We start from the raw sequence: 48944 nt of genomic DNA, 5'->3' as shown, positions 1-48944 counted from the left end.
GGGGCTTTTTTTTGGCAGGAAGCAGTCAGAGGTGGATGGGGTTAGGCGCAGGTCTTCGGGGTGGTTATGTGGTTGTGGGCCTGGCTCATCCCCAGATCCGCATCGGCAGGCCGGCACTGTCTCTGACGTCAGCGTCACCAAAGGCCACGGCTGACCCGTCGGCGAGACGGCTGGCGGTGTGCAGAGTGGCTAGGGCATCAAGGATGTCGTCGTCGGCCACCTCCCGCTTCAGAAATCGGCTCCGCACGCGGCTGACGGCGCCAGGGAAGCAACCCTCCACCAGGGCGAGCCGCTCGGCGCGGCCGGCAGCCGTCTTCTTGGCATGGAGCATCGGCGTGTCGCCGTTCCAGCGAGCGAAGCACACCTCAGGGTGCGCCTCCACCGTGGCAGCGGCCAGCTGCGCATTCGCCCGCAACACCCCATCGAGCTCGCGGATCTTCGGCAGCAGGAAAAAGCTCTGCTTGCTGAGCTTGCGCCCCTGCGCGGCCAGCGAGAGTTCACAGGCCTGTACGTAGGAGGTGGCCGCGAGCACGGCCCGCACCGGTGCAGGAAACACACTGCTACCCCGCTGGCGCAGGAAGCGCCGTGCCGCCCGGTCGCAGGGACGTGGCCCGTTGTCGCCCAGTCCGATCGGCATATCGATGGCGGTGATGGCTGGTTCAGCCCCCTTGAACAGCTCGACGGCGCTGCGGCAGAGCCGCACCCGCACCAGCCGTTCTTGCTGCCCCAGCTCCACGCACAACCAGCCGGCCCGGCAGCCGTCGACGCCGCGCAGCAGTGTCACCTGGCCTCGAGGACGACCTCTGCATCGCCCTGCGACAGGCGATCCCGGGGGCAGGGCGGCGCCACATTGGCCGTTCCCCTGGCTGTTCCACTGCCTTGATCAAGTCTTGCCCCACGACCTCGCTTCGCCTCGGCCTTGCTTGGGCGTTTCATTGCCGCGGAGCAGGCGGTTGAGGAGCTATTCGCCTGGCACTGAGAACCGCAGTGGTTTCTGAATCTGCGGACGGCGCTCGTTCCGCCCTTGTGGACATCTGCTGATAATGATGTCCTTTGGATCATTGATTGGTTGAAACTCTGGAAAGCCACTCCGACTGCGAAGCAAGGGTCCTGGGATAGCAGGGATGGATGGGTGGGGCTCATGGGCAACAGTTGGCTCGGGTTTGGTGATTTCGAGCAGACCACATCCCGGTGACTCCATCCCCCAACAGCGTGTTGTTTAGCCGCAGGAATGAACAACTTCGTGAGGGATCACCGCTAGGAAAGCACAAGCAGGCTGCCAACTTTTTTCCCGTTGATGACGTGGTGAATGGGTCGAGTTCTGGCGTGGGGTTGGAAACTGCGTGATGGAGCGAAAAGGCGCTGCTGGGAGCTTGTCAGCGGCGGCTTCGCATGGCCACGTGGCGGGCCCCAATTCATTTTGCCAGCCGTTGGCCCTCTGTTGGGAGGGGCGGTGGTATGGGAAAGCTAGTCCCTTGGAGCGGCCTGACAGAGCTGGCCTGGGTCGCTGAGACTGGAGGTGGCAGCCTTGAATCAATCCGGGAATTCACTGCCTTTGGTGGGGATGGCAGCGATTGCAGCAACGGGTGGATGGTTACCAATGCGATGGATAGAGCGCCTTGATTCGGTACAGGCTGTTGTGCTGCCCAGTCTTCAATGTCTTTGATTGCTGCACGACTGTGGGGCGCACGCAGCAAAGTGGCAGTACCGTCGTGGTGGATTACCACAGGCACCTGTTCTATCAGGGTAACTCTGGTTGAGGGAAGATGAACAACTTGTGCAGTGAGTTCGGTGAGTTTCTGTTTGCTGGTAGAAACGAGCTGGTTTACCGCCTGGCGCATGGGCGTGCGCCACTCGGCGGGCAGCGGCGCTAGTGGATCACCGCTGCTTGCCCAGTGTGCACGTTGAGCCCTAGCAAGAACCGGCATCACGACTTCGCGTGAGGCGGCGAGGGTGAGCGGACCGCCCAGCAGATCAGCCTTGCTGAATCCGATCGATACGCCCGGCCGGGGAACTCCAATCTGTTCACGGAGCCCTTCTTCCCTTGCTCTTGAAGACGCAACCAGGACGTTGTCGCTTCGTTCAGATGGCACGGCCGCTGGACTTGAGGATGGATTCTGTCCAAGGCCTTCTTTCGGGCTTGATGACTGAAGGAAAGGGCCCTCCTTTCGATTCGACGCTGGCTCCTTGGGGAGAGAGGAACTGGACGAATTCAGCAGCAGTGCTGACAGCACCGAATCGTCAATAGCCGCAGCATGATCTGCAACGAGCTTGCGCTTTGCGGGTAATGGCCTAGCGGGAACGTCAGCCAATTGGCTCACCCCATGGCGCTCACTGCCATTGATCATGGCCAGGGTGATCCAGACCAACGGGAAGAGCGTAGTGACACAGATGACCCGCAAAGCGGCCATCGCATTGCTTTGCATCATGACCTCTGCGTTACAGACAACCCTAGGTAGGAGACGCTAGATGAGCGCTTGTCAGAACCGTGGGTTGATGTTGTCATTAGAAGAATGAATCACCATGAACTGCCCTCTGGGCAGGCTTGCCTAGTTCCGGATGTCCACCGCGTTGTCTGAGGGGTTTCGATTCTTTACCATGGTGTCACCCTCACGCAAAATTGAGTTGAAGGTAGTGGACACCACACCCATTGGTTGTAGGCGATGGCGGGGGTTTGGCGCTACAGAGTGCTATTGAGGCGGATGAGAATGATCTGAGCGTCGCTCCTCGGTGCACCAGTGCTTAGGTCCCTTTACGATTCGAGTGATGTCCATCAGAGGGTGGTTGCTTCCCCGCAGAGGGACGTACCCCAGAGCTCGGACCGCCAAGCTCACAGTCATGGTGATTGTCTCGGCGAAAAGGTTGCCATCATCAATCTTCGGCTCATCATCCGCTGATGGCGTGAAGATTCGAGCGGTCAGGAAGGTGTTCCGGTAGAACAGAGATTGTCCTGATACTGACTGTTGATGCGTGGGATTTCAACGAAGTTGAGCTTGATAGGCTTGACCCCTGCGCCTATGCTCGGCGTTCTGAGGCTGAGGTGAAAAGCCACCTGGCGCAGATCCGCGCTTCATGGGGTGATGCTGCCGGGCTTCTCAATCGTTGATATCACGAAGGAAAGGCTCGGTTAGTTCATAGTGAGTCATTTTCTTTCGCACCATCTCCCGCTTGGCGCCAATGACCCTGCTTGGATTCGGACTCTCTCCTAACCCCGACGCAAGCACGGGCTTATCCGAACAATTCGCAGCGTGAGCTCGGGCCGCAATAGCACCTGTTTATAGAGTTGGGTTAACCACCTCTCTGCTTGACTCAGAGTGAGGCCGCTGAGCTTGGCTGAACCAATGAGGGCCAGCGAGGCAGTGCCATCGCTGAGTATTTCCAGGCTGCCACCTAGGGGCTGTGCCGAGGAATGGAGCATTCTCAGTTCCAGTACATCCCCAGGGGCGAGGATGTAGCCTTCCACCTGTATGGGCTCGCCGCAGTGTTGCAGGAGCTCCGTTTGAATCTGCATGGCCTGTGTCGCTGATCCTGCAGGCAAGGCTGCTGGAGCCAACAGCACAGAGGCAGCGGCCACCATCAGAAAACGATGAGGCAAGGAACCTGGCTTACGGGAAGGCATGGTGCTGACACATCGCTGGCCTGAGAATGGTTGCTATTCGGAGGCCGATATGCATGGTTAGCAGATGGCTCACTGTTTGATCCGGGAAGCAACCTACACTGTCCCTCATACCTGAAGGTTGCCACAACATGCGATCAGGGAATCAATGCTGGCAAGGTTACGCTCCAGATGGGCGAGCTGCTGCTTGATCGCCTTTTGCATTCTGCTGATGCGAGGGCGCCTCTTCTTGACAACGACAAGACACTTCGGGCTGGCTTTCTGTCGATGTGTGCCTAGCTTCTGGACAAAGGTATTTCTGATTGGCGGATGCATCGCATCAGGTTTCCCCTGCTGCATGACGAGGATCGGATTTCTAGCAGGGTGAGAATTCATCAGATCAGCAAACGGTGTGGATTCTGTGCAGCTAGTTCATGGGATCGGAGCTCATGCTATTGGATTCGCTTGATGCAATGCATACTCGTTCTCGCGCAGAAAATTGCACACCTAGAGGAGGTCTTGGCTCGCCTTGTTGGTTCATCCGGAGCAAGTCAGCATGAAAAAGCCAGGGGTAACCCCCTGGCAGATCACAACACTTTGCAGTGTTCAGTCGCGCCGGCCGCCGCCGTTGAGGGCAATGATCAGGCGCAGAATGAAGATGAACAGGTTGATATAGGTGAGGTACATCCCCAGGGCGCCGGCCAGGTACTGGTCGTCGTTGTAGGTGCGGGGCATCGTGTAGAAGTCGAGGAAGGCGGCTCCCACGAACAGCACGGTGCCGAAGCCGGCGATCAGCAGCTCAAAGCCGTTGCCACCGAAGCCCGGAATGAAGATCCCGCCCACGATCTGCACCACCATGGCGATGATCAGGCCGAGGATGCCAAGGCCCACCACACCGCCCAGGGCCTGGCCCAGGTTGTCGCTCATGCGGCGGCCCACCATTGAGGCCACCACGAAGGTGATGCCGGTGGCCAGGGCGGCCGTGCCGATGGCGCCGATCCCGGCGGTGCCGATGGCCATGGCCACGATGCCGCTGAGCGTGAACCCCGTGATCAGGCTGTAGATCGCCAGGATCGGCAGCGCCGTGCTGTTGTTGCCCTTCATCGCCACGTTCTGGGCGACGAAGAACAGGATGAAGTTGCCGATCAGGGCCACCCAGAACAGGGGCATGAACAGCGGGGTGCCGATCATCGACAGGCCACCCACCACACCCCCGGCGGTGAGCACCATGCCGCCGCCCACATAGGGGAGAGCCTTGTTGACCACATTGGGGCCAACCAAGGCGCTCGACTGGGCCTCACGAATGGCTTGCTGAAAATTGCTGCTGGCCGGCATTGCGCTCCAGTGGAACGAAACTCCATCCATCCTGCCAGCGGGTTTCGGTCATTGGGAGCGTCCACGCCTGCTGAGGGGTGCGGATCTCCCCATGCCGTCTGAACGGTTGCTTCAGTCTTTCTCGACGGGACCTGGCCAGAGCCGGACGCCCAGCATCGCCACGCCCGTGCCGATGCAGGATTCAACGAAGCGCAGTAAGGCGTTCAGGCCCGGGCTCAGCTTCGGATCCAGGCTGCCGGTGACCATGACCACGATCACCGTGATCGCAGCCAGGCGGCCGTGGCTGGGAATGTTGACGACGGCGCAGAGCAGAACCGTGGCGAAGATCGCCAGGGCCAGGCCGAGCGGGTGAAAGGGCAGCAGCGTCAGGTAGATGGCGCTGGTGATCGCGCCGATTGCCGATCCAAGAATGCGCAGGGAGGCGGAGGAGGTCGTTTCCCTGCGGGTGGACTGGGTGACCACGATCGCCGAGATGGCCGACCAGAGGCCGCCGATCTTGGGCAGATAGCCAGGGAACAGGCTGGTGAACCAGAAGCCGAGCACATAGGCCACAAGGGCCGCCAATGCGATTTCGGCGGGAATGCGGAGCCGTTCTCTGCTGTTCATGGTCCCCGGCGGCGTTGCTGGCCGTCGAATCGCTGTTGCGCTGTGGGTGCCGGCCCGTTGGCATCGCGGTTGGCATAGGCGGTCACCAGCCGCTGCACCAGGGGGTGGCGCACCACATCGGCCGCCGTGAGCTCGCAGATCGCCACGCCTTCGACCCCCTGAAGCACTTGGGCCGCCTCGATCAGGCCGCTGAGCTGGCCCGCCGGCAGATCCATCTGGGTGGGATCACCCGTGACCACCATGCGGGAGTTCTCCCCCAGCCGCGTCAGCACCATGCGCATCTGGGCTGTTGTGGTGTTCTGGGCTTCATCGAGGATCACGAAGGCGTCGGCCAGCGTGCGGCCTCGCATGTAGGCCAGCGGAGCCACCTCGATCACCCCTTTTTCCAGCAGCGCGCTGGTGCGTTCCGCCCCCAGCAGGCTGTGCAGCGCGTCGTAGAGGGGACGGAGGTAGGGGTCCACCTTCTGCTGCAGATCGCCGGGGAGGAAGCCCAGCCGTTCGCCTGCTTCCACGGCAGGCCGGGTGAGGATCAGCCGTTCCACCCGCCGCTCAGTCAGCATCCGCACCGCCTGGACGGTGGCCAGGAACGTTTTGCCGGTGCCCGCTGGACCGAGCGCCAAGGTGAGGTCGTGGCGCTCCATCGCCTCGACATAGCTGCGCTGGCGCAGGGTGCGCGGACGCAGCAGCTTGCCGGCCTGGCTGCGGGCCAGCACCACATTGCCCAGGTCGCGATGTTCGGCGCTGCGGCCGGTGTCGAGCGCCACCAGTGCGGTTTGCACATCCACGGCCCCGACGGCTTGGCCCTCTTGCCAGAGGGGCCGCAGCAAATCAACGAGGGCGGCGGCCCGCTCGCGCTGGCTGCTGCGCCCCTGAATCGACAGATCAAGACCCCGCAGCACCATGGAGACGCCGGTGAGCGCCTCGATGTGGTGCAGGGTGGCTTCTGCTTCGCCAGCCAGAGCCAGGGCTGACGATGGATTCGGCAGCGCGATGAGCGTGCGCGAAGAGGAGGTGTCGGCCCCGGTCATGGGGCGCGCCCTCAAGCGGCCGCAGAAGCAGCAGTGGGTTCAGGTTCGGCGGCGGCGGCGGCAGCGGCTTCAGCAGCCTCTGCCGCTTTGGCAGCAGCTTCAGCGGCTTCCTTGGCGGCAGCTTCTGCAGCGGCGGCCTTGGCTTCTGCCGCTTCCTTCTCAACCTGCTTGGCTGCAGCTTCGCGGGCAGCGGCTTGGTTGGCCTTGCCGACGGTTTCGCCCGGACGGATCGTTTTCTCGATCAGGCCGCCTTTTTCCAGCAGCGAACGCACCGTGTCGGTGGGTTGGGCGCCCTGGCCCAGACGCACACGGATCGCTTCGGTGTCGAGGCGGGTTTCTTTCGTGCGGGGGTTGTAGAAGCCCAGTTCCTCCAGCGGCCGCCCATCACGACGTGATGTGCTGTTGGTGGCAACCAAGCGGAAGCTCGCTTCCCGCTTCTTGCCGAACCGCTTCAGGCGGAGCTTGATCATCGTGGCGCAGTCGTGAAGATGGCAGTCCATAACGGTACAACAGCCCTCACAGCCCACAGGCGCGGCTGGCTGCTGCTCACAGCTGGCCGAAGCCTTTGCGCTTTTTCGGCGGCCGGTTGGCTTTGCGCGCCCCCCCAGCAGTGCCCCCACCGGCATCGGCCGGCATCCCTCCGCCCATGCCGGGGAAGCCCCCCATGCCTGGCATGCCGCCCCCCATTCCGGGGAATCCGGGCATGCCGCCGCCCATCCCTGGCATGCCCGGCATGCCTCCGCCGCGGGTCATCTGCTGCATGAAGCCACGCATCTTCTGGAAATCAGCCAGCACCTTGTCGACATCCGCCGGGGTGTGACCGCTGCCTGCGGCGATGCGCCGCCGCCGTGAGGGTTGGGCCGCCAGCAATTGGGGTTGCTTGCGTTCGTCCTCGGTCATTGAGTCGATCATCGCCTCGATCCGCTTGAGCTGGGCCTCGCCCTGCTTGAGCATGCCGTCGTCGATCTTGTTCATTCCCGGGATCAGCTTCATCAGGCCGCCCAGAGATCCCATGCGCTTGATCATGCGCATCTGCTGAACGAAGTCGCTGAAGTCGAAGGAGGCTTCCTGCAGCTTCTTCTGCATACGCTCCACATCGGCGATCTCCACCTCCTTCTGGGCTTTCTCCACCAGGGTGAGCACATCGCCCATACCGAGGATGCGGCTGGCCATCCGCTCCGGGTGGAACGGCTGCAGGGCTTCCACCTTTTCGCCGGTGCCGATGAACTTGATCGGCGCGCCGCTCACCTTGCGGATCGAGAGCGCCGCACCCCCGCGGGAGTCGCCGTCGAGTTTGGTGAGCACGGCTCCGGTGATGCCCACCTGCTCGTGAAAGGCGCGGGTGAGGTCGGCGGCCTCCTGGCCGATCATCGAATCCACCACCAGCAGCACCTCATCGGGCGCTGCCACGGTGCGGATCCGCACCATCTCCTCCATCATCGCGGTGTCGATCTGCAGCCGGCCGGCGGTGTCCACCAGCACGGTGTCGAAGCCTTCGGCACGCGCCTTGGCCACACCGGCGGCAGCGATGTCCTCCGGCCGGGCGTCGGCCCCCAGGCTGAACACCTCCACGCCGATCTGCTTGCCGAGGGTCTGCAGCTGATCGATGGCGGCGGGCCGGTAGACGTCGGCGGCCACCAGCAGCGCGCGCCGGCCCTGTTCCTTGAGGTGGAGGCCCAGCTTGGCGGTGGCGGTGGTCTTGCCCGCCCCCTGCAGACCGGCCATCAGCACCACCGTGGGGGCCTGATCGGCACGGGCCAGCGGTGCGTTCTCCCCGCCCATCACCTCCACCAGTGCCTGATGCACCAGCTGGATGAACTGCTGATCCGGGCTCACCCCCCGCACCACCTCGGCACCGATGGCGCGCTCGCGCACATCGGCGATGAAGCCCTTGACCACATCGAGGCTGACATCGGCCTCCAGCAGGGCCCGGCGCACCTGCTGCAGCGCCCCATCCACGTTGCTCTCGGTGATCTTGTCCTGGCCCCGCAGGCTCTTGACCGCGTCTTCGAAACGCTGGGAAAGTTCGTCGAACATGGGGCGAAGCACCGGCGGATCGTGACCCGATCGTAAAAACATGCCGGCCGGCCTTCCGCCGCTGCTTCGGCGGCGCCGCTTGCACGCCCCCAGCCTCAGCTCAGGCTCAAGGGCTCAGCTGCGGCTCAGGAGAGCGGGCGGAAGCCCACCACCTTCCACACCTCGCCCTCGCGGCCGAAGATGTAGAGGTTGCGAAAGTTGGTGGCAGGGGTGCGATCGACCACCTTGCCCTGGGCGTCGAGCGCCGTGTCGCTGTAGCGGATGTCCACGGCGGCGGCGATCCGGCGGGGGGTGCGGGTGTCGATACGGAGGCCCTGGATCTCGGTCGTCACCTGCTCACGGCTCACGCCCCGGGCACTGTTGCGGCGTAGCTCGGCGGCAAGTTCGCGCACCAGCCTTTCCCGGGCCAGGTCTGCGGGCGGGATGGCGGGGGTTCGGCCATCGAGGGCTGCGGCTTTGGTCTGCAGCCAGGCTTCCAGCAGGGCGCGCAGCTGGCTTTCATCCGGCTCGGCGCTGGTGAGCGGCACTGGGCCAGCCGCCCGGGCTGGCTGGGGCTTGGCCGCGGGGGGGCTCTTGGCGGGGGTGTCTGCTGGCGGGGGGGAGGTGCCGGTGGCGCCCACTCCTTGTTTGGTCTGCTTGTCGGGGCTGGCGGGCGACAAGGGCCGCAGGGCCATCATTCCTGCCAGGCCAGCGGCGACGAAGGCGCTGACCAGAACGGCGGCCGCGGCCATGCGGCCCCAGCCGGGCAGAGCTTTCCAGCCGGCGGCGCCAAGGGGAGCGCGCCTGGGGCGGGGGGCGGCACTGGACCGCGCCGGGGTGGTTGTCGCTGTGCGGAAGGGGTCTGAGCTCTCGAGCGGCAGGCTGGCCGGGTCAGCGGCGGGCTCCAGTGGATCCGGCCAGCGCATCGGGTCTTCAGAAGAAGCTGCCGTGCCACGGGACGCCAGAGGGTCGAGGACCGGAGCTGTGGTGAGCGGAGCAGCAGACATGGCTTCCGTGCCGGCATGGCTCCGGCCCTGCAGCTCCCGGTTCTGGCGCCGGTCGAGCTGCTCCACATAGGCCTGCACGTCGCGATCGGCGAAGTAAGCCTCCAGATCAGGGTCGATTTCGATGTCGCGGTATCCGGCGAGAACATCGCGCCGCAGCCAGTCGCAGCAGTAGGCGCAGAGCTGAGCCAGCGGTTCGCTCCCATGCTCGGCCGCCCAGGCGCGCAGGGCGGGATCAGCGCCCTGGCTGAAGCAGGCCTCCGCCGTAGCCACCCGCCCCAGCAGCAGATGCTGGCAGGCCAGGAAGGGCTGCAGGCCCGGCTGACCGCTGGCCTCCAGCCGCAGCTGGGCGGCGGCGATGCGTTCTGGCTTGCGCTGGGCGAAGCCGGAGGCGGTGAGCGCCAGGCAGGCCAGGAATTCGGCGGTGGCGGAGCCGGGGGTGGTGGCGTTGCCGCTGGCCCAGCGGCTGAACAGGTCGACCTGCTCCTGGACCGTCAGGTAGTGGCGGATCTGCTTGAAGAAGTCCTGGAAGTCTTTCCTGGGTAGGGCTGGATCTCCGTCACCCTCCAGTCCGCCACGCCGCTCCACCAGCATCTCCAGCAGGTTCAGACCTTCGGCGCGCTCGTCGGTGGCGCTCAGATCACGCCGCAGCAGATCGAGCACCCGAAACGGCAGCAGATCGGCCAGGTCGTGTTCCATCTGCCGTTGCTGCTCCGGTTGGCGGCCCGTGCGCCGCATCAAGGTGATGCCCTCCTGAAGCAGCTGGGCCGCCCGCTCGAACTGACGGCGCCCCTGCAGCTCTCTGGCACCCATGCGGCAGGCTTCCCCCGCCAGCAGGGTGAGATCGGCCTCGCGGTGGCTGCCCAGTGCCGGCGCCTGCGGCGGTTGCAGGCAGCGACGGGCTGCATCGAAAGCATCGATGGCCAGCCCCGCTTCCCAGAGCAGCAGCAAGGCCCCCATCTCGCGGGAAGGCGGCACGTCCAGGCCCGGTGTCAGGGCGCCGTCCTCGGTGTCGAGCGCCATGAGCTCGGCTTCGTAGGCCTGGCGTTGCTCCGGATCGCTGAGCAGATCAGCGCTTTCGCGCAGCAGCACGGCACGGGCCTCCAGGGCTGCGGCGGTGAAACCCTGCTCCGGCGGCCGGTCGAGCCGCTGCTGCAAGGTGTGCAAGACCGTCTGGGCATCAGTGGCCGGTCTCACCCCCAGAAGTTGGAAATGGTCGATCGGCAGTTCCAACCCTGGCGACTCGCAATCCCGCGGCACGGGCTTGGCAGGGAGTGTAGGCAGAGGCAACCAATTTGACTCTGCGTGCGGAACAGACCCCGTACAGTCAGCGGTCAGAAGTTCCGCTGTCCCTGCCATGACCCAGGAGATCGCTGTCCCGGCCCCGCCGGCGGCCGAGCCTGTCAGCAGCCATTCGGAAAGGCTCGCGTCCCTTTACACGGCTGGCCCCACATCGGTGAGCCGTGCCGACGGTCTGGTCCTCTACCGGGACATGACCCTGGGTCGACGGTTCGAAGACAAGTGCGCGGAGATGTACTACCGCGGCAAGATGTTCGGCTTCGTGCACCTCTACAACGGCCAGGAGGCCGTGAGCACGGGCGTGATCAAGGCGATGCGTGCCCAGCACGACTGGTTCTGCAGCACCTATCGGGATCACGTTCATGCGCTCAGCTGCGGCGTGCCGGCCCGTGAGGTGATGAGCGAGCTGTTCGGCAAGGCCACCGGCTGCAGCAAGGGCCGAGGTGGCTCCATGCACCTGTTCTCCCGGGAGCATCACCTGCTGGGCGGCTATGCCTTCATCGGCGAGGGCATCCCGGTGGCCCTGGGGGCGGCGTTCACCAGCCGCTACAAGCGCGACGCGCTCGGGGATGCCAGCAGCGATGCGGTCACTGCCGCTTTCTTCGGCGATGGCACCTGCAACAACGGCCAGTTCTTTGAGTGCCTGAACATGGCGGCCCTCTGGAAGCTGCCGATCCTGTTCGTGGTGGAGAACAACAAGTGGGCGATCGGCATGGCCCACGACCGCGCCACCAGCGATCCGGAGATCTGGCGCAAGGCCGCCGCTTTCGGCATGGCTGGCGAGGAAGTCGACGGCATGGATGTGCTGGCGGTTCGCGCTGCGGCTCAGCGGGCGGTGGAGCGGGCCAGGGCGGGCGAAGGCCCCACCCTGCTGGAGTGCCTCACCTACCGCTTCCGCGGCCACTCCCTGGCCGACCCCGACGAGCTCCGCAGCGAGGCGGAGAAGGACTTCTGGGCGCAGCGCGATCCGATCAAGGCCCTCGCCGCCCATCTCACCTCCCACGACCTCGCCAGCGCCGATGAGCTGAAGGAGATCGAGAAGGAGATCGACGCGGAGGTGGCCGATGCGGTCAGCTTCGCCCTCGCGGCGCCCGAGCCCGATCCCGCCGAACTCACCCGCTACATCTGGGCTGAAGACTGAGGCGCTGAGGGCTCGCCAGCCCCAACACAGAGGTGCATTGGCGGCCTGCTGGGCTCACAGCCCGTGCAGGCGGGCCTGCTCAGCAGCGGCGCGGAACACCAGCCCATGGCGCTCCACCAGCTCCGGCAGGCTGTCGTAGCCGCCGCCGATCACGCTGGCCACGGGGACCCCTCGCCTGAGGCAGGCGTCGAACACCAGGCGGTCGCGCTGCAGCAAGCCCTCGCTGCTGAGACAAAGCCTGCCCAGCCGATCGTCGCGGTGCGGGTCCACACCGGCGTTGTAGAGCACGAGATCCGGCCGGAGCCGCTCGAGCAGGACGGGCAGGTGCTCCCCCACCGTCTCCAGGTAGGCCTGATCCTCGAGGCCGTCAGCGAGTGGCAGATCCAGGTCGCTGGCTTGCTTGTGCAGGGGAAAGTTGCTGGCGCAGTGGACCGAGAAGGTGAACACGCGTGGCTCTTCGGCGAACAGCGCCGCCGTGGCATCGCCCTGATGCACGTCCAGATCCACCACCAGCAGCTGACGCACCGCCCCTTCCGCCAGCAGCACCCGGGCAGCGACGGCGTAGTCGTTGAAGATGCAGAAGCCGCTGCCCTGGGCGGCGAAGGCGTGGTGGGTGCCGCCGGCCAGATGGCAGGCCACGCCATGGCGCAGGGCCAGCCGGGCGGTGAGCACGGTGCCTCCTACCGCCAACCAGGTGCGGCGCACCAGTGGTGCCGTGGCCGGCAGGCCGATGCGCCGCTGCTGGGCCGCACTCAGCTGATTGCGGGCAAACGCCTGGTGATACGTGCGGGGATGCACCTGTTCGATCCAGCGACGCGGCGCTGGCAGCGGCTGGTGCAGCTGGCTGTCCCGGGCCAGATCCCGTGCGCGCAGCAGGTCGTGCAGCAGCCGGAATTTGGCCATCGGAAAACGATGGCTGCTCGGCAGCGGCGCGGAGTAGGCCGGGTGGTAAACGAGGGGAGGCCGCAGGGGCTGGCCCTCAGAGGCGGCTGGGCAGCCGGTGGGTGAGGCTGCGTAGCTTGCGCAGCGCCTTCAGTTCCACCTGCCGCACCCGTTCACGGGACACGTCGAGCTGACGGCCGATCTCGGCGAGGGTGTGGCGCTCGTCGCCATTCAGTCCGAACCGGAGTTCGAGCACCTGGCGCTCCTGTTCGGAGAGATGGCTGAGCCAGCGGTTGAGCTGTTCGTGGTGCATGCCACGCTCCACCACATCGAGCGGTTGCTCGTTGGCGGGATCGGCGATCAGATCCCCGAGGAAACTGCGGCCCTCTTCGCCGTTCACGGGCGCATCCAGGCTGGAGGTGGTGAGGGCCTGGCCCAGCAGAGCATCAAGCTCTTCGAGCGGCATCGCCATGGCCTCGGCGATTTCGCGGCGGCTGGGCATGGCGCCGAGCTTGTGGGCCAGATCAAGGCTCACGCGGCGGATGGCGGTGAGCCGTTCGCTGAGATGCACTGGCAGGCGGATCGTGCGCGACTGGCAGGCGATCGCGCGGGTCATGCTCTGGCGGATCCACCAGAAGGCATAGGTGGAGAACTTGTAGCCGCGGGTGGGATCGAACTTCTCCACCGCCCGCTCCAGACCGAGCGAGCCTTCCTGGATCAGATCGAGCAGCTCCAGCCCTTTGCCCTGATATTTCTTGGCCACGCTGACCACGAGCCTCAGGTTGGCTTTCATCATCCGCTGCTTGGAGCGGCGACCGATCCGGATCAGCTGACGTTCCTGGTCGGTGGGGTGGTCGGGCTCACCGGATTGGGTGAGCTGCATCATTGCCTGCACCTGATTGCCCAGTTCGATCTCTTCGGCAGGGGTGAGCAGAGGTTCTCGGCCGATGGAGGTGAGATACCAGCTGATCGGATCCCCACCGCGGCTCCGACTGCTTTTTTCGCCCTGGAGGCTGGAGGCTGTCATGGAGGAGCCTGTGCCCGCTGATTGGCGTCACTATCCGGTCAGTTCTTTAAAAGGGGCTGTGATTTCAGCAACCTTTCAACTTTCTGCGTGCAAAAGGAAACATTGGGCCGGTTTGATTGATCGATTCGTTCATTTGTCGCCTGAATTCAAGCGGCAGATCCCAAGGTGGCGGCCACTTCCTGGGGCGTGGTCTGCCCTGCCCCTCGCTGCCGGGCACAGGTCAGGCCCGCCTCGGCATGCTCCAGCACCGCCGCTGCCAACAGCACCCCGTCCCCGGCGGCGGCGCATGCGCCTCGCCCGGCGGCGTACCCCGCCAGCACATCCCCCAGGCCGGCCCGGGCGGCGGCGGTGGCCGCCTGGAGCACTTGCCAGCGCCGCCCATCGGCAGCGGCCACCACGGTACGGGCCCCCTTGAGGGCCAGGCTCACACCGCACCGCTGGGCGGCGGTGGCGGCGGCCCGCAGCGGCGTTTCACCGGCCAGGTCGGGGAACAGCCGGGCGAACTCGCCCTGGTGGGGCGTGAGCCAGGTGGTTCCGGCCCGGCCCCGCAGCCACTCCTCTGGCGCACCGGCGGCGCCGGCCGCCAGGCGGTTGAGCCCGTCGGCGTCGAGCACCACCAGCCCGGGAAAGCGACCCAGCGCCTCCCAGCCCTTCTCCTCGCCGCCCGCCGTTTCAGCAGAGCCGTGCTCCATCCTCAGGCACGCTTCGCCACCAGCCCCGCTGTCGCCCCAGTGATCGCCTCCGATGCCGGGCCCCACCAGCACAGTGTCCAGCCGCTCCAGCAGCCCGGGATTCGCCAGACCCGCCAATGCCAGCCCGCCGCCGACCCGCTCCTCAAGTGCGGCGCTGATCACGACGTGGGGCTGCACCAGCCAGATCTGCTCCGCCAGGGCGCGGGGCAGGGCTGCCCGCAGGCTGCCGCAGCCGCTGGCACTGGCCCCCAGCAGGCTGAGCTGGCCTGCTCCGGGGTAGGCGGCGCTGCCGCTCACCACCAGCAGGCGCCCTCGGGCGTACTTGCCGGCCGCCTGGGGCCGCTGGGGCCAGGGAGCGGTGGCCCGGTCGCTGCCGAGCAGTGCCAGTGGTTGATCGGCGGGCAGGTCCGCCAGCAGTGCCGCCGGCAGGCCGAGATCGAGGCGCTCCAGCTGGCCCACCCAGGTCAGGGCCGTGTCCTGCACCAGCCCCTGCTTGAGCAAGCCCAGGCAGTACGTGATGGCGGCGCAGGCGGCCACCGGGCCCAGGGGCCGGCCGCTGTCGGCGCAGAGGCCGGTGGGCACATCGATCGCCACCAGCCGACCGCCCATCAGCCGCTGGCGCTGCTCCAGCAGGGTGGCGATGCGGGGCTCCGGCGGCCGGTGCTGGCCGATGCCGAACAGGCCGTCGACCCACAGCTCGGTCGCCGCCGGATCGGGTGGCGCCGCGAGGCGTTCGATGCCCAGCCAGGCCGCATGGCGCAGATGGGCTTCGGTAAGGGGTTTGTGGCGCTCAAACGGGCTCCAGATCCGCACGGCGACACCGGCCAGGTACAGCTCCCGTGCCACCACCAGAGCATCGCCGCCGTTGTGGCCCGGCCCTGCCAGCACGAGCACGCCATCCCGCAGCAGCTCGGGCCGCGCCAGCAGTGCCCGGCTGATCGCCAGGGCGGCTTTCTCCATCAACGCCTCCACCGGCAGCCCGCTGGCGAACAGGCGTTCCTCCAACGCCGCCATCGGCGCGGATTCCACCAGCAGGTGGGCGGCGTCACGGGCGGGCCAACAGCTCATGGCAGCACTCGAAGGGTGGGGCCCAACCGTGCTGGGCGCGTCGCTTCATGATGGAGAGGCCCCGACGCTGCGCACTCGCGACGGCGGCACCGCTCCCCTTGGCCTTTCCTCCCCCCGCCACCTCCGGCGCCCCTGACGGGCCTTCTGCCACCGCAGCCGCTCTTGCTGCCACCCCTGCCGCCCCCGCCGCTGCTGTGATCGGCCGCCTGCGCGGCTGGCCCGGGGAACATCGGGTGGCCGTGGGGCTCTCCGGTGGTGTCGACAGCTCCCTCACCGCGGCGCTGCTTGTGGAGGCCGGCTGGCAGGTGGAGGGGCTCACCCTCTGGTTGATGAGCGGCAAGGGAGCCTGCTGTGCCGAAGGGCTGGTGGACGCGGCCGGGATCTGCGAACAGCTGGCGATTCCGCATCACGTGGTGGATTCGCGCGCCCGCTTTGCGGAGCAGATCGTCGGGTTTCTGGTGGAGGGCTATGCCGCTGGGGTCACGCCCCTGCCCTGCTCCCGCTGCAACCGCGAGGTGAAGTTCTCGCCGATGCTGGAGTGGGCGGAGCGCGAACGCGGCATTGCCCGGATCGCCACCGGCCACTACGCCCGCCTGCGGCACGCTCCCGAACCGAGCGGCCGTACCCAGCTGCTGCGCGGCCTGGATGCGCGCAAGGATCAGAGCTACTTCCTCTACGACCTGCCCCAGCAGGTGCTCAGCCGGCTGGTGTTCCCGCTCGGGGAGCTCACCAAGGCTGACACGCGGCTGGAGGCGGAGCGGTACGGGCTGCGCACGGCCAGGAAGCCTGAATCCCAGGACCTCTGCCTTGCCGATCACCATGGCTCGATGAAGGCGTTTCTGGATGCCTATCTGCCGCCGCGCCAGGGGGAGATTGTGCTGAGCGATGGGCGGGTGCTGGGCCAGCATGACGGCATCGAGCACTTCACCATCGGCCAGCGCAAAGGACTGGGGGTGGCCTGGAGCGAACCGCTGCATGTGGTGCGCCTCGATGCCGCCATGAACCGGGTGGTGGTGGCGCCGCGGGCTGAGGCCGGCCGGGGTGGCTGTGTGGTCGGGGCGATCAACTGGGTGTCAATCGATCCGCCCCAGGCGCCGCTGGATCTGGAGGTGCAGGTGCGCTACCGCAGTGCTCCGGTGGCGGCCCGGCTCACTCCCCTGGCTGCCACCGCCGCCGACACGGCCGCCGGCCGGCCCAGCCGTGCCCGCCTGGAGTTCGCCGAGGAGCAGTTTTCGATCACCCCCGGCCAGGCGGCGGTGTTCTATGCCGGAGAGGTGCTGCTGGGCGGCGGCTTGATTGCCGCAGAAGATCACCAATAGGGATCGACTGCCAGCTCCACCTGCAGGACGCCGTTGCCGCAGGCGTGAACGGTGGCAATGCAGGCCCTCAGCACCTCGCCGTTGACATCGATTTCGCAGGCCCCGCAGCTACCACCCAGACAGCCGGTAGGAATCACCACCCCGGCCGCGGCGGCTGCCTGCAGCCAATCACTGCCCACCGGTGCGCTGGTAGTGCTGCCATCTGGCCACTGAATCGCTACCACGGGCTCTGAATTCGGCGGGGCCTCAGGCATGGCGTGGCGAGGGGGAGGAGGAGCAATCGGGACGTGGATTGCTACAGAGAGACTCAGGAACATCCGCCCCATTCACAGGAGGATGACCCTGTGATTGCAGGTAAGCACTGGGTTCACGGGCGGCAAGCCGCTTGGATTCGGAGACTACGAGCAGATCACTGCAAAGAAGCGCACCTAAGGCGAGACGTTTCTGGCCGACATGGAGCAGGTCGTGCCCTGGCAGGCGCTGATCCATCTGGTTGAGCCCCGCTACCCCAAGAGCGGCATGAAAGGAGGCCGCCGTTTGGCTTTCAGAAGACCCGGCTGCGGGGAATGACCAAGAACAGCTGCAAGGTGAACGTGTTCGCTGCTCAGCGATGCTGTTCTTGGCCCATCATCAGTTGTTGGATAGGACATGACCAGCGAAGGGTGTGCTCCTCTGGACGACAATGGAGAATCGAATCAAGCAGGGTAAATGGCCCCAAAGAGCTGGAATTAGACCGAACCTTGCTGAATCTGAACCGAGAAGGGCCAACGCGAACCTGCTAAGGGCACTTAGGTATCGCTTGCCACTTTTTGACCACAACTTCCCTGATATAGCTCCTTCCTTCTTGATACAGGCGAAGGAGCAGTATTTGAGTCAGCGGTGCAATTGTGGCGATTGCTACTTGCGTGAAGAGCTGTATCAACCTGGCTTTCAAGCCCGGAAAGCCCTAAGATTGGGCTTGCATCAAGTTCCATAGCTTACATCCGCAGGCCATGACTTCAGGAAAACATGGTTCACATTCAAGTGCATCCTCTCTGCATTTTCCTTCATGCCTTTCACTCGTAGACGGCTTTTTTGCAAACTGCCAGCTCGTGTATCAACACAATCAGGACATTGGCGCCCCTGAAGAGGAGGTGATGGCTGTTCCGAGTGAGCTGTCGGCAGAATTCCAAAAACTATCACCTGCGGTCAGGAACTTAGGCAGGGCATTTGAGCTCGGTCTTTTTCATGACTGATGCCATGGTGGCTTCAGTTGACTTGTTGGAAGCCTTGGGGCTGGGGCATTTCGATTCTACCTGAATTCCTTTCAAGTGCCTTTATCTCAACTCGGCTGCACTCGAATATGACTCGATTATGATCAGAAAGGCTCTCAATAGCAGTTCTGTCTGTCAATCCTGATGCCCAGTGCCAGTGCTGGGCCTTCTCTCACTTCTTCCGTTCATTCGATGCATTTTTAGCTGCCATCAGGTTGGCAGTGATCGTTCACGAAGAGCATGGTTTCATTGGGATCGCGAGGCTTGACTTGGACTCTGGCGCTCCCCAGCGCTCGTTGAGTTGGATCGAGAATTCCGAGCAAGTTTCAGCACTGCAGGGTCGACCAGTGCTCTCAAGTAGGCATCATGATCCCGTGGGCACCTTGGGCAATCGAGGAGAAACCACGTCAGCGGCACGCAAGGGTCAGGCTCATGATCCCAGCTTTAGGACACACCAGCCCCATGCATGGCTTGAGCGACACACCCAGTGTTTTGCAGGGGCACCTGCCGCTCCCTCTCCGCCTGGGCAAAAGGGCAGATGCTGTGGTTGCCCTAGACGAGCGCATCAGCGAGTCATCTCATTAGGTAGACCAGGACGCCTAACATCGCCCGGCAGTGCTAGGAATCCGTAGACGACGGGCTCATATCCTCGCGGCAGCAAATTCCAGCCAGCGTCATACACATGCACCCTGCGGGTGGCCTTGCCATCGGCCTCGAACGGCAGGCCCGCATGGGCCCAGGCCAGCGCACTGCCAGCCAGGTTGCGGGCCTCGAACCCTCGCTCTCTGAGCGTTCTGGTGTAATGGCCGCTGCGCACGCCGATGGTGCAATACGGCACTACGAGCCAGGAACGATAGCGGGCGCTGTTGCGCTCGAACTCTTCGCTGGTGATCGCCCCCGGCAACATCGACACGCGCCGTTCGTGCGGTTCGCGCACATCCACCAGCACCGCAGGCCGGTCGTTCGGGCGGGTCACCCATTCGCCCACGGAGATCTCCGGCTGGCCGGGAAACTGCTGCAGCTTCATCTCGTCATAACGGCGCTGCACTTCGGCCGCCAGCTCCTGATCGGCGGAGCTGGAGGTGCCTCTGTCACTGCCTTCATCCGAGCGATGCAGCCACAGGCCCGCCACAGCGGTGACCAGAGCCACAGCCAATGCCGCTCTGGCCCTGGCAGTTTTGGACCACGAAGCACCCACCCAACGCAGCCGCTCAGGGCCAGGTCGCTTCATGGCACCCAGCCCTCCTCCACCAGCTTCTCCACCGCCCGCTGCAGCGAGGGGGCCAGCGGGCGCGTTTCCCTGCGGCGGGGGCTCCAGATCGAACCGGTGCGCAGCTCCTCCAGGGACGCCAGCGTCAGATCCTGCCCCTCACGCAGATCGAGCGCATCCAGGGGCAGCGTGATGGTGGTGCGGAAGAAGTGGGCGTCGCGTTGTGGGTTGCGGTGCAGAAACCAGAAAGCGAGGTCTTGCGCCTCCCAGCGGATCTCCTCGCGCAATTCGCGCCGCAGGGCCTGCTCCGGGGTTTCACCCGGATCCAGGTGGCCGCCGAACAATCCCCAGGTGCCGGGGTACACGATGCCCTCGATGTCGTCGCGCAGCTGCAGCAGCCAGCGGCCCTGCTGCTCCGCCATCGCCAGGGCCACCTCCACGCTCATCGCTATTGCCGGCCGCAGACGGATCCAGCTTGGCGCGGGGGGACGAGGAACCAGCTGGCGACCGACCAGTGCGTGAGCAGGGGAAGAACAGCGCAAGACCAGCGGAAGGACAGCGGATGGACATCGGATGGACAGTGCCCGACCAATCCGTGAGCCATCCGGGGCCAGCCCGGGCCGCCGCGACGATGATGACCCTGCCGGCAGCCATCACAATGAGCCACCCAACCCTGCCGCCGATCGCCGGCTCAGAAGCCGAGATCCTTGCCCTGGTGCAGGATTCCGGCCCGGTGTTCCTGCCACGCAGCAACCTGAACCTGGGGCAGATCCGCTCAGGCTTCGCCTGCGCCTTGCACATGCACCAACCCACGATTCCAGCGGGTACCGGTGGTGAGCTGATCTCCCACCTTCAATACATGCTGGAGCATCCGGGCGAAGGCGATAACCACAACGCCGAACCCTTTGCCCACTGCTACAGGCGTCTGGCAGACATCCTCCCCCAGCTGATTGCAGAGGGCTGCAACCCACGGATCATGTTGGATTATTCCGGCAATCTGCTCTGGGGCCTGGGTCAGATGGGCCGCGTCGATGTGATCGAGGCGCTGCAGAAGCTCGCCTGCGACCCCAGCCTCCAGCCCCATGTGGAGTGGCTCGGCACCTTCTGGAGCCACGCAGTGGCGCCCTCCACCCCGATTCCCGATCTCAGGCTGCAGATCCTCGCCTGGCAGCACCAGTTCAAGGCCCTGTTCGGCCCTGAGGCACTGCAGCGGGTGAAGGGATTCTCCCCACCGGAGATGCACCTGCCCAACCATCCCGACACCCTCTATGAGCTGGTGAAGGCGCTCAAGGAATGCGGCTACCGCTGGCTACTGGTGCAGGAGCACAGCGTGGAACGGCGTGATGGCAGCGGCCTGAGCCAGGAGCAGAAGGTGCTTCCCAATCTGCTGGTGGCGCGCAACTCCAGCGGGGAGGAACTGTCGATCACGGCATTGATCAAAACCCAGGGCTCCGACACGAAGCTGGTGGGTCAGATGCAGCCCTGCTATGAAGCGATGGGGCTGGGCCGGCAGGTGCTGGGAGGCAGCACGGTGCCGTCGTTGGTGTCACAGATCGCCGATGGCGAGAACGGTGGCGTGATGATGAATGAGTTTCCGCCCGCCTTCCTTCAGGCCCACCGCACCATCAGTGCCAAGGGCAGCGAGGCGGACACGGTGGCCATCAACGGCACGGAATACCTGGAGTTGCTGGAGGCGGCTGGGGTGACCTCCGAGCAGTTCCCCCAGATTCAGGCGGTGCAGCAGCACAAGCTCTGGCAACAGCTGAGCGGCCCGCCCAGCCCTGCTGCCACTGAAGCTGCGATCGCCGAGCTCCAGGCCCGGGATTCCTCCTTTTCGATGGCCGGCGCCTCCTGGACCAACAACCTCAGCTGGGTGGAGGGCTACGCCAATGTGCTCGAACCAATGACCAGCCTGAGCGCTCAGTTCCACCAGCTGTTTGCCCCTCAACTGGCGAGGGATCCCGGTGTCACCGCCACCGAGCCTTACCAGCAGGCCCTGCTGCACCTGTTGTTGCTGGAAACCAGCTGCTTCCGCTACTGGGGCCAAGGCACCTGGACCGACTACGCCAGCGAGATTCACAGGCGCGGCCTTGCCCAGCTGGAGCTCGCAGCCGCCGGCGCCCTACAGGTTGTCTAGACCGCGCCGCAGGTTCGGCTCACCCACAGTCAGCTTTCCGGTGCATCCCCGGCAGGATCCCCCGGGATGGGCTCCACTTCTGGGAAGAAGCGGGCCATGCAGGCGTTGCAGACACCGTGGGAGAACTCCACGTTGTCGTGGCTCTTGATGAAGGCCTCCACGCTCTGCCAGTAGCCGCTGTCGTTGCGGATGCCCTTGCAGTAGGAGCAGATCGGAATCAGCTCCTCCATCACATTGATGCGCTCGAGGGCAGCCGCAAGCTGATCGGACACCCGCTTGAGCTCCAGCTGCAGCACCACCTGATGGGCCAGTACTTCAAGCGAGTGCACCTGCGCGGCGCTGAGTTCACGGGGTTGGCGGTCGATCACGCAGAGGGTGCCGATCTTGGCGCCTTCCGGTGTGCTCAGCGGTACCCCCATGTAAAATACGATGTTCGGCTCGCTGCACACCAGTGGGTTATCACGGAAGCGCTCATCTTCGCGGGCATCGCGCACGACGAGGGTTTGCTCGCCGAGAATGGCGTGCGCGCAGAACGACACATCACGGCTCGTTTCGCTTACCTCCAGGCCCACCTTGGATTTGAACCACTGGCGTTCCTCATCCACCAGGCTGATCAACGCGATCGGCACGTCGCAAAGCTGGGCGGCGAGGTAGGTGATGGCGTCGTACGACGATTCAGCCTCCGTATCCAGGATGCGGTAGTTCTTCAAGGCCTCCAGGCGGGCTGCTTCGCGGGGAGCCGTATTCGCGCGCATGGAAAGCCTGATCACCACTGCAAACGTAGGGAACAGGGATCGTGCGCCCTGGGAGGGTTCACATCTCCTCATGGCGCAACGCCAGGCCCTCGCGCAGGCGCGCCTGAGGGGCCGCCGTTGTAGATCAGAGAGACGACGGGCCGTGAGGGCATCTGGCTGGCTGGTTCTCCCGCATGTCCGGTGTTTTCCGGTCGGCTCAACGCCAGCCTCAGCTCGTCACATCCGGCTGGAGCCGCCAACGCATTCGCCGCGAGAGCGTTCTACTGGCCGCCACGATCTTTGGCGTGGCCGCGGTTGCCCTCAGTTTCAACTACTGGAGTGCCACCAGGCTGCTGCGCCAGGAGGTGCGCGAAAGCCTTCGCCATCTGGTGAGCATCGCTGCCGGCGAGATGGATCCAGCCCTGGTGGCTGCGATCACCAGTCCCGAGCAGACGGGCAACGCCGATTACCGCCGCGCCAGTGCTCCGCTGCTGAAGCTGCGCCGGCTGGTGCCCGAGATCTTCTACGCCTATGTGTTGGTCAACTCGCCGGAAGGCCTGCGCTTCACGCTTGACAGCACCTATTACATCAAGAATCCGAGGGACTTCGTCAGCCCTCTCACCGTTGGTGAGCTCTACCTCGACCCCTCGGCGGACGCGCTGCAGGCGGCCCGAACCGGCTTGATCCAGATCAGCGCCAGGCCCTACACGGACCACTTCGGCACCTTCATGAGCGGCTTTGCCCCGATCCGCAACAGCAATGGGAAGCAGGTGGGCCTGGTGGGCATCGATTTCTCGCTGGCGCAACTGCAGCGCAAGAAACTTCCGCTGCAGCTCACCTTCGGGCTTGGTCTGCTGGGCAGCGCCGGCTTTTCGCTGCTGGCGGCCGGCTTCCATCGCCGTTCCCTCAAGGCCCGTGCCCGAGCGTTTGAAGCCATGGCTTCCGCCGATCGGGCCAAGAGCACCTTTCTCGCCACCCTCAGCCACGAGATCCGCACCCCACTCAATGGCGTCATCGGCATGACGGGCCTCGTGCTGGACACGGAGTTGTCCGCCCAGCAGCGGGAGTGCCTGGAGATCGTGAACAGCTCGGGCGAATCCCTGCTCGCCCTGCTCAATCAGGCGCTCGACTTCGCCCGGATCGAAGCGGGAGATCTGGTGGTCGAGCTGGCGCCGTGCGCACTGCCTGCGCTGATGGAGGAGGTGATCGCCACCTGTCTGAGCCTGGCCAGAGCCAAGGCGATCGACCTGTCGTTGGTGGTGGGCGCAGAAGTGCCGCCGCTGATCCGCACCGACGGCCAGCGCCTGCGCCAGATCCTGCTCAACCTGATCGGCAATGCCATCAAGTTCACCGACTCCGGCCGTGTGGTGGTCTCCGTTCAGGCGGCTGAGGGCACCACGGAGGGCACTGCGAAGGTCAGGCCGAAGGTCATCACGGAGGGCACCGCGGAGGACAACGTGAAGGGCTCCGCCCCCCAAGGAGAGCAACCGGCAACCGCCTTGAGCTTCTCCGTTGTGGACACCGGAGTCGGCATGGCCGCCGATCAGATCGAGCTCCTGTTCCGGCCGTTTTCCCAGCTCACCAGCTCCACCAACAAGCCCCAAGCCGGCACCGGTCTGGGCCTGGCCATCAGCCGGCAGCTGGTGGAAGCCCTCGGCGGCACGATCCAGGTGGAGAGCCACCCCGGCCAAGGCACCGCTCTGAGCTTCAGCCTGCCGGTGGAAACGGTGGCCTCAACGCCCGCTCCGGAGGCGGACGCCGCTGTGTCTGCGCTGGACCCCCTTGCCACAGGGTCTGCTCTGGAAGCTGCGGCCTCTCCAACTGCCCTGGAACCCCCGGCCGCCACACCTCCGTCAGGTTCCTCGTCTTCGCCGCCGGCCCAGCCGGAGGGCATCAGCTTCGCGGCCTGCCATCCCCTGCGCATCCTGCTGGCCGACGACAGCGCCGTGAACCGGCGGCTCTGTGAGCTGATGCTGCGGCGCCTGGGCTATGAACCCGAGTCCGCCGTCGATGGCCAGGAGGCGCTCGAACGCCAGCGCCAGTTCGACCCGGACCTGATCCTGATGGATGTGCAGATGCCGCGGCTGGATGGCCTGGAGGCCACCCGCCGCATCCGCTCCGCCACCGGTGGCGCGGAGCGGCCCTGGATCGTTGCCGTCACCGCCTTCACCACCGTGGAAGATCGGGCGGCGGCCCTGCAGGCCGGCATGAACGAAGTGCTCGGCAAGCCGCTCAAGAGCGAACCGCTCACGGCCAGCCTGGTGCGCGCCCACGCCCGCTGCCGCGCCCATCCGCCATAGGCGTGCAGCCAGGCCCCGGCCTCAGGGGGTGAGCTCCACGGCCTCTGGGGGAGTGGCCAGCACCAGGCGCAGCAGCACCGGCGCCAGGAAGGTGGTGCCCATCACCATCAGCAGGATCGCCGCCTCCAGCGACGGACCCAGCACTCCGGTCTGGGTGCCGAGGCCGAGGAAGATCAGGCCCACTTCGCCGCGCGGCATCATGCCCAGCCCCACCGCCAGCCGGTTGGTGGGCTCCTTGCTGAGGTAGCTCCAGCCTGCCGCCACCTTGCTCACCACCGCCGCCACCAGCAGGAAGCCGGCCATCACCAGCCCCTCATGGTTGGCCGCATCGAAGGGGTTGAGCACGGCCAGATCGAGGCCGCTGCCGATCAGCACGAAGAACACGGTGGCGAACAGCGCCACCAGGGGCTTCACCGCCTCCTCGATCGCATGCCTGTGGCGGGAGGAACTCAGGATCAGCCCGCCGGCGAAGGCGCCGAGGGCGGCCTCCAGCCCGAAGGCCTGGGCCGCGAAACAGGCCAGCGAAAGCGCCAGGAAGGCCGCCACCACCACTTCACCCGGGGCGCGCAGGCGGTCGAGCAGCCAGTCGAAGGCGGGCGCGGCGGTGCGGCTCAGCAGCAGGGCCACCGCCACGAACACCGCAGCTGCTGCCACCAGCTTCAGCACCGGCGCCAGGGCGAAGCCTTCGCCGCCGGCCAGCGCCACCACCACCGCCAGGATCACGATGCCGAGGATGTCATCGAGCACGGCCGCGCCGATCACGGTCTGGCCGTCGCGGGTGCGCAGAAACTTGAGCTCGCCCAGCACGCTGGCGGTGATGCCGATGCTGGTGGCGGTCATGGCGGCGCCGGCAAAGATTGCCGGCAGCAGGGGCACCCCGAACAGGGCATGCAGCCCGAAGGTGCCCAGCACAAAGGGCAGCACCACCCCGGTGAGCGCCACGGTGATGGCTTGCACCCCCACGGCCATCAGCTCGTCCAGCTCGCTCTCGAGGCCGGTGAGGAACAGCAGGGCGAACAGGCCGATCTTGCCCACCGACTGCAGGTTGCTGAAGCTGTGGTCGTAGATCTCCTGCACCTGGGCCGGCTCCACGTGGGCCAGCGAGGCGATCGCGCCCTGGGCGGTGCCGTTGAGCGCACTGGCCAGCTCCGGCGCCAGGATCAGATGCAACCCCGACACGCCGATCAGCACCCCGGCCACCAGCTCACCGAGGATGGCCGGCAGCCCGAACCGCACCATCAGCTCGGCCAGAGCGCGGGCGGCGAACAGGATCACGATGAAGCGCCCCGCCTGGATGAGCGTTTCGGCCGCTTCGATCTGATGCCCCCCGGTGGCGAGCAGCAGGGCTGGAAGATCCATGGCAGGCGCTCCGCGGTGTGGCGGGCATCCTTTCATCTCTGTCGGGTGAGCGGGCCCACCATGGGCAGACGGCGATCAGGGGGCCCCAGGGTCGGGCACCTGCTCAGCCAAACGAGGCATCACTAGTACCTGGCACCAGCGTCTCGCCGTCCACCGGCGCCTTGCGGCACCCCGTCACACTGAATCCCCAGCAGGCCGGCAGGTTCCAGCGATGGGAAGGTCCACCAGGCCATTGCGGCGGCGGCATCGCCACAGCCCGACCCACTCCAGCGAGGTTCCGCCGGTCCGCGCGTCCACGATCTCCCCGGGTGTGGCGATCGCCATTGCCGTGGTGCTGTTCACCCTGCCGCTGCTGCTCACCAACGTGCAGCAGTCGGGCGACCCGCTCAAGGTGCGGCGAGAGCTGCGCAAGTTCTGAGCGGATCCGCCAGCGCTCGCTCGGGGCAAGTGGTCCCTGCGGCGATCTGGCTCCGCCTCAGGGCAGGGTGAAGCCCGAGGTGTTCAGGTGCTTGAGATCCAGCAGCACCACCCCGAACCACCCCAGCAGGGCCAGGCCACCGATCACCGCGAGCACCACCAGCAGGCTGGCCAGCACCGATTTGGAAGAGCCGCTGTCGTTCGGCACGCGCTGGATCGAAGGGGCCTTCACTGTCCCACAGGCCGGCAGCGCCAGCAGCTCACCCCAAAGCCGCTTACGCCACAGCCGCTCACCAGGGCAGCAGCTCGCCGTTGGCGTGCCAGAAGCTGCCGGAGGTGGCGAGGTTGAGCGCATCGATGCGGGCCAGCAGCCCCTGCACCGACTGCTCGACGCTGATGCCCTGCGCCGTGAAGCCCGTCATGCGCGTGCGCACCAGGCCGGGATGAAGGATGGCCACCGCGATGCCGCGTGGCGCCAGGTCAATCGCCAGCGACTTGCCCGCCATGCAGAGCGCCACCTTCGACATCCGGTAGCCGTAAGAACCGCCGGAGCTGTTGTCGGCGATCGAGCCCATGCGGCTGGTCATCAGGATCACCTTGGCGCCGGCGGGCAGCTGGGGCAGCAGGGCGCGGGTGAGACGCAGCGGTGCCACCGCATTCACCTCGAACTGACGGCGCAGGCTGATCGGATCGAGATCCTCCAGGCTCGTGCGCTCCAGGATGCCGGCGTTGTGGATCAGTCCATCGATCGCCAGCCCGTCGAGCCGTTGCAGCAAGCCGGCCACGGCGGCATCGGAGGTGATGTCCACGTCCTGCTCGATCCGCACCCCCAGGGCCGCGAGCTCGGCCGAAGCTGTGCGGCAGGCGGCGATCACCGTGTCACCGCGGGCCTTCAGCTGGCGGCAGTATTCGGTGCCGATGCCGCGGTTGGCACCGGTGACGAGGAAGGTGGCCATGGGCGCGTCGAGCGGCACCGCGGGCTCTGGAGACTATCGGCTACAAGAGCGCTGGTGGTACCCGCCGCACCGGCGTCCCCTGCGCCCCGTTGCGATGTTGAACAGATGAGCCTGAACACGTTCGATCCCGTCGATGTGGTGGTGGTGGGCGGTGGCCTGTCGGGGCTGGTGGCGGCTCGGGAACTGCAGGCGGCCGGCCGCTCCGTTCATCTGATCGAGGCCGCAGCGGAACTGGGTGGCCGCATGACCGGCCAACGGGTGGACCTCTCCGGCCCGGGTTCCGCAGTGGCGGCGCCGGCCCCTAGCCCCTGGATCGATCTGGGCGGCCAGTGGGTCGGGCCTACCCAGACCCGCTTCCTGGCGCTGCTGGAGCGCCACGGCATCCGCCGCTTCGAGTCCCCCCACGACGGTGAAACGGTGCTGGTGTTCGGCAGCACGCGCTGCACCTTCGCCGGCTTCTTCCAGGGGTTCCCGGAAGGCCAGCCGCCAGCCGTGCCCAGCGCCGACTGGGACGACGCCATGGCGGCACTGGAGCGCTTCCAGGCGCTGGTGGAGGAGCTTCCCGAAGGCCACCCGCACCACCATCCGGCCGCCGCCGAGCTCGATCAGCTCAGCTTCCAGGAGTGGATCGACGCCAATACCCATACCCCCTTCGCCGCCTGGTATTTCGCCTACTTCTGCCGGGCCGTGGGCTTCCTTGGTCCGGCGGAACCGGAGCAGGTGTCGCTGCTGCACGTGCTCTGGGGCCAGCGCACCGCCGCTCAGGGCGAGCACCCGGAGGAAGAGCTGCTGCATGGCGGAGCCGGTCAGCTGCCAGCGCTGCTGGCGGCGGACTTAGGGAAAGGCGTCGTGCGGCTGGGGGAACCGGTGCGGGCCGTGAGCCAGCTGGAGCCAGGCGGTCCTGTGCAGGCGGCGAGAGGAGTCCCGGATCAAGCCGATGCGGCAGGTAGCGGCCCCACGGCCGCCCATCCCGTCATGGTCCACACCGACAAGGCGGTGTATCCCTGCCGTGCGGCGATCGTGGCGATGCCACCGGCCCAGGCCGCCCAGCTGCGCTTCAGCCCGGAGCTGCCCGCTGATCGGCTGGAGCTGCAGCAGCGCATGGAGATGGGCGCCTGCGCCAAGGTGCTGGTGGTGTACCGCACGCCGTGGTGGCGCCAGCAGGGGCTGTCGGGCATCGCGATCGGTGATCGCCCCTGGGTGGAGCTCTGCGCCGACAGCTCCGACCCTGAAAGCGGCACCGGCGTGCTGGCGGCCTTCGTGGTGGGTCACCGCTATGCGCGCTGGGCACCGCTGGATGCCGAGGCGCGAAGGCAGGCGGTGCTGGGCGATCTGGCCACCTATCTCGGCCCACAGGCGCTCGAACCCGTGGCCTATGTGGAAAAAGACTGGCCTGCCGTGCCCTTTGTGGGCGGTGCCTACGCCGCCTGGATGCCACCGGGGCTCTGGAGCCGTTGCGGCGATGCCATGCGCCGGCCCCACGGGGCGGTGTACTGGGCCGGCACCGAAGTGGCCGAGCGCTGGCCAGGCTTCTTCGACGGAGCCGTGCGCAGTGGCGAGGAAGCGGCGGCGGCAGTGCTGGCGCAGCTGGGCTGAGCGGGGCTGGACTGAGCGCGGAGCCGGCGGAGCGGCGGTGCGTGGGGCCGGCTCAACAGAGGTGCGTGGCGGACCGGTTGAGCCCACGCCCGTGCTGGTTTTCCCCCATCTGCGTGGGCGACTTCCGCCCTCCTGAGGCAAGGATTGCAGCTCTTTGGGGCGGCCGGTTCAGCCACCTCCCCACGGGTGATCCGTTCTCAAGGGGAGGCGGCCTCAACACCGGCAGCGTTCACGATCTCCAGCACGTCTGCGAGCTCGGTCAGGCTGCTGACAGGCACATCGATCCAGCTCTCGGGGGTCACGTCGGTGTCAACACCGGGACCGAATTCAAGCGGGCGGGCAATGAAGGCTGTGCGCATGCCGAAGGCACGTGCTGCTTTGAGGTCGTATTTGTGGCAAGCCACCATGAGGATCTGACCGGGCCTGTAGCCGAGAGAATCCACCGCCAGCTGATAAACAGCGGCAGCGGGCTTGTAGGCCTGCACCAGTTCGGCTGTCAGCACGGCATCGAAAGGAAGCCCTGCCCGCTTAACGATCGACACCATCGTGGCCATGCCCGCATTCGACAACGTGGAGGTGACGTAGCTCTGACGAAGGCGGCGTAATCCTTCAACCGTGTCCGGCCAGGGTTCCAATCTCGACCAGATCCCATTGAGCTGATCGCGCTCCGTAGTGGAAAAGTGGCTGGCAAGGCCGCGATCCTCCAACAGCACATCGAGTGTTTCGCGGTAGATCTCCACGACCGGAAGCCAGGGCCGATGCCCGTAGATCACGGCATCGAGCACCTCTCGGTAGAGCGCGCGCCATCCCGACGACATCACTGCCCAGTCGATCGAGAGGGACTTCGCCTGGTTGATGCTGTCTCCCAGGCGAAGCAGCGGGCGGTAGAAATCAACGCAGGTGCCCTGTACATCAAAGGTGATCGCCTGGACCGCGCGCAATGCGGTGCAGCATTCATCAGAAAGTGCTGCGGCTACTGCTGAAGCCACCATCCGATCCCTCGTTCCAACCATTGTGGGCCTCACGACATTCCGGTCGGCCGCCGTCTGATCGGCCAGGTGATCGGGCGCGCTGGGAGCGCCAAGGTGCCCGTCAGCAATCCCTCCAGCTGCCTGCAGCGGGCTCAGCCCAGCACGGCTGAGCGCCACTGGCCGCACCTCGCCACTCAGCTGTGTGAGTTCTGGCTCCGACCTGCTGCTGCCACCAGCTCCCGCCGCCGCAACTCCCGCCCAAATGCACGGCTGAGCCCCTGTGCCCTGTGCCGCTGCCAGCGGCGCGCCATGCCCACAGCCTTGACGGCCAGCATTCCTGCCCAGATCAGGGCGGCAATGGTGTGAGGCGTGGGGTGATGCATCACTCACCACTCTGGAGGCTGCCGGAGCGCAAGGCCGCGCAGCCATCACAAGGTGTTCATGACTTCCACACCTGATGGCCACTTCGCCCCCAGTCGAAACAGTGCGTTCAGGCCCAGCCCAAGCCCCCTCTGCCTGGCCTTACCTTGCAGCGATGGCCAGTTCTGCCTCCCCCAGCCCTTACTTCGAGGTCCAGGCGGTGGAGGCCTGGCTTGGTCCGCGCAAGGTGTTCGAGAACCTCAGCGTGCAGTTCCATCGCGGCGAGCATGCCGTGGTGATGGGTCCCAACGGCTCCGGCAAGAGCTCCCTGATCAAGTTGCTCAGCCGTGAGCTCTATCCGGTGGTGAAGCCGGGCTCGCGGCTGCGGCTGTTCGGCAGCGAAACGGTGAACCTGTGGCAGCTGCGTCGTCGCATCGGCCTGGTGTCGCAAGACCTGCAGGCCGGCTACGTGGGCCGGGTGCCTGCCGCTGATGTGGTGCTCTCCGGTTTCTTCGGTTCGGTCGGCATCGGCCGCAGCCAGGTGGCCAACGCCGCCCAGCGCGAGCGCGTGCGCACGCTGATGGAGCAGCTGGGGCTGGCAGATCTGGAGGAGCGTCCCTACGCCCAGCTCTCCGATGGCCAGCGCCGCCGGCTGCTGCTGGCCCGCGCGCTCGTGCATGAACCGGAGGTGCTGGTGCTCGATGAGCCCACCAACGGCCTCGATCTCCAGGCCCGCCACCAGTTGCTGGAGATCCTGCGTGGCCTGGCCCGGGCCGGCACCACCCTGCTGCTCGTCACCCACCAGATCGACGCGATCATTCCGGAGATCAGCCGCTGCGTGCTGCTTCGCCAGGGGACGGTGGTGGGCGATGGCCCAGCCGCCACGCTGCTGCAGGATGCTCCGCTCAGCGCCCTGTTCGACACGCCGCTGCGGGTGGTGAGCGCCAACGGCTACCGCCAGGTGCTGCCTGGCAGCTGAGCTGTCGGGCTCACCCGTAACCTGACCCCCTGAGCCGTCGTCTTTGCCCATGCATCCGTTGCCGCTGCACCTCGAACCCGGCAGCGATCTGCGCGCCAGCCTCGAGCAGCTGGCCGTGGAGCAGAACGCCGCCGGCTTCGTGCTGGGGGTGGTGGGCAACCTCTCGCGTGTGGCCTTTCAGTGCCCGGGCCGCTCGCAACCGTCGGTGCTGGAAGGCGATCTGGAGATCATCACCCTGCAGGGCACGCTCTCGCCCCAGGGAGTGCACCTGCACCTGAGCCTGTCCGATTCCGATTGCCAGGTGTGGGGCGGCCACCTGGAGCACGGCACGGTGGTGCTCAAAGGCGCTGATCTGCTGGTGGGCTTCCTGGCCGGCGCGCCGGAGCCGGCGCCGGAGCCAGCCGCCGCCGCCCATGCCGCCGCCATGGCCGAGGCCATGTCGCGAGCGGCCGCCCCGGCGCAAGCGGCCATGGCTGCCCCTGCGCCAGGCCCATACGCAGCGGAGGCGCCCCCAGTCGCCGCGCCCGCCGCGCCGCCTGCATCAGATCCCCACCTACAGGGCGACTCCCGGGTGGAGATCGCCGTTCTGCCCGGCTGCCCCTATTCCGCCCGCGCCCAGCGCATGCTGCGCACGCTCGGCATCGCCCACCGGGTCCACACCGTCACCAGCGACGACCAGCGCCAGGCCCTGCTGGAGCACACCGGCATCAACACCCTGCCGCTCGTGTTCATCGATGGGGCCTGCATCGGCGGCTACGACGCCCTCGCCGACCTGCACCTGCGCGGCGAACTGGACGCCCTGCGCTGATACGTCTCAGATGGCCTGCGCAGTCAACTCGGCCGCCAGCGCCGCGGCCACAGCCGCAATCCGCCTGGCCGGCCTGATCGCAGCTCCCTCAATGCCTGGAGCCGCTGGGCACCACCTGCATGCCGATCGGCGCCAGGGCGATCAGGGCCAGCTTGATGTGCTGGATGCCGAAGGGAATGCCGATGATCGTCACGAAGCAGGCCAGGGCTGAGCTGAGATGGCCGAGGGCCAGCCACCAGCCCGCCAGCACGAACCACACGATGTTGCCCACCAGGCCCAGCGGGCCGGTGCCGAAATCCGTGCGACCGGTGAGCTCGCGGCGGCTCACGGCCTCCTGGCCGAACGGCCAGAAGGAGAAGTTGCCGATCACGAAGCAGGCGCGCGCCCAGGGCAGCCCCACGATCGTGATCGCCGCCACCAGGCCGGCCAGCCACCAGCCGACCCCCATCAGGAAGCCCCCCAGCACGAACCAGAGGATGTTGAGCAGTGTGCGGATCATGCCTCCACCCTGCCGTAACTTCTCCCCGCTGTCCCGTCGCCGCCACCGGCAGGGGTCCGATGCAGCAACGGGCACAGCCATGGGCCTGCAGGCCCGCTACAAGAAACTTGACATCTCTTCGGAGCGGCCGGATCCATGGCGCCGGAACGCTTCTTCCTCGAACTCGATCCCCCTGCCGCCCGACTCGCCGGGGTCCCCCATGTGGTGGTGGTGGGTGGTGGCTTTGCCGGTCTGAGGGTGTGCCAGGCGCTGGCCAACCGGCCGGTGCGGGTCACCCTGATCGACAAGCGCAATTTCAACCTGTTCCAGCCGCTGCTGTATCAGGTGGCTTCGGGCCTTGTGTCGGCGGCGGATGTTGCGTCACCGCTGCGCCAGATGGTGGGCCAGGCGGCCAACGTGCAGGTGCTGCTGGGGGAGGTCACCGATGTGGACCTCGACGCCCGCACGCTGCTGTTCAACGGCCATCACTACGCCTACGACCAGTTGGTGCTGGCCTGCGGCTCAGGTTCCGCCTACTTCGGCCATGAGGAGTGGCGGCCGCTGGCGCCGCCGATGAAGATCCTTGAGCACGCCCAGGAGATCCGCCGGCGCCTGCTGATGGCCCTGGAGGAGGCGGAGCAGACCCCCGATCCCCAGCGCCGCCGCTTCCTGCAGACAGCCGTGGTGGTGGGGGCCGGCCCGGCCGGCTGTGAGCTGGCCGGCTCCTTGATCGAGCTGATGCATTCCGCCATCCGTCGCGATTTCAAGCAGTTGCGACCCGAGGCCTGCCGCGTGCTGCTGGTGGATGCGGTCGACCGGGTGCTGCCGGTGATGCATCCGAGCCTGTCAGCCGCGGCAGCCGGCTATCTGCGCCGCCAGGGCGTGGAGCTGCGGCTGAACACGATGGTGGCGGCGATCGAGCCGGGCAAGGTGCGGCTCAAAGGAGAAGAGGGCAACGAACCGCTGGAGGCGGCCACGATCTGCTGGACCGCCGGTGTACGCGCCTCCCGCCTCGGTGCCCTGCTGGCCGAGAAGAGCGGCTGCAGTGTGGACCGGGGCGGGCGGGTGCAGGTGGAGCCTGATTTCAGCCTGCCCGGCCACCCGGAGGTGCGGGTGATCGGTGATCTCTGCCATTACAGCCACACCAGCGACGGCGCCCCCCTGCCTGGCATGGCCGGTCCGGCGGTGCAGATGGGCGCCTGGGTGGCGAAGGACATCCTCAACCAGCTGGCGGGCCAGGCCAGCGCCCCGTTCCGCTGGATGGATCTGGGCAGCATGGCCGTGATCGGGCCCATGTATGCAGTGGCGGACCTGCGCGGCGTGCGGGTCACGGGCTTTCCGGGCTGGCTGCTGTGGGGGCTGGCCCACCTGGCCTTCATCCCCGACACCGAAAACCGCATCACCCTGCTGAGCCGCTGGCTGTGGCAGATCGCCACGCGCCAGCGGCGCGCGCTGCTGATCACCGGCCGCCCCGATCAGCACATCGGCGTCGATGTGGGGCTGGCCCGCGCCCAGGGCCTGGCACTGGCGAGCGGACCAGGCAGTGCTCCGCTCGCCGGCGGACCGGACGCCGGCCAGGAAGCGGCGGCGGCATGACACCACCAGGGCCATCACAATCGGTGTGATGAGCAGCGCCATCCTCGACGTCGATCTGCTGGCCTTTGAACAGGGCAGCCGTGCCGCCCGAGCCGCGGTGGTGGAGGGAGTGCGGTGCAGCCTGGCCACCGGCTTTGTCTATGCCCGCGCCGATCTCTCCGCCGATCTGCTCGATGCCGCCTACGGCCTGCTGGGCCGCTTCTTCGCGCTCGAGCCGGCGGTCAAGCAACGCTTCGTGGCCAGCGGTTCAAGCGGCCAGGCGGGCTACACGGGCCTGCTGGTGGAAACAGCCGCCGGCCACAGCCATGCCGATTGGAAGGAGATGCTCAACTGGGCGGCGCCGCTGCCGCTGGCGCACCCGTTGCGGCGCCGCTTCCCGCTGCATTATCCGGAGCCGTTGCTGCCCGAAGCGGTGGTGCCCGGGCTGAGCGTGGTGCTGCAGGAGTTCCATGCGGCAATCGCCGAGCTGCAACGCCGCTTCCTGCGGGTGATCGCTGTGGGTCTGGGTGCCGCTGAAGGTTTCTTCGATGCCGTCGTCGAAGACGCCCCCACCCTCACCCGCGCCATCCGCTACCCACCGATGGCCGAAGCGCCTTCAGGCCCTCACCTCTGGGCCGCCCCCCACGCCGACATCAACCTGATCACGGCCCTGCCGCGCGCCACTGTCCCGGGGCTGCAGGTGCTGGTGGAGGGGGAGTGGGTCGAGGCCCTGCCGCCGGATGGCCGCGTGATCATCAACAGCGGCCTGATGCTGGAGCGGCTCAGCAACGGCCACATCCCGGCTGGCTGGCACCGGGTGATCGCCCCCGCCCCGCCGGCCGCTGCCGCCGAAGCCCCAGCAGTGGCTGCCGCAGGCCGCCTGAGCGTGGTGCAGTTCTGCCATGCCCGGCCCAGCACGGTGTTGCAGCCGTTGCCCTGCTGCTGCGGACCCGACACCCCCCAGCGCTACGCCGCGATCAGCGCCGCCGATGCGCTCGAAGACGTGCTCTACCGCATCAACTTGCTCGAGGCAGCACCCGCCCCTGGCGGTCCACCAGCTGACGCGGCAGCGTCTGTGGCGCCACCGTCCGCAGCGCGCGCAGGTTGATCGTGGTGCTCAGCGGCCGGCCGCCGCGGCGCGGCAGATCGAGCACGGTGAGCGCCTGAAAGGGAGCGGCGCTGCTCTGCAGCAGGCGGCGTGGACCGCTGCCCAGCGCCCCCAGGGCGATCACATCCAGCTCCCCCAACCGGCCGGGGAAGAAGGCGTGGTGATGGCCGCTGATGTAGGCCTCCACGTCGTGGCGCTCCATCAGTTGACGCAGGCTGGTGGCATCACGCAGCACGTTGCCGGCGCTGTCGCGCCCCTGGGCCACCGCCTGCAGGGGCAGGTGCCCCACCACCAGCCGCCGCCGCGCCGCACGGGCCGCCGCGGAACCGAGGCTGCGGTCGGCCCAGCGCACCTGTTCCGCCGGCACCACCGCCGAAGAGGCGTCCCACACCAGCACGAACAGATCCTGCTGACGGAACGAATAGAAGAACGGAAAGCCGCTGCCGTCCACGAACGTAAGACCGAGCGCCTGTTTCTGACGCGCCCAGAACCGTTCCGCCTCGGCCCGATCGCGGGCAAACAGGTAGCCGGCCCCCTGGCGCAGGCTGGAGGCATCGTGATTGCCCATTGCCGGCGCAAACGGCAGGCCGGCGCGGCGCAACGGCGCCAGCACGGAGCGATCGAAGCCGGCCCACATCGCCTGCAGCTGCGCGTTGCTCAAGCTGGCCTTCTGGCCCGCCACCATGTCGCCGGCGCAGAGCACCAGATCGGCCTGCAGCGCCGGGATCAGGGCCACCCCCCGGTGCACCTGCTCGATGTAGGTGGTGGAGCCGTAGCTGGCGTTCAGATCGCCGATCAGCACCACGCGCAGATCACCGCGGGGCGGCAGGCTCAGCCCGGCCGGCAGGCGGCTGGCTGTTTCCGCAGCCACGCCGCGCAGGGCGCCGCAGGCCAGACCAGCCAGCCCCAGGCCGCCCAGGGCCAGGAACTGGCGGCGGTTGAGCGAGGGGGGCATGAGATCAACCGGGAGGCGGTGTCGAAAGCATGGGCGAGGCTGAGCCGATCCGCCAGCTGTGCCTAGGCTCCCAGACGCTTGCGCCCCTGGATGCTGCAGCAATTACGGCGGGATGTGGTGGGGGCGGCGCCGCTGGCGGTGGTGCTGGGCGGCGCCATCGGCACCTTCGTGACGCAGTGGCTGCTGGAGCCGCTGCGCCTCAGCACGCCCTTCGCGCTCGAAACCACCACGCTGGCCAATGTGCAGATCGTGGCGCCGCTGGTGGTCAACCTGATCTGGATCGGGTGCTGCGTGCCGCAGCGGGTGCAGCTCGCCGGCCGGATCCAGCCCTCCGTGGGCCGCCACCTGCTCGGGGCCCGTGTGGCCACGGCGATGCTGGGTTCTCTGCTGCTGCTGCCCTACTTCCTGCTGGCGGTGGTGCTGGCCAGTGTGTTGCTCTCTCCCCGGCCGGATCTGAGCGAACAGTTGCCGCTCTTCCTGGGCACGCTCACGCCGGAGCGACTGGGGTCCGCCATGGTTCGCACGGCCGTGTTCGCGGCCGCTTCCGCCTGCCTGGCCCATGCCATCGGCAAGCAGAGCCGCCGCCATCCGGAGCGCCTGCCCAACCTGATCAGTCTGGCGATTGTGTGCTGCGCGCTCGGCGTGGTGGCGCTGGAAGCCCTCTGGCTGACCGTCCTCTCCCCCGCGGCCCTGGGCTTGCCATGAGTTCATCCACCCCCCAGCCGGCATCACAGGAGCCACCCCAGACCCCATTGCCGCCACAGGTGCCACTGCAGCCACAGGCTCAGCCGCCAGCCGAACCGCCGGCGAGCGATACCGCCCCACCCCGCCGGCGGTTCGATGGACCGCTGGAGGGGCTGGCCACAGCGCTGAGCTGGGCCGTGCCCGTGGGGGCGGTGGTGCTGGGCGTGTGGATGGTGGGAGCCGCCGTCCAGCAGCAGAGCTGGCTCACCAGCAGCTTCGGGGTGCGCTTCCGCACCACAGATGCCAGCGGCATCTGGCCGGGGGTGAATGTCACGGTGGCGGGCTACCGGGTGGGGCGGGTGGAACGGGTCACGCTGGCCGGCGATGGCACGGTGGCCGTCGACCTGCGCATCGCCGACCGCTACCGGCGGTTGATCGGCCCTGGCAGCCACGCCGAGCGTTACCAGGAGGGCTTGATCGGTGCCAGCCAGATCGCCCTCACCCCCGACGTCCTCTCCCCTGGAGAAGAAACGCCGCGGCGCGACCTGCTGATTCCTTTCCGTCCGTCGGCCGATCTGGCCCAGCTGCTGGAGGAGATCGGCACCACCCGGATCAAGCTCAATCGCGCCCTCGAAGGCACGGCGCGGATGGCGGAGCGTGATGTGCCCGGGGCCGTGGGCAGCTTCCGCAGCACGTTGCTCGACCTCCAGCGCCTGAGCCGGCGGCTGGAGCTGGAGACAGGCCGTACCGCTGCCACCACTCGCCAGACCCTGCAGGTGTACGAGAGCACCGCCCGGCGCATTGACACCACTGGCAGCGCGGCCCGCCAGGCCACCGAGGAAGCCCTGGGCTTGATGCGTGAAGCCCACCCACCGCTCGTGGACACGCTTGAGGAAGTGCGTCTGCTGACCCGTCGTATCAACCAGTTGCTGGAATCGCTCGGGGTGGGCAGCCCCCAGCCCCGCCGGCCCGCCGGTGCTTCGAAGGTGTCTCCGGAACCGGCATCACCTGAAGCCCCATCACCGGCAGCCGTGCCAGCTCCAACACCGGCGGCTGCGCCGGCGATGCCTGGCCGGGGTGCCCCATGAGCTGCCGGGAGCGGGCAGGGCCGCAGCCCCACCCGCTCCCGGCAGCGGCCCGGGGCTGGGGCCTCAGCTCACAGTCACATCGGTGACGCGGCCACCGAGGCGCTGCACCCGTCGCAGGGCTTCGTTCATGCGGGAGTAGGGCACCCGCAGCACGTAGGCGCTGGTGCGCACATAACCGTTGTCGGCGATGCCGGTGGCGGAGATGGTCACCACCCGGGCACCGCTGCCGCTGGTGGAGCGGTCCCCGGCTGACACCCGCAGTGCTTCCGCCCGGTGCTCCTGCGACGGTGCCCGGCGCGCGCTGCCCCAGTCGTCGTCGTTGAACAGGTTGGTGGCGGAGCTCACCTGTGCCTTGAAAGGTCCTTCGGTGGACACGATCACCACCCGGCCCATGGAGCCGCGCACCGGCACGGCCCGGTCCTGGTGCAGTGCCTTGCCGAGGCGGAACTGGGTGCCGGAGGGATCGCCCTTCACTGAGGCCGCAGCGCCACGGGCCAGCTGCATCAGCCAGGAGAACTGCCGGCCTTCATGCCCTGCCGAATAATCCCAGCCGTGCAGGTAGGGAACAGTGTCCTGCCCGAAGCGTTGCTGGTATTCATCGCCATCGATGTAGGAGTCGATTTCGGCATCGAAACCCTCCTCCTGCAGGATTGTGAAGTGGTGAAGCATCTCGGCGCGGTTCTGCGGCGCGCGGCCGAGCAGGTGCTTGTGGTTCAGCTCGATGAAGCGGTAGGGGTTGCAGTTCTCGAAGAAGCGCTCGCGGTACAGCCCGCTCTTCGCCACGGTGCGCACCAGCTCGCGAACACTCAGGAAACCATTGCGAAACAGGGATTCGGCCCCGGTGAGCCGCTCATTGGCCATCACATACTGATGACCAAGCACCTGCTGATACACCGCCCGGATGATCGTGGTGTTGTCGTCGTCGGAGGCCTGTGACCAACTCTGTTTGTTCCTGTCGTTCTCGAACCTCTCGATTCCCAGCGAGGGCGCCTGAAGCAGTGCCATGGTGAAACGGTCAGCGAAGGGAGAAAGCAACAGATCCGAATCCCTGGACCCGACGCCATTGATGAGAATTCTTCAATCAGAACTCCTGGCTCAGACTTCTTCAGGCAGAAGCTCTGAGTCGGAATCTTTGGTGTCAGAATCCCTGAATCAGCACCTGTTGGCTCGCACAACTTTAAGAGCAGAACAAAAAAAGACGGCCAACTTCTGATCCCGTAAACAAACGAAAGATGCCTTCATCTTCAGCCGAGTGCCCCGCTGGCCTCCCGATCCTCTGTCCACCACCTCTTGGTGGCCCTCTCCTGTTGCCGACAGTCCAGCTGCGAGGAAGGATCCTGCCAGTCCGCCAGGCCACACCCCATCCCCAATCTGCCGCACTCCCCCCTTGGTAGCCCCTCCAGCCCCCTTACGCTGAACAGCCTTCGCCCTCCTGTGGATCCGCCCTTGTCCGCCCGTCTCGCCATCGGTCCTGTCGATGTCGACCCCGTCGTGCGCGAATGGGTGGATGCCGAAACCCTGCAGCGCCTGGTGGCTCGCCACCGCCGCGGTGACTGGGGCGATGTGGACGCCCGCGATGCCCGCGACAACACCCTGGCCGCTTATCGCCAGCAGGGGGGGCTGCGCAGCGTGTTCAACCTCGGCCGTGGGCTGCAGGTGTGGGTGATCACCAGTGATCTGGGCAAGGACAGCCTGCACACCACGGTGCTGCTGCCCGAAGACGCCTGACCCTGCAGTGAAACCTCCGCTGCCGCTCTCACCTCCGTGGCGTCAACGCCTGCCACTCCCACGCTGGCGGCCATCTGTTCTGCAGTGCCGATCCCAGCGGCACGCGGCCCCTCAGCCAGCCGCTGGAGTCGGCCAGTGAACGGAGCCTGCCGGTGATCATCGAGGTCCAGCAGCTCAGCAAGACCTACCGGGTGGCCGACAAGCAACCCGGCATGGCCGGCACCCTGCGCCACTTCGTGCGCCGCCGCCATCGCGATGTGCCCGCCGTGAGCGGGGTGTCGTTCGCGATCGCGCCCGGGGAGATGGTCGGGTTTCTGGGGCCGAACGGCGCCGGCAAGACCACCACCTTGAAGATGCTCACCGGCCTGATCCATCCCACCGCCGGCACGGTGCGGGTGGCGGGGCATGAGCCGAAACGGCGCCAGGCCGCCTTCCTGCACCAGATCACCCTGGTGATGGGCCAGAAGCAGCAGCTGATCTGGGATCTGCCGCCGCTGGACTCGTTTCGGGTCAACGCAGCGGTCTACGGCCTCACCCCGCCTGAAGCTCGCCGCCGCATCGCCGAACTGGCCGACATGCTCGAACTGGGGGAGGAGCTGACCCGCCCGGTGCGCAAGCTGTCACTGGGCCAGCGCATGAAGGCCGAGCTGCTGGCGGCCCTGCTGCACCGTCCCGCCGTGCTGTTCCTCGATGAACCCACGCTCGGGCTCGATGTGAACGCCCAGGCTCGGGTGCGGGATTTCCTCGCCGACTACAACCGGCGCACCGGCGCCACCGTGCTGCTCACCAGCCACTACATGGGCGATATCACCGCTCTGTGCGAGCGGGTGTTGCTGATTCATCAGGGCCGGCTCTTCTATGACGGCCGCCTGGAGGGGTTGAGCGAGCAGCTGGCCCCCTACCGGCTGGTGCGGCTGGAGCTGAACGTGCCCCAGCCCGCCTCCGCCTTCGCCGGCCATGGAACGGTGGAATCCCTGCAGGGGAATCAGGTGTGCCTGCGGGTGCCGTCGGCCCAGCTCACCGGCAGCGTGGCTCAGCTGCTGGAGCGGTTCGCCGTAGTGGACATGGAAGTGAGCGACCCGCCGATCGAGCAGATCATCGGCGGGCTGTTCGAGCGGGGGACGGTGGATGACAGTGCCGCCTGAACCCCGCCCCAGGCCAGTGCTGCCGCTGGCGCGGGTGCTGCTCAGCACGCAGTACGCGTACATGCTCGAATACCGCGCTGAAATCGCCTTGTGGGCGCTTTCCGGGGTGCTGCCGCTGATCATGCTCGGCGTCTGGAGCGGCTCAGGAGCCGGCGCGGCGGCAGGCTTCACGCCGGCGATGCTCACTCGCTATTTCCTGGCGGCCTTCGTCGTGCGCCAGTTCACGGTGGTGTGGGTGATTCATGTCTTCGAGGAAGACAACCTGCAGGGTCGCCTCTCGCCCTACCTGCTCCAACCGCTGCATCCGTTCTGGCGCTACCTGGCCGCCCACGTGGCCGAGCAGGTCACCCGTGTGCCGTTCGTGGCGGCCCTGCTGGCGCTGCTGTTCCTGCTGCAGCCGAGCCTGTTGTGGTGGCCCCATCCCGCTGACGTGTTCTGGGGGGTGCTGGCCACCGTGTCGGCGTTCATCCTGCGCTTTCTGCTGCAGGGGGTGATCGCCATGGCCTGCTTCTGGAGCGAGCGGGCGCTGGCGCTGGAGCGGCTGCTGCTGATTCCTTATCTGTTCCTCTCGGGCCTGGTGGCGCCGCTGGAAACCTTTCCGCCGGGCGTGCGCGCCTTCGCGCTGGCCACCCCGTTCCCTTACACGATCGCCTTTCCCGCCCGCGTGCTGATGGGAGCGGAGGTCAACCTGGCGGCGGGCTTCCTGGGCCTGGCGCTCTGGAGCGGCCTGTTCCTGCTGCTGTTTCTACTGCTCTGGCGCGTCGGCATCCGGCGGTATTCGGCCATGGGGGCCTGATGCACCGCTACCTGCGCACCCTGGCCCAGTTCTGGAGCGCCTCGCTGGCGGCGGAAATGGAATACCCCGCCAACTTCGTGTTGGAGCTGCTCGCCGAAGTGGGCAACCTGGCCGGCAGCCTGTTCGTGCTCTCGCTGCTCTACGGGCCAGGCCAGAACCTGGGCGGCTGGAGCTGGAACGCGGCGCTGGTGGTGCTGGGCTTCTACACCCTGCTGGAAGGCCTCACCAGCACCCTGTTCCAGCCCAACCTGTCCACGATCGTCACCCACGTGCAGAACGGCACCCTCGATTTCGTGCTGCTCAAACCCATCGACAGCCAGTTCTGGTTATCCCTGCGCACCTTCTCCCCCTGGGGGCTGCCGGGCATGGTGATGGGTGCCGGCCTGATCCTGGTGGCCGCCCTGCGCGCCGGTGCGGTGCTGGGGCCGGACACGGTCGCCGCCACTGCAGTGCTGCTGCTGGCCAGCGCCGCCATCCTTTACAGCCTCTGGTTCGTGATTGCCGCCACCAGCATCTGGTTCGTGAAGGTCTGGAACGCCACCGAAGTGCTGCGCAGCACCCTCGTGGCCGGCCGCTATCCGGTGAGCGTGTACCCGGCAGGCCTGAGGGCCTTCTTCACCTTCGTGCTGCCCGTGGCCTTCCTCACCACGGTGCCGGCCGAGGCGGTGCTGGGGCGGGCGTCCGGCAGCTGGATGGTCGCCAGCGTGGCGGTGGCCGCCGCCTGCCTCATGATCAGCCGCGCCATCTGGCGCTATGCCCTGCGCTTCTACACCTCTGCTTCGAGTTGATCGTGCCACCAGTTGATCTGGCCTCCAGTGGATGCGGCTTGGCGCAGGATTTCTGTCGGGGTGGTTGACCCATAGCCGTGCTGGCATTCAGCGCTTGCCAGCACGCTCCAGCTCCCGGCGCAGACGTTCCAGTTCCCGTTCGGCGGCGGCAAGTTCTTCGGCGCTGGAGCTGGAATCACCAGAAGCACCGAGCCCATCGGCGTGGGTTCTGCGGCTGCTCCCCTCGCCGGCATAGCTGGAGAGGGAGCGGAACATCAGACCACCGCCGGCGGCGATCATCACCACCATCGTGGCCAGGCTCCAGAGCGTGGTGGGGCGGAAGCTGATGAACAGGCTGTGCAGCACCCCCACCCCCACGGCCGCTGAAGACGCCCAGACCAGAAACCAGCCGGCCCGGCGGTAGGTGCCGGAGAACAGCAGACAGACGCCGATGCCCAGCAGCAACACCAGCAGACCGAAGCCCTCACCCACCCCCTGGGCCACCACCCCACTGAAGCCGCCACCGAATCCCCCGCCGAAGGTGCGACCTCCGAAACCGCTGCCGGAGAACCGCAACGCCGATCCCACCATCACCTGATTGGTGAACAGAAAGATGCCGGCGGCGAAAAAGGCACCGCCAACTAGAAACAGGAGGAAATCCTGCTTGGGTTTGGCTGTCATGTCTGCACTGTGATGAGGCTTTGAATTTAGAGCCAATCGGCATTGATGGCTGTGTAGATCTGCGATCGGCTATGGACAACTGTGTGTTCTATCCAGCGCTCCGCTGCAGATCACCCAATGTCATTCCCGTTCGTCAATGCCGTTGTTTGCTCATCGTTAGCGCTGTCCATTGTTGTGCATCAACGCCTACGCCTAAGGAGACTCGGAAAAGTCCGCCCCATTCACAGCAGGATGACCCTGTGATTGCAGGTAAGCACTGGGTTCACGGGCGGCAAGCCGCTTGGATTCGGAGACTACGAGCAGATCACTGCAAAGAAGCGCACCTAAGGCGAGACGTTTCTGGCCGACATGGAGCAGGTCGTGCCCTGGCAGGCGCTGATCCATCTGGTTGAGCCCCGCTACCCCAAGAGCGGCAGGAAAGGAAGCCGCCCGCCGTATCCGCTGGCGACGTGTTGCGGATTCACCTGGTGCAGCCGTTTGGCTTTCAGAAGACCTGGCTGCGGGGAATGACCAAGAACAGCTGCAAGATCAATGTGCTGGCTGCACTGACGAACCCGTTCCTGGCACGGCGCCAGTTGCTCGCGACACCATGAACAAGGGAATTCGGGCGTCAAAAGGAGCCGCTCACAGGGATATCTCCAGACCACCAGAAGGAGACAAGCCGCTTCAACGAGTATCGACCGCGCCCTCATCGCAGAGAGGGGCCACTACCGGGGATCTCTGGGCACGGCTGCTCGTCAAATCCCTGTTGGCCAGAGTTTCCCTAGACCAGCAGCGGGGCCAGGTTCACCTCCGCTTCGAAGGCCTCCGCCAGGCGATCGAGCAAGTCTTCGCGCTGCAGGCCGTGGTGCGGCACATCCAGCGGCAGGGCGGAGAAGCCGCGCGCCTCGCGCAGCTGATTGAGCCATTGCCGCCGCCAGCGGCCGTTCTCGAACAGACCGTGCAGGTAGGAGCCGGCGACCCTGCCCGACCACCAGCCCAACCCGGCACCTGATTCACCAGCCGCCAGCGGCTCACAGTTGGCCGGATCGAGGCAGTGGGTACGGCCCTGATGCAGCTCGAAGCCTTCCAGCGGTGTGCCCGCTGCGGGCCAACAGGCGAACTCGCGACGCTGTCGCAGGGTTTTCCCTGTCATGAAGCAGGTGGCCAGCGGCAGCAGCCCCAGCCCCCTGAGCCCATCCTCGCCATCCGCGCTGGCGCTTCCCTCCAGCCTGTGCGGATCCTCCAGTCGTTCTCCCAGCATCTGCAGGCCGCCGCAGAGCCCGAACAGGTGGCCGCCGCCAGCCACGAAGAGCAGCAGCGCGTCGGCCAGTGGGCTCTCCTTGAGCGCGGCCAGATCCCGCAGGGTCTGCTTGCTGCCGGGCAGGATCACCGCAGCGGGCTGGCCGAGTGGATCCCCCGGCCGCACCCAGCGCAGGCGCACACTCGGCTCGGCCTCCAGTGGATCGAAGTCGGAGAAGTTGCTGATCGACGGCAGCCGCACCACGGCGATCTCCAGCTCCGCCTCGGGTTTGCGGGCCCGCCGTTCCAGCAGATCGAGTGAATCTTCCGGTGGGAAGAGCTCATCGAGCCAGGGCATCACGCCCAGCACCGGAATCCCCGTTTCCTGTTCCAGCCACTGGCGCCCCGCGTCGAACAGCTGCCGCCGCCCGCGGAAGCGATTGATCAGGATCCCCCGGATCAGCGGGCGCTCCACCGGTCTGAGCAGGGCCAGGGTGCCGACGATCTGGGCGAACACACCGCCGCGCTCGATGTCAGCCACCAGCAGGCAGCGGGCGCGCAGGAACTGCGCCAGGCGCAGATTGGTGAGATCCCGCGCCTGCAGGTTCACCTCCACCGGGCTGCCGGCCCCCTCCAGCACCAGCCGCCCGCCGGGATGGCTGAAGCGCAGGTCTTCCAGCCCCTGGCGAATCGCCTGCCAACCGGGGCGGAACCAGTCGCGGTAGTAGTGCTCGGCGCGGGCCGTGCCCACCGCGCGGCCCATGTGGATCACCTCGCTGGTGCTGTCGCCCTGCGGCTTGAGCAGCACCGGATTCATCGCCACCCGCGGCTCCAGGCCCGCGGCCCAGGCCTGCAGCGCCTGGCTGTAGGCCATTTCGCCGCCGTCCTCATCCACCCAGGCGTTGAGACTCATGTTCTGCCCCTTGAAGGGCACCGGTGTTTCGCCGCGGCGTCGCAGCACTCGGCAGAGCGCCGCCGTCATGAGGGATTTGCCGGCGCCGCTGCTGGTGCCCAGCACCATCAACGCCGGCGGCACAGGGCCGGAACCCGCAGCCGGTGCTGTCACAGGCGCGGCCGGTAGCGGCTGATCGCATGGCGCAGCTGTTCCTTCCAGCCGGCGCGCGGAATCTCCTGGCTCCAACCCGCCAGCAACTGACGACCCATGGGAGTGAGCCTTACCCGTTCGGTGAGGCCCTGACCATCCACTTCGCGGCGCAGCACGCCGAGCCGGATCAGCCAGATGAACAGGGTTTCAGTGTCGTCGGGTGTCAGCCTGGTGCTGCAGAGCGTTTCCGCGTCGGTGCGAGCCCACAGCGCCACGCTGCTGATCGCCTCCTGCTCCAGCAGGCGGTACAGACCGAGGCGAAATGGCAGGCAGCGCATGGCGCTGGCGGCGCGAGCCAGGGAGCGAGGGTTGTCCAGGATGGGGTCCATGCGTTGATTCTCTCCAATCCCTGCTCCAGCCTGCGGCGGTTCCAGCCGAAGGCCGGCGCCGTACCCCTGGTTCGCCCTCCTGTTGTCCTGCGCTGCCGCCGTGTCCACCGTTCCGTTGGTGCTTGCTTCCGCCTCTCCGGCCCGCCGCCTGCTACTGGATCGGGCCCAGATCCCCCATCGCGTCTTGGCGAGTGGCTTCGATGAAGCCACGATCAAGGCGACGGATCCCTGCGAGCTGGCCGTCTGCCTGGCCAGGGCCAAGGCTGAGGCCGTGGCCACCGTCCTGGCCGACAGCGCCCCGGCCGACCCCTGCCCGGAGCTCGTGCTGGGCTGCGATTCGTTGTTCGTGTTTGAGGGCGAGATCCAGGGCAAACCCAGGGATGCCCTGCAGGCGATCGAGCGCTGGCAGCGCATGTCCGGAGGCTGGGGCGAGCTGCACACGGGCCATTGCCTGCTGGGCAGCGGAGCCCCCCGCCTGGCGGCTGTCACCACCCGCGTGCGCTTTGCTCAGCTTGAGGCCGCTGAGATCGAGGCCTATGTGGCCAGCGGTGAGCCGCTCGGTTGCGCGGGTGGGTTTGCTCTTGAAGGCCGCGGCGGCCTGCTGGTGGAGACGATCGAGGGCTGCGTCAGCAATGTGATCGGCCTCAGCCTGCCGCTATTGCGCCGCTGGTTGAAGGATGAAACAGCCCCGCGGGTCAGCGGAACAGGTTGTTGAACAGGTTCTGAAGGAATGCCCCTGTGGGGTTGACGTCCTCAAAACCACCTTGCTGCCCCTGGTTGTTCCAACGGCTGTCCTGGGCTTCCAGACGCAGGTCGGCCCAGCGGAAGCTCACGTTGCCGTTGCGGTTGCTCACCTGCACCGGCCAGACACCAGTGGCGTCTCGGAGCACCAGGTTGCCCTGCCGGTTGAAGAAGCTGTAGCGGCGCCCATCCCCAAGCTCCACGTTGTAGGCCATGCCGTTCGACGATTCACGCCGATTGAGGACGCAGCTGCCGTTGAAGAGGCGGCGGTTTCCTTGACGCAGCTCGCAGGCGGTGTTGCCCTGGCCTTGCTGCCAGTTGTTGTTGTTCCAGTTATTGCCGTTGTTCCAGCTGCCGTTGTTGCCACTGTTGTTGTTCCAGCCACCGCCACCGCTGTTGTTCCAGCCGCTGTTGTTGTTCCAGTTGTTGCTGGTGTTGCCTGATCCCGGGTTGCGCCAAGCGCCGTTGTTGCCAAACAGCTGCTTGCTCAGGGCCCTGCTGATGTTCTTGCCATCCCAGCCGTCGTCCCAGCAGGTTTGCCGCCGCACATCGCAGACATCGCCGTTGCTCAACTGGAACTGGGTGGGGCGGTTGCTGCCCGACAGCTTGCGAATCAGCTCCCGTTCGGCGCTGCGGCCGAAATACTCCCTGGTGAGGGTCACAGACACCCCGGTGCTGTCGAAGCACATCTTTGTGGCCCGGTCGCAGACCACGCCCTGGCGGGGGTAGTCGATGGAGGCATTCTTGGCGGCTGCAGGCTGAACAGCAACGAACGGCAGAAGCGCAAGGGGAAGGGCTGCTGCGGCAACCATGCGGCCGGCGGCTAGGCGGATGGACAAGGGGAACTCCCGGTGGTCCCCAAAGCTACGAAGAGCTGGATAAGCCGGCATCTCTCGAATGTGTCCGCCTGGCCGGAAAGCATCACCAAGTCTTTCTGGTCAGGCAGCCCATGAAAAAGCCCCCGTGGAAGCCGGGGGCGGAGAGAGCAACCAATGGTGCTCGGATAAGCCGTGGAGCTCAGTCGAGGTCGGGCATGGCCAGGGTGGGCTCGGCCTTGCGGTCGATGCCTTTCTCGAAGCCAGCCGCCGCGGCGCGGGCTCGGCCTGCATGCCAGAGGTGACCCACCAGGAAGAAGAAGGCGAGCACGAACTGGGTGGCAGACAGCCACTGACGCACGTTCACGAAGTTCACCGAGTTGGGTTCGGTGATGATGCCGCCCACGGAGTTGAGGGACGCATTCGGAGCGTGGGTCATGTATTCAGCGGCCCGGCGCACTTGCCAGGGCTGAATGTCGTTCTGGAGCTTGTCGAGGCTGAGCCCGTTGGGACCACGCAGGGGCTCCAGCCAAGGGCCGCGGAAGTCCCAGAAGCGCATGGTTTCTCCACCGAAGATGATCTCGCCGGTTGGGGAGCGCATCAAGTATTTGCCAAGGCCGGTGGGACCCATGGCTGAACCGATGTTGGCACCCAGGCGTTGGTCACGCACCAGGAAGGTGAAGCTCTGGGCCTGCGAGGACTCGGCGTTGGTGGGGCCGTAGAACTCAGAGGGGTAAGCGGTGTTGTTGAACCAGATGAAGGCCGAGGCGATGAAGCTCATGAAGCTCAAGGCGCCAAGGCTGTAGCTCAGGTAGGCCTCACCGTTCCAGATGAAGGCGCGACGCACCCAGCCGAACGGCTTGGTGATGACGTGCCAGATGCCACCGAAGATGCAGATGAGGCCGAGCCAGATGTGGCCGCCGATGATGTCTTCCATCGAGTTCACCCCGATGATCCAACCCTCGCCACCGAAGGGGGCGCGGAACAGATAACCGAAGATCACACCAGGGCTGAGGGTGGGGTTGGTGATGATGCGTACATCGCCGCCGCCGGGGGCCCAGGTGTCATAGACACCGCCGAAGAACATCGCCTTGAACACCAGCAGCAGACACCCCACCCCCAACAGGATGAGGTGGTAGCCAATGATGTTGGTCATCTGGTTCTTATCCCGCCAGTCCTGGGAGAAAAACGAGGAGTAGTTCTCCAGGATCTCAGGGCCGCGCAGGGCGTGGTACAGACCGCCCAGGCCGAGAACGGCCGAGCTGATCAGGTGCAGAACACCGACAACGAAGAAGGGGTAGAGGCTGGTGACCTCACCGCCGGGACCGACGCCATAGCCAAGGGTGGCCACGTGCGGGAACAGGATCAGACCCTGTTCGTACATCGGTTTGTCGAAGGTGAAGTGGCTCACCTCAAACAGCATCATGGCGCCGGCCCAGAACACCATCAGGCCAGCGTGGGCCACGTGGGCCCCGAGCAGACGACCGGACAGGTTGATCAGGCGTGCATTGCCGGCCCACCAGGCATAACCGGTGGAGTCCAGGTCTTTGCCGCCGACGGCCGTAAGAGAAGGACTAGAGAGCGTTACCACGGGGCAGAACCTCTTCAGGGAAGACGAAGTTTTCATGCGGCTGGT

The 48944-nt window shown here is 66.5% G+C and carries 47 protein-coding genes and 2 pseudogenes; 20 read left to right on the top strand and 29 right to left on the bottom strand.

Annotation, left to right across the window (positions count from 1 at the left end):
- Positions 1 to 85 precede the first annotated feature (85 nt).
- From ACWJI3_RS15170 to ACWJI3_RS15125, 10 genes are all read right to left on the bottom strand, one after another.
- Complete coding sequence (locus ACWJI3_RS15170) at positions 86 to 784, bottom strand: DUF429 domain-containing protein (protein WP_480204098.1); 699 nt, start codon at positions 782 to 784, stop codon at positions 86 to 88.
- A 631-nt stretch (positions 785 to 1415) separates the two neighbouring features.
- Entirely contained in the window at positions 1416 to 2426 is a 1011-nt protein-coding gene (locus ACWJI3_RS15165) for a hypothetical protein (RefSeq protein ID WP_480204097.1), read from the bottom strand.
- A 779-nt stretch (positions 2427 to 3205) separates the two neighbouring features.
- Positions 3206 to 3511 (bottom strand): polysaccharide biosynthesis/export family protein, encoded by a 306-nt coding sequence (locus tag ACWJI3_RS15160; protein WP_480204103.1) that lies wholly within the window; start codon positions 3509 to 3511, stop codon positions 3206 to 3208.
- A gap of 213 nt (positions 3512 to 3724) precedes the next feature.
- Positions 3725 to 3991: a hypothetical protein gene (locus tag ACWJI3_RS15155; protein ID WP_480204096.1), complete on the bottom strand. Its 267-nt coding sequence runs from the start codon at positions 3989 to 3991 to the stop codon at positions 3725 to 3727.
- A gap of 210 nt (positions 3992 to 4201) precedes the next feature.
- Positions 4202 to 4930 carry a Bax inhibitor-1/YccA family protein gene (locus ACWJI3_RS15150; protein ID WP_094514645.1) on the bottom strand — a complete coding sequence of 243 codons (729 nt, stop codon included), beginning with the start codon at positions 4928 to 4930 and terminating at the stop codon, positions 4202 to 4204.
- 111 nt (positions 4931 to 5041) lie between these two features.
- The gene (locus ACWJI3_RS15145; RefSeq protein WP_480204095.1) at positions 5042 to 5536 is read right to left on the bottom strand and encodes an FUSC family protein; all 495 of its coding nucleotides are present in this window, start codon (positions 5534 to 5536) and stop codon (positions 5042 to 5044) included.
- Entirely contained in the window at positions 5533 to 6564 is a 1032-nt protein-coding gene (locus tag ACWJI3_RS15140; RefSeq protein ID WP_094514650.1) for a PhoH family protein, read from the bottom strand. Before ACWJI3_RS15140 ends, ACWJI3_RS15145 begins: the two co-directional genes overlap by 4 nt.
- 11 nt (positions 6565 to 6575) lie before the next feature.
- Entirely contained in the window at positions 6576 to 7034 is a 459-nt protein-coding gene (rpsP, locus tag ACWJI3_RS15135; RefSeq protein WP_480204102.1) for a 30S ribosomal protein S16, read from the bottom strand.
- Between the two features lie 76 nt (positions 7035 to 7110).
- Positions 7111 to 8601 (bottom strand): signal recognition particle protein, encoded by a 1491-nt coding sequence (ffh, locus tag ACWJI3_RS15130; RefSeq protein ID WP_480204094.1) that lies wholly within the window; start codon positions 8599 to 8601, stop codon positions 7111 to 7113.
- Between the two features lie 125 nt (positions 8602 to 8726).
- Complete coding sequence (locus ACWJI3_RS15125) at positions 8727 to 10781, bottom strand: IMS domain-containing protein (protein ID WP_480204093.1); 2055 nt, start codon at positions 10779 to 10781, stop codon at positions 8727 to 8729.
- Between the two features lie 160 nt (positions 10782 to 10941).
- On the opposite strand from ACWJI3_RS15125, the gene pdhA reads away from it, so the two are divergent.
- On the top strand, positions 10942 to 12024 hold the full coding sequence (gene pdhA, locus ACWJI3_RS15120) for a pyruvate dehydrogenase (acetyl-transferring) E1 component subunit alpha (RefSeq protein WP_480204092.1): 1083 nt from the start codon (positions 10942 to 10944) through the stop codon (positions 12022 to 12024).
- Positions 12025 to 12078: 54 nt separating this feature from the next.
- On the opposite strand, the gene ACWJI3_RS15115 is transcribed toward pdhA, so the two are convergent.
- From ACWJI3_RS15115 to ACWJI3_RS15105, 3 genes are all read right to left on the bottom strand, one after another.
- Positions 12079 to 12993, bottom strand: a complete 915-nt coding sequence (locus tag ACWJI3_RS15115) for a histone deacetylase family protein (RefSeq protein WP_255140401.1) — start codon at positions 12991 to 12993, stop codon at positions 12079 to 12081.
- A 10-nt stretch (positions 12994 to 13003) separates the two neighbouring features.
- A complete protein-coding gene (locus ACWJI3_RS15110) occupies positions 13004 to 13933 on the bottom strand; it encodes a sigma-70 family RNA polymerase sigma factor (protein ID WP_480204091.1) in 930 nt (309 codons plus the stop codon).
- A gap of 146 nt (positions 13934 to 14079) precedes the next feature.
- Positions 14080 to 15693: an NAD(P)H-hydrate epimerase gene (locus tag ACWJI3_RS15105; protein WP_480204090.1), complete on the bottom strand. Its 1614-nt coding sequence runs from the start codon at positions 15691 to 15693 to the stop codon at positions 14080 to 14082.
- Positions 15694 to 15899: 206 nt separating this feature from the next.
- Between ACWJI3_RS15105 and mnmA the strand changes: the two genes are divergently transcribed.
- Positions 15900 to 17012 (top strand): tRNA 2-thiouridine(34) synthase MnmA, encoded by a 1113-nt coding sequence (mnmA, locus tag ACWJI3_RS15100; RefSeq protein ID WP_480204101.1) that lies wholly within the window; start codon positions 15900 to 15902, stop codon positions 17010 to 17012.
- Here the strand turns inward: mnmA and ACWJI3_RS15095 are convergent.
- Positions 17003 to 17266, bottom strand: a complete 264-nt coding sequence (locus ACWJI3_RS15095; protein ID WP_094514672.1) for a 2Fe-2S iron-sulfur cluster-binding protein — start codon at positions 17264 to 17266, stop codon at positions 17003 to 17005. The two genes, mnmA and ACWJI3_RS15095, sit on opposite strands and share 10 nt — an antisense overlap.
- A gap of 94 nt (positions 17267 to 17360) precedes the next feature.
- On the opposite strand from ACWJI3_RS15095, the pseudogene ACWJI3_RS15090 reads away from it, so the two are divergent.
- Positions 17361 to 17540 (top strand): annotated as a pseudogene (locus tag ACWJI3_RS15090) (hypothetical protein); the annotation flags it as partial.
- Between the two features lie 1290 nt (positions 17541 to 18830).
- On the opposite strand, the gene ACWJI3_RS15085 reads toward ACWJI3_RS15090, so the two are convergent.
- On the bottom strand, positions 18831 to 19415 hold the full coding sequence (locus ACWJI3_RS15085) for a rhodanese-like domain-containing protein (RefSeq protein WP_480204089.1): 585 nt from the start codon (positions 19413 to 19415) through the stop codon (positions 18831 to 18833).
- Between the two features lie 77 nt (positions 19416 to 19492).
- A complete protein-coding gene (locus tag ACWJI3_RS15080; protein ID WP_255101401.1) occupies positions 19493 to 19921 on the bottom strand; it encodes an NUDIX hydrolase in 429 nt (142 codons plus the stop codon).
- A 212-nt stretch (positions 19922 to 20133) separates the two neighbouring features.
- Here ACWJI3_RS15080 and ACWJI3_RS15075 point away from each other — a divergent pair, with 212 nt between their 5' ends.
- Complete coding sequence (locus tag ACWJI3_RS15075; protein ID WP_480204088.1) at positions 20134 to 21612, top strand: glycosyl hydrolase family 57; 1479 nt, start codon at positions 20134 to 20136, stop codon at positions 21610 to 21612.
- 29 nt (positions 21613 to 21641) lie between these two features.
- On the opposite strand, the gene ACWJI3_RS15070 is transcribed toward ACWJI3_RS15075, so the two are convergent.
- On the bottom strand, positions 21642 to 22367 hold the full coding sequence (locus tag ACWJI3_RS15070; RefSeq protein ID WP_480204087.1) for a GAF domain-containing protein: 726 nt from the start codon (positions 22365 to 22367) through the stop codon (positions 21642 to 21644).
- 173 nt (positions 22368 to 22540) lie between these two features.
- Between ACWJI3_RS15070 and ACWJI3_RS15065 the strand changes: the two genes are divergently transcribed.
- Positions 22541 to 24646: an ATP-binding protein gene (locus tag ACWJI3_RS15065; RefSeq protein ID WP_480204086.1), complete on the top strand. Its 2106-nt coding sequence runs from the start codon at positions 22541 to 22543 to the stop codon at positions 24644 to 24646.
- 21 nt (positions 24647 to 24667) lie between these two features.
- Here the strand turns inward: ACWJI3_RS15065 and ACWJI3_RS15060 are convergent, their stop codons facing one another.
- Positions 24668 to 26005, bottom strand: a complete 1338-nt coding sequence (locus tag ACWJI3_RS15060) for a cation:proton antiporter (RefSeq protein ID WP_480204085.1) — start codon at positions 26003 to 26005, stop codon at positions 24668 to 24670.
- Between the two features lie 211 nt (positions 26006 to 26216).
- Here ACWJI3_RS15060 and ACWJI3_RS15055 point away from each other — a divergent pair, with 211 nt between their 5' ends.
- Positions 26217 to 26423 (top strand): hypothetical protein, encoded by a 207-nt coding sequence (locus ACWJI3_RS15055; RefSeq protein ID WP_255101405.1) that lies wholly within the window; start codon positions 26217 to 26219, stop codon positions 26421 to 26423.
- 57 nt (positions 26424 to 26480) lie between these two features.
- Here the strand turns inward: ACWJI3_RS15055 and ACWJI3_RS15050 are convergent, their stop codons facing one another.
- Together ACWJI3_RS15050 and ACWJI3_RS15045 are read right to left on the bottom strand one after the other, a co-directional pair.
- On the bottom strand, positions 26481 to 26654 hold the full coding sequence (locus ACWJI3_RS15050; protein WP_480204084.1) for a hypothetical protein: 174 nt from the start codon (positions 26652 to 26654) through the stop codon (positions 26481 to 26483).
- A gap of 58 nt (positions 26655 to 26712) precedes the next feature.
- Positions 26713 to 27378: an SDR family oxidoreductase gene (locus tag ACWJI3_RS15045; protein ID WP_255140383.1), complete on the bottom strand. Its 666-nt coding sequence runs from the start codon at positions 27376 to 27378 to the stop codon at positions 26713 to 26715.
- A gap of 105 nt (positions 27379 to 27483) precedes the next feature.
- On the opposite strand from ACWJI3_RS15045, the gene ACWJI3_RS15040 reads away from it, so the two are divergent.
- Positions 27484 to 28974: a flavin monoamine oxidase family protein gene (locus tag ACWJI3_RS15040; protein ID WP_480204083.1), complete on the top strand. Its 1491-nt coding sequence runs from the start codon at positions 27484 to 27486 to the stop codon at positions 28972 to 28974.
- A 197-nt stretch (positions 28975 to 29171) separates the two neighbouring features.
- On the opposite strand, the gene ACWJI3_RS15035 is transcribed toward ACWJI3_RS15040, so the two are convergent.
- Positions 29172 to 29966 (bottom strand): haloacid dehalogenase type II, encoded by a 795-nt coding sequence (locus ACWJI3_RS15035; protein WP_480204082.1) that lies wholly within the window; start codon positions 29964 to 29966, stop codon positions 29172 to 29174.
- A gap of 514 nt (positions 29967 to 30480) precedes the next feature.
- Between ACWJI3_RS15035 and ACWJI3_RS15030 the strand changes: the two genes are divergently transcribed.
- Entirely contained in the window at positions 30481 to 31284 is an 804-nt protein-coding gene (locus tag ACWJI3_RS15030) for an ABC transporter ATP-binding protein (protein WP_480204081.1), read from the top strand.
- A gap of 49 nt (positions 31285 to 31333) precedes the next feature.
- Positions 31334 to 32092 (top strand): PCC domain-containing protein, encoded by a 759-nt coding sequence (locus ACWJI3_RS15025; protein ID WP_255101413.1) that lies wholly within the window; start codon positions 31334 to 31336, stop codon positions 32090 to 32092.
- An 88-nt stretch (positions 32093 to 32180) separates the two neighbouring features.
- Here the strand turns inward: ACWJI3_RS15025 and ACWJI3_RS15020 are convergent, their stop codons facing one another.
- A complete protein-coding gene (locus ACWJI3_RS15020; protein WP_094514698.1) occupies positions 32181 to 32591 on the bottom strand; it encodes a YccF domain-containing protein in 411 nt (136 codons plus the stop codon).
- 135 nt (positions 32592 to 32726) lie between these two features.
- Here ACWJI3_RS15020 and ACWJI3_RS15015 point away from each other — a divergent pair, with 135 nt between their 5' ends.
- A complete protein-coding gene (locus tag ACWJI3_RS15015; protein WP_480204080.1) occupies positions 32727 to 34166 on the top strand; it encodes an NAD(P)/FAD-dependent oxidoreductase in 1440 nt (479 codons plus the stop codon).
- Between the two features lie 28 nt (positions 34167 to 34194).
- Positions 34195 to 35253 (top strand): isopenicillin N synthase family dioxygenase, encoded by a 1059-nt coding sequence (locus ACWJI3_RS15010; RefSeq protein WP_480204079.1) that lies wholly within the window; start codon positions 34195 to 34197, stop codon positions 35251 to 35253.
- Here the strand turns inward: ACWJI3_RS15010 and ACWJI3_RS15005 are convergent.
- Complete coding sequence (locus ACWJI3_RS15005; RefSeq protein ID WP_480204078.1) at positions 35162 to 36208, bottom strand: metallophosphoesterase family protein; 1047 nt, start codon at positions 36206 to 36208, stop codon at positions 35162 to 35164. The genes ACWJI3_RS15010 and ACWJI3_RS15005 overlap by 92 nt on opposite strands.
- 90 nt (positions 36209 to 36298) lie before the next feature.
- On the opposite strand from ACWJI3_RS15005, the gene ACWJI3_RS15000 reads away from it, so the two are divergent.
- Together ACWJI3_RS15000 and ACWJI3_RS14995 are read left to right on the top strand one after the other, a co-directional pair.
- On the top strand, positions 36299 to 36913 hold the full coding sequence (locus ACWJI3_RS15000; RefSeq protein WP_480204077.1) for a hypothetical protein: 615 nt from the start codon (positions 36299 to 36301) through the stop codon (positions 36911 to 36913).
- A gap of 59 nt (positions 36914 to 36972) precedes the next feature.
- Positions 36973 to 37980 (top strand): MlaD family protein, encoded by a 1008-nt coding sequence (locus ACWJI3_RS14995; RefSeq protein WP_315855835.1) that lies wholly within the window; start codon positions 36973 to 36975, stop codon positions 37978 to 37980.
- A gap of 63 nt (positions 37981 to 38043) precedes the next feature.
- Here the strand turns inward: ACWJI3_RS14995 and ACWJI3_RS14990 are convergent, their stop codons facing one another.
- Positions 38044 to 38985: a phycobilisome rod-core linker polypeptide gene (locus tag ACWJI3_RS14990; protein ID WP_094514706.1), complete on the bottom strand. Its 942-nt coding sequence runs from the start codon at positions 38983 to 38985 to the stop codon at positions 38044 to 38046.
- A gap of 441 nt (positions 38986 to 39426) precedes the next feature.
- On the opposite strand from ACWJI3_RS14990, the gene ACWJI3_RS14985 reads away from it, so the two are divergent.
- The 4 genes from ACWJI3_RS14985 to ACWJI3_RS14970 all read left to right on the top strand — a co-directional run bounded on the left by ACWJI3_RS14985 (position 39427) and on the right by ACWJI3_RS14970 (position 42437).
- A complete protein-coding gene (locus ACWJI3_RS14985; RefSeq protein WP_094514707.1) occupies positions 39427 to 39708 on the top strand; it encodes a hypothetical protein in 282 nt (93 codons plus the stop codon).
- Between the two features lie 155 nt (positions 39709 to 39863).
- The gene (locus ACWJI3_RS14980) at positions 39864 to 40853 is read left to right on the top strand and encodes an ABC transporter ATP-binding protein (protein ID WP_480204100.1); all 990 of its coding nucleotides are present in this window, start codon (positions 39864 to 39866) and stop codon (positions 40851 to 40853) included.
- Positions 40837 to 41649, top strand: coding sequence for an ABC transporter permease (locus tag ACWJI3_RS14975; protein WP_480204076.1), 813 nt, complete (start codon positions 40837 to 40839; stop codon positions 41647 to 41649). The genes ACWJI3_RS14980 and ACWJI3_RS14975 overlap by 17 nt, the downstream gene beginning before the upstream one ends.
- A complete protein-coding gene (locus ACWJI3_RS14970; protein ID WP_255140391.1) occupies positions 41649 to 42437 on the top strand; it encodes an ABC transporter permease in 789 nt (262 codons plus the stop codon). Before ACWJI3_RS14975 ends, ACWJI3_RS14970 begins: the two co-directional genes overlap by 1 nt.
- Positions 42438 to 42524: 87 nt before the next feature.
- Here the strand turns inward: ACWJI3_RS14970 and ACWJI3_RS14965 are convergent, their stop codons facing one another.
- Positions 42525 to 43097, bottom strand: coding sequence for a hypothetical protein (locus ACWJI3_RS14965; protein WP_480204075.1), 573 nt, complete (start codon positions 43095 to 43097; stop codon positions 42525 to 42527).
- 243 nt (positions 43098 to 43340) lie between these two features.
- Between ACWJI3_RS14965 and ACWJI3_RS14960 the strand changes: the two are divergent.
- Positions 43341 to 43570, top strand: a pseudogene (locus ACWJI3_RS14960) (transposase); the annotation flags it as partial.
- On the top strand, positions 43550 to 43690 hold the full coding sequence (locus ACWJI3_RS14955; protein WP_480204104.1) for a hypothetical protein: 141 nt from the start codon (positions 43550 to 43552) through the stop codon (positions 43688 to 43690). The pseudogene ACWJI3_RS14960 and the gene ACWJI3_RS14955, both read left to right, overlap by 21 nt.
- Positions 43691 to 43860: 170 nt before the next feature.
- Here ACWJI3_RS14955 and ACWJI3_RS14950 read toward each other — a convergent pair whose 3' ends face one another.
- On the bottom strand, positions 43861 to 45339 hold the full coding sequence (locus tag ACWJI3_RS14950) for a cobyric acid synthase (protein WP_480204099.1): 1479 nt from the start codon (positions 45337 to 45339) through the stop codon (positions 43861 to 43863).
- 41 nt (positions 45340 to 45380) lie between these two features.
- The gene (locus ACWJI3_RS14945; protein WP_255101419.1) at positions 45381 to 45752 is read right to left on the bottom strand and encodes an Npun_F0494 family protein; all 372 of its coding nucleotides are present in this window, start codon (positions 45750 to 45752) and stop codon (positions 45381 to 45383) included.
- Positions 45753 to 45852: 100 nt separating this feature from the next.
- Here ACWJI3_RS14945 and ACWJI3_RS14940 point away from each other — a divergent pair, with 100 nt between their 5' ends.
- Positions 45853 to 46467 carry a nucleoside triphosphate pyrophosphatase gene (locus tag ACWJI3_RS14940; RefSeq protein ID WP_094514737.1) on the top strand — a complete coding sequence of 205 codons (615 nt, stop codon included), beginning with the start codon at positions 45853 to 45855 and terminating at the stop codon, positions 46465 to 46467.
- On the opposite strand, the gene ACWJI3_RS14935 is transcribed toward ACWJI3_RS14940, so the two are convergent.
- Both ACWJI3_RS14935 and psbC read right to left on the bottom strand, forming a co-directional pair.
- Positions 46448 to 47332 carry a YcgJ family protein gene (locus tag ACWJI3_RS14935; RefSeq protein ID WP_255140394.1) on the bottom strand — a complete coding sequence of 295 codons (885 nt, stop codon included), beginning with the start codon at positions 47330 to 47332 and terminating at the stop codon, positions 46448 to 46450. The genes ACWJI3_RS14940 and ACWJI3_RS14935 overlap by 20 nt on opposite strands.
- Positions 47333 to 47510: 178 nt before the next feature.
- Complete coding sequence (psbC, locus tag ACWJI3_RS14930; protein WP_094514715.1) at positions 47511 to 48899, bottom strand: photosystem II reaction center protein CP43; 1389 nt, start codon at positions 48897 to 48899, stop codon at positions 47511 to 47513.
- Positions 48900 to 48944: the final 45 nt, after the last annotated feature.

Source organism: Marcopretia estuarina LEGE 06307 (assembly GCF_056633115.1).
The sequence above is the reverse complement of the archived record's forward strand: the minus strand, read 5'-3'. Positions and strand labels throughout refer to the sequence as shown.

Bases quoted from the DNA above. Each gene is read 5' to 3' on its own strand.
- ACWJI3_RS15165 (WP_480204097.1), bottom strand. From the start codon at position 2,426: ATGCAAAGCAATGCGATGGCCGCTTTGCGGGTCATCTGTGTCACTACG.
- ACWJI3_RS15160 (WP_480204103.1), bottom strand. From the start codon at position 3,511: ATGCAGATTCAAACGGAGCTCCTGCAACACTGCGGCGAGCCCATACAG.
- ACWJI3_RS15155 (WP_480204096.1), bottom strand. From the start codon at position 3,991: ATGAATTCTCACCCTGCTAGAAATCCGATCCTCGTCATGCAGCAGGGG.
- ACWJI3_RS15150 (WP_094514645.1), bottom strand. From the start codon at position 4,930: ATGCCGGCCAGCAGCAATTTTCAGCAAGCCATTCGTGAGGCCCAGTCG.
- ACWJI3_RS15145 (WP_480204095.1), bottom strand. From the start codon at position 5,536: ATGAACAGCAGAGAACGGCTCCGCATTCCCGCCGAAATCGCATTGGCG.
- ACWJI3_RS15140 (WP_094514650.1), bottom strand. From the start codon at position 6,564: ATGACCGGGGCCGACACCTCCTCTTCGCGCACGCTCATCGCGCTGCCG.
- rpsP (WP_480204102.1), bottom strand. From the start codon at position 7,034: ATGATCAAGCTCCGCCTGAAGCGGTTCGGCAAGAAGCGGGAAGCGAGC.
- ffh (WP_480204094.1), bottom strand. From the start codon at position 8,601: ATGTTCGACGAACTTTCCCAGCGTTTCGAAGACGCGGTCAAGAGCCTG.
- pdhA (WP_480204092.1), top strand. From the start codon at position 10,942: ATGACCCAGGAGATCGCTGTCCCGGCCCCGCCGGCGGCCGAGCCTGTC.
- ACWJI3_RS15110 (WP_480204091.1), bottom strand. From the start codon at position 13,933: ATGACAGCCTCCAGCCTCCAGGGCGAAAAAAGCAGTCGGAGCCGCGGT.
- ACWJI3_RS15105 (WP_480204090.1), bottom strand. From the start codon at position 15,693: ATGAGCTGTTGGCCCGCCCGTGACGCCGCCCACCTGCTGGTGGAATCC.
- ACWJI3_RS15095 (WP_094514672.1), bottom strand. From the start codon at position 17,266: ATGCCTGAGGCCCCGCCGAATTCAGAGCCCGTGGTAGCGATTCAGTGG.
- ACWJI3_RS15080 (WP_255101401.1), bottom strand. From the start codon at position 19,921: ATGAGCGTGGAGGTGGCCCTGGCGATGGCGGAGCAGCAGGGCCGCTGG.
- ACWJI3_RS15075 (WP_480204088.1), top strand. From the start codon at position 20,134: ATGAGCCACCCAACCCTGCCGCCGATCGCCGGCTCAGAAGCCGAGATC.
- ACWJI3_RS15070 (WP_480204087.1), bottom strand. From the start codon at position 22,367: ATGCGCGCGAATACGGCTCCCCGCGAAGCAGCCCGCCTGGAGGCCTTG.
- ACWJI3_RS15065 (WP_480204086.1), top strand. From the start codon at position 22,541: ATGTCCGGTGTTTTCCGGTCGGCTCAACGCCAGCCTCAGCTCGTCACA.
- ACWJI3_RS15060 (WP_480204085.1), bottom strand. From the start codon at position 26,005: ATGGATCTTCCAGCCCTGCTGCTCGCCACCGGGGGGCATCAGATCGAA.
- ACWJI3_RS15055 (WP_255101405.1), top strand. From the start codon at position 26,217: ATGGGAAGGTCCACCAGGCCATTGCGGCGGCGGCATCGCCACAGCCCG.
- ACWJI3_RS15045 (WP_255140383.1), bottom strand. From the start codon at position 27,378: ATGGCCACCTTCCTCGTCACCGGTGCCAACCGCGGCATCGGCACCGAA.
- ACWJI3_RS15040 (WP_480204083.1), top strand. From the start codon at position 27,484: ATGAGCCTGAACACGTTCGATCCCGTCGATGTGGTGGTGGTGGGCGGT.
- ACWJI3_RS15035 (WP_480204082.1), bottom strand. From the start codon at position 29,966: ATGGTGGCTTCAGCAGTAGCCGCAGCACTTTCTGATGAATGCTGCACC.
- ACWJI3_RS15030 (WP_480204081.1), top strand. From the start codon at position 30,481: ATGGCCAGTTCTGCCTCCCCCAGCCCTTACTTCGAGGTCCAGGCGGTG.
- ACWJI3_RS15025 (WP_255101413.1), top strand. From the start codon at position 31,334: ATGCATCCGTTGCCGCTGCACCTCGAACCCGGCAGCGATCTGCGCGCC.
- ACWJI3_RS15020 (WP_094514698.1), bottom strand. From the start codon at position 32,591: ATGATCCGCACACTGCTCAACATCCTCTGGTTCGTGCTGGGGGGCTTC.
- ACWJI3_RS15015 (WP_480204080.1), top strand. From the start codon at position 32,727: ATGGCGCCGGAACGCTTCTTCCTCGAACTCGATCCCCCTGCCGCCCGA.
- ACWJI3_RS15010 (WP_480204079.1), top strand. From the start codon at position 34,195: ATGAGCAGCGCCATCCTCGACGTCGATCTGCTGGCCTTTGAACAGGGC.
- ACWJI3_RS15005 (WP_480204078.1), bottom strand. From the start codon at position 36,208: ATGCCCCCCTCGCTCAACCGCCGCCAGTTCCTGGCCCTGGGCGGCCTG.
- ACWJI3_RS15000 (WP_480204077.1), top strand. From the start codon at position 36,299: ATGCTGCAGCAATTACGGCGGGATGTGGTGGGGGCGGCGCCGCTGGCG.
- ACWJI3_RS14990 (WP_094514706.1), bottom strand. From the start codon at position 38,985: ATGGCACTGCTTCAGGCGCCCTCGCTGGGAATCGAGAGGTTCGAGAAC.
- ACWJI3_RS14975 (WP_480204076.1), top strand. From the start codon at position 40,837: ATGACAGTGCCGCCTGAACCCCGCCCCAGGCCAGTGCTGCCGCTGGCG.
- ACWJI3_RS14970 (WP_255140391.1), top strand. From the start codon at position 41,649: ATGCACCGCTACCTGCGCACCCTGGCCCAGTTCTGGAGCGCCTCGCTG.
- ACWJI3_RS14965 (WP_480204075.1), bottom strand. From the start codon at position 43,097: ATGACAGCCAAACCCAAGCAGGATTTCCTCCTGTTTCTAGTTGGCGGT.
- ACWJI3_RS14950 (WP_480204099.1), bottom strand. From the start codon at position 45,339: ATGGTGCTGGGCACCAGCAGCGGCGCCGGCAAATCCCTCATGACGGCG.
- ACWJI3_RS14945 (WP_255101419.1), bottom strand. From the start codon at position 45,752: ATGGACCCCATCCTGGACAACCCTCGCTCCCTGGCTCGCGCCGCCAGC.